The sequence below is a fragment of the Bacillus shivajii genome, from assembly GCF_020519665.1.
GTDB classification, from domain to species: domain Bacteria; phylum Bacillota; class Bacilli; order Bacillales; family Salisediminibacteriaceae; genus Bacillus_CA; species Bacillus_CA shivajii.
This window is the reverse complement of the sequence record NZ_CP084703.1, coordinates 57,672-115,342: the sequence shown is the minus strand read 5'-3', so window position 1 is coordinate 115,342 and position 57,671 is coordinate 57,672. Positions and strand designations below refer to the sequence as shown.

The following is a 57,671-nucleotide window of genomic DNA, read 5'->3' as shown; positions in this document are numbered from 1 at the left end:
GGGACTTAACCCAACATCTCACGACACGAGCTGACGACAACCATGCACCACCTGTCACTCTGTCCCCCGAAGGGGAAAGCCCTATCTCTAGGGTTGTCAGAGGATGTCAAGACCTGGTAAGGTTCTTCGCGTTGCTTCGAATTAAACCACATGCTCCACTGCTTGTGCGGGCCCCCGTCAATTCCTTTGAGTTTCAGCCTTGCGGCCGTACTCCCCAGGCGGAGTGCTTAATGTGTTAACTTCGGCACTAAGGGCATCGAAACCCCTAACACCTAGCACTCAACGTTTACGGCGTGGACTACCAGGGTATCTAATCCTGTTTGCTCCCCACGCTTTCGCGCCTCAGCGTCAGTTGTAGGCCAGAAAGTCGCCTTCGCCACTGGTGTTCCTCCACATATCTACGCATTTCACCGCTACACGTGGAATTCCACTTTCCTCTCCTACACTCAAGTCCCCCAGTTTCCAATGACCCTCCACGGTTGAGCCGTGGGCTTTCACATCAGACTTAAGAGACCGCCTGCGCGCGCTTTACGCCCAATAATTCCGGACAACGCTTGCCCCCTACGTATTACCGCGGCTGCTGGCACGTAGTTAGCCGGGGCTTTCTGGTTAGGTACCGTCAAGGTGCCGCCCTATTCGAACGGCACTTGTTCTTCCCTAACAACAGAGCTTTACAATCCGAAGACCGTCATCACTCACGCGGCGTTGCACCGTCAGGCTTTCGCCCATTGCGGATGATTCCCTACTGCTGCCTCCCGTAGGAGTCTGGACCGTGTCTCAGTTCCAGTGTGGCCGATCACCCTCTCAGGTCGGCTACGCATCGTCGCCTTGGTAAGCTCTTACCTCACCAACTAGCTAATGCGCCGCGGGCCCATCTTACAGTGTTAGGATAAATCCCAACTTTTACAATAGAGTCATGCGACTCTATTGGTCATCTGGTATTAGCCCCGGTTTCCCGGAGTTATCCCAGTCTGTAAGGCAGGTTGCCCACGTGTTACTCACCCGTCCGCCGCTGACCTCATAAAAGTAAACTTTTAATTGGTCCGCTCGACTTGCATGTATTAGGCACGCCGCCAGCGTTCGTCCTGAGCCAGGATCAAACTCTCCAATAAAGTGAGTTTGATGTCTCTGACATCATAAGAAAATTTCATTGACGGGATATTTTCATATCCCATTTCGCTTGGCTTTTTGTTTAGTTTTCAAAGGTCAATACTTGGTGGAGCCTAGCGGGATCGAACCGCTGACCTCCTGCGTGCAAAGCAGGCGCTCTCCCAGCTGAGCTAAGGCCCCATTTAAGATGGTCGGGAAGACAGGATTTGAACCTGCGACCCCTTGGTCCCAAACCAAGTGCTCTGCCAAGCTGAGCTACTTCCCGTTTTATTTATGCAAATTATAAATTGGCGCGCCCGAGAGGAGTCGAACCCCTAACCTTTTGATCCGTAGTCAAACGCTCTATCCAATTGAGCTACGGGCGCATTTTTTTAGCAGCATTTGATATGTTATCAAGGACAAATCAATTTGTCAATAGCTTTCAAAAATAAAAATGGTGCCGAGGGCCGGACTTGAACCGGCACGGTAGTCACCTACCGCAGGATTTTAAGTCCTGTGTGTCTGCCAATTCCACCACCCCGGCAGGACTTTGAAAACTATATTTTACTAAAAGAAATTATGGAGCGGAAGACGAGATTCGAACTCGCGACCCCCACCTTGGCAAGGTGGTGTTCTACCACTGAACTACTTCCGCGAATTGGTGCGGGTGGAGGGAGTCGAACCCCCACGTCATAAGACACTAGATCCTAAGTCTAGCGCGTCTGCCAATTCCGCCACACCCGCATAAATGGTGAGCCATGAAGGACTCGAACCTTCGACCCTCTGATTAAAAGTCAGATGCTCTACCAACTGAGCTAATGGCTCTTAAATTTTAAAGTGGTGCTGGCCAGAGGACTTGAACCCCCAACCTACTGATTACAAGTCAGTTGCTCTACCAATTGAGCTAGGCCAGCATAATATATGGTGGAGGATGGCGGGCTCGAACCACCGACCCCTTGCTTGTAAGGCAAGTGCTCTCCCAACTGAGCTAATCCTCCATTTTTAATCGCCCAGCAACGTCCTACTCTCACAGGGGGAGAGCCCCCAACTACCATCGGCGCTGGAGAGCTTAACTTCCGTGTTCGGCATGGGAACGGGTGTGACCTCTCCGCTATCGTCACTGGACTTATGAAATTGAGAAGTATTGTACTCTCAAAACTAGATAACATTTGACTGATGACCTTCGGTCTGAAGGTTAATGTAATACTTTGGTTAAGCCCTCGATCGATTAGTATCTCTCAGCTCCACGTGTTGCCACGCTTCCACATGAGACCTATCAACCTCATCTTCTCTGAGGGATCTTACTCACTTGACGTGATGGGAAATCTCATCTTGAGGGGGGCTTCATGCTTAGATGCTTTCAGCACTTATCCCGTCCACACGTAGCTACCCAGCTATGCTCTTGGCAGAACAACTGGTACACCAGCGGTGTGTCCATCCCGGTCCTCTCGTACTAAGGACAGCTCCTCTCAAATTTCCTACGCCCGCGACGGATAGGGACCGAACTGTCTCACGACGTTCTGAACCCAGCTCGCGTACCGCTTTAATGGGCGAACAGCCCAACCCTTGGGACCTACTTCAGCCCCAGGATGCGATGAGCCGACATCGAGGTGCCAAACCTCCCCGTCGATGTGGACTCTTGGGAGAGATTAGCCTGTTATCCCCAGGGTAGCTTTTATCCGTTGAGCGACGGCCCTTCCATACGGTGCCGCCGGATCACTAAGCCCGACTTTCGTCCCTGCTCGACCTGTATGTCTCGCAGTCAAGCTCCCTTATGCCTTTGCACTCTGCGAATGATTTCCAACCATTCTGAGGGAACCTTTGGGCGCCTCCGTTACTTTTTAGGAGGCGACCGCCCCAGTCAAACTGCCCACCTGACACTGTCCCTGAACCGGATCACGGTCCGAGGTTAGAATTCCAGTACAGCCAGGGTAGTATCCCACCGACGCCTCCACCGAAGCTAGCGCTCCGGCTTCCAAGGCTCCTACCTATCCTGTACAAGCTGTACCAAAATCCAATATCAAGCTACAGTAAAGCTCCATGGGGTCTTTCCGTCCTGTCGCGGGTAACCTGCATCTTCACAGGTAATATAATTTCACCGGGTCTCTCGTTGAGACAGTGCCCAAATCGTTGCACCTTTCGTGCGGGTCGGAACTTACCCGACAAGGAATTTCGCTACCTTAGGACCGTTATAGTTACGGCCGCCGTTTACTGGGGCTTCAATTCAGAGCTTCTCCCTAATGGGATAACCCCTCCTCTTAACCTTCCAGCACCGGGCAGGTGTCAGCCCCTATACTTCGCCTTGCGGCTTGGCAGAGACCTGTGTTTTTGATAAACAGTCGTTTGGGCCTATTCACTGCGGCTCTCTCGGGCGTAAACCCTAATAGAGCACCCCTTCTCCCGAAGTTACGGGGTCATTTTGCCGAGTTCCTTAACGAGAGTTCTCCCGCGCGTCTTAGAATTCTCTTCCCGCCTACCTGTGTCGGTTTGCGGTACGGGCACCAGTCACCTCGCTAGAGGCTTTTCTAGGCAGTGTAGGATCAGGAACTTCGCTACTAAAATTTCGCTCGCCATCACAGCTCAGCCTTACGGTAAGCGGATTTACCTACTTACCAGCCTAACTGCTTGGACACGGACATCCAATGCCGTGCTTACCCTACCTTCCTGCGTCCCCCCATTGCTCAAATGGTGACGTGGTGGTACAGGAATTTCAACCTGTTTTCCATCGCCTACGCCTTTCGGCCTCGGCTTAGGTCCCGACTAACCCTGAGCGGACGAGCCTTCCTCAGGAAACCTTAGGCTTTCGACGGAGGGGATTCTCACCCCTCTTTTCGCTACTCATACCGGCATTCTCACTTCCAAGCGCTCCACCCATCCTCTCGGTTGAGCTTCAACGCCCTTGGAACGCTCCCCTACCACTGTCCGTAAGGACAATCCATAGCTTCGGTGATACGTTTAGCCCCGGTACATTTTCGGCGCAGAGTCACTCGACCAGTGAGCTATTACGCACTCTTTCAATGGTGGCTGCTTCTAAGCCAACATCCTGGTTGTCTAAGCAACTCCACATCCTTTTCCACTTAACGTATACTTGGGGACCTTAGCTGATGGTCTGGGCTGTTTCCCTCTTGACTACGGATCTTAGCACTCGCAGTCTGACTCCCGAGGATAAGTATTTGGCATTCGGAGTTTGACTGAATTCGGTAATCCTGTGGGGACCCCTAGTCCAATCAGTGCTCTACCTCCAATACTCTTCCCTCGAGGCTAGCCCTAAAGCTATTTCGGGGAGAACCAGCTATTTCCGAGTTCGATTGGCATTTCACCCCTACCCACACCTCATCCCCTCACTTTTCAACGTGAGTGGGTTCGGGCCTCCATCCAGTGTTACCTGGACTTCACCCTGGACATGGGTAGATCACACGGTTTCGGGTCTACAACCACGTACTCATTCGCCCTATTCAGACTCGCTTTCGCTGCGGCTCCGTCTCTTCAACTTAACCTTGCACGTAATCGTAACTCGCCGGTTCATTCTACAAAAGGCACGCCGTCACCCATTAACGGGCTCCGACTACTTGTAGGCACACGGTTTCAAGATCTCTTTCACTCCCCTCCCGGGGTGCTTTTCACCTTTCCCTCACGGTACTGGTTCACTATCGGTCACTAGGGAGTATTTAGCCTTGGGAGATGGTCCTCCCAGATTCCGACGGGGTTTCACGTGTCCCGCCGTACTCAGGATCCACTCCGGAGGAAACGAAGTTTCGACTACAGGGCTTTTACCTTGTCCCGCGGACCTTTCCAGGTCGCTTCATCTACTCCGTTTCTTTGTAACTCCGTATGGAGTGTCCTACAACCCCAAGAGGCAAGCCTCTTGGTTTGGGCTAGTTCCGTTTCGCTCGCCGCTACTCAGGAAATCGCATTTGCTTTCTCTTCCTCTGGGTACTAAGATGTTTCAGTTCCCCAGGTCTGCCTTCTCATACCCTATGTATTCAGGTATGGATACCACCTCATTACAGGTGGTGGGTTCCCCCATTCGGAAATCTCCGGATCAAAGCTTACTTACAGCTCCCCGGAGCATATCGGTGTTCGTCCCGTCCTTCTTCGGCTCCTAGTGCCAAGGCATTCGCCGTGCGCCCTTTCTAGCTTAACCACTTTGCGGCAGATAACCATCGGATTTCTGCGTCAGCTGCGATCTTCGAGATCCTCACGTACATGTTGTACGCTGTGGCCTCTCATCACTTGCTTCCTTGAACTCCTCGGTTCTCTTTGCAAACCAATATCATAATTGGTTTTACCACGTATGGCGTCATATTAACCTTCTAAGACACTCGGTTGTACTCTGTCGAATCCATTACTGAATTCGTTTCAAACAACCGGTGAAGATCAATCAGTCTATATCTGTTATCTAGTTTTCAAAGAACAAAAAGAAATAAAAGTATGGTGGAGCCTAGCGGGATCGAACCGCTGACCTCCTGCGTGCAAAGCAGGCGCTCTCCCAGCTGAGCTAAGGCCCCGTTAATTTGAGGATATATGGTGGGCCTGAGTGGACTCGAACCACCGACCTCACGCTTATCAGGCGTGCGCTCTAACCAGCTGAGCTACAGGCCCCCTTAATTAAGGGGATTCCATATTACTTGCATATTTTGAGAGTGTAATCTCTCAAAACTAAACAAAAAGCGCAAACGATCGATAAAGTAATGAGCTAATAGCTCCTTAGAAAGGAGGTGATCCATCCCCACCTTCCGGTAGGGATACCTTGTTACGACTTCACCCCAATCACCTGTCCCACCTTCGGCGGCTGGCTCCAAAAGGTTACCGCACCGACTTCGGGTGTTACAAGCTCTCGTGGTGTGACGGGCGGTGTGTACAAGGCCCGGGAACGTATTCACCGCGGCATGCTGATCCGCGATTACTAGCAATTCCGGCTTCATGCAGGCGAGTTGCAGCCTGCAATCCGAACTGAGAATGGCTTTATGGGATTCGCTCAACCTCGCGGTCTCGCTGCCCTTTGTACCATCCATTGTAGCACGTGTGTAGCCCAGGTCATAAGGGGCATGATGATTTGACGTCATCCCCACCTTCCTCCGGTTTGTCACCGGCAGTCACCTTAGAGTGCCCAACTAAATGCTGGCAACTAAGGTCAAGGGTTGCGCTCGTTGCGGGACTTAACCCAACATCTCACGACACGAGCTGACGACAACCATGCACCACCTGTCACTCTGTCCCCCGAAGGGGAAAGCCCTATCTCTAGGGTTGTCAGAGGATGTCAAGACCTGGTAAGGTTCTTCGCGTTGCTTCGAATTAAACCACATGCTCCACTGCTTGTGCGGGCCCCCGTCAATTCCTTTGAGTTTCAGCCTTGCGGCCGTACTCCCCAGGCGGAGTGCTTAATGTGTTAACTTCGGCACTAAGGGCATCGAAACCCCTAACACCTAGCACTCAACGTTTACGGCGTGGACTACCAGGGTATCTAATCCTGTTTGCTCCCCACGCTTTCGCGCCTCAGCGTCAGTTGTAGGCCAGAAAGTCGCCTTCGCCACTGGTGTTCCTCCACATATCTACGCATTTCACCGCTACACGTGGAATTCCACTTTCCTCTCCTACACTCAAGTCCCCCAGTTTCCAATGACCCTCCACGGTTGAGCCGTGGGCTTTCACATCAGACTTAAGAGACCGCCTGCGCGCGCTTTACGCCCAATAATTCCGGACAACGCTTGCCCCCTACGTATTACCGCGGCTGCTGGCACGTAGTTAGCCGGGGCTTTCTGGTTAGGTACCGTCAAGGTGCCGCCCTATTCGAACGGCACTTGTTCTTCCCTAACAACAGAGCTTTACAATCCGAAGACCGTCATCACTCACGCGGCGTTGCACCGTCAGGCTTTCGCCCATTGCGGATGATTCCCTACTGCTGCCTCCCGTAGGAGTCTGGACCGTGTCTCAGTTCCAGTGTGGCCGATCACCCTCTCAGGTCGGCTACGCATCGTCGCCTTGGTAAGCTCTTACCTCACCAACTAGCTAATGCGCCGCGGGCCCATCTTACAGTGTTAGGATAAATCCCAACTTTTACAATAGAGTCATGCGACTCTATTGGTCATCTGGTATTAGCCCCGGTTTCCCGGAGTTATCCCAGTCTGTAAGGCAGGTTGCCCACGTGTTACTCACCCGTCCGCCGCTGACCTCATAAAAGTAAACTTTTAATTGGTCCGCTCGACTTGCATGTATTAGGCACGCCGCCAGCGTTCGTCCTGAGCCAGGATCAAACTCTCCAATAAAGTGAGTTTGATGTCTCTGACATCATAAGAAAATTTCATTGACGGGATATTTTCATATCCCATTTCGCTTGGCTTTTTGTTTAGTTTTCAAAGGTCATACTCACATCTTGTCGTTCGGTGACGACTTGATTATCATAACACCTTGCGATGTCATTGTCAACATCTTTTTTGAAATGTTTTTTTGTAACTGCTCTTTGACAGCGACTTGAACATCATATCATTTCACCGATATGGTGTCAACATTTTTTTCGAAAGATATTTTTTGTTTGCGTCTGCCGTTTTCGGCGACAAGAAATAATATATCACGATAACACTTTAGTCTGCAACCCCCTAAAATAAATTTTTATATTTTTTGTTTCAACAAGATTATCTCTACTGCTTTGAATAGGCGTTAAGAGCGAACCACAGGCGAATCAAATCTTAAATAAGGCCTTTATATAAAATAACCATACTTATTTATATATATCCTATCTATTTTTCCTTCTAACTAGATTGTTTACGTAAACACTGTTGTTTTTTAGTTGTGTTCGCTAACGACGGACAGCTTACACCTCTATGCACAATTGTGACTTCCGTTTCATGCTTGGCTTGCATTCACGGTGTCTTCTTTGCTGTGGGTGTCGCAACCTATTCAGTCAAATCTTTTTTATTCATAAAAAGCAACACTCTTTACTTTCGACGAGTAACCGCAGGAGCACTCTTCACTTGCGACGAGTAACCGCAGGAGCACTCTTCACTTGCGACGAGTAACCGCAGGAGCACTCTTCACTTGCGACGAGTAACCGCAGGAGCACTCTTCACTTGCGACGAGTAACCGCAGAAGCAATTTTTTTAAAAAAAGAGCCATTAACTAAATCTCTATTTACCTATATACTTCGCTTCCCTTTGTCTTTAAAAATATTGAAGAAGCATACGCACAAAAAATGAACGTTATAAATAAGGCTCTGTTAAAATTGAGTGTTGATATTAAAAAGTGGAGATAAATATTAAAATACAATAATTTTTGATGAGCAAAGGTGACGACGCCAGCGAGAACAGCACGAGCGGAAAATCACCCAAAACGAAGCCATGTGAGTTTTGCGAAGTTGAGGCCGTGCCCGCGGCAAAGAAGACACCGTGAAAGCGAACGTAGTGAAGCTAGAATGGATGTCGCACTTGTGCCTATAGGTGCAAGCGTTCACCAAAAGCGAGTCACAAAATCAACAATAAGCTTTAACAGAGCTATAAATAAAAGCATTCATTGAGGCTGTCCAATGCTTACTACTGATATAACCGCTCAAACATAAAAATATAATCAGCTTCCTCGACGGTTATTTATCCTTTTTATCTTTTAAAAAAAGGAACACGATAATCGTGTTCCTTTTAGTGTATTATTCATCAGTTGTTTCTCTATGACGCATTTGAGGGAAGAGAAGGACATCACGGATCGACTGTGAGTTTGTTAATAACATAACAAGTCGGTCAATTCCGATTCCTAAACCTCCAGTTGGGGGCATGCCATACTCTAATGATTCTACAAAGTCCTCATCCATCATATGTGCCTCATCGTCACCTTGCTCACGCTCAACGAGTTGCGCTTCAAAACGTTCACGTTGATCGATTGGATCATTCAATTCTGTGAAGGCATTCGCATGTTCTCGGCCTACGATAAATAATTCAAATCTGTCTGTAAAGCGTGGGTCTTTTTCATTTTTCTTAGCAAGTGGTGAAATATCTACTGGATGGCCGAAAATGAACGTTGGCTGGATTAACTTCTCCTCAACAAAAGTTTCAAAGAATTCATTTACGACATGGCCGAATTTCATTGTATCTTTAACCGGTACATTATGTTCCTTCGCTAGAGCACGCGCTTCCTCATCGGACATTTCCTTCCAGAAGTCAACACCTGTGTGTTCCTTAATTGCATCTACCATGTGTACTCTTTTCCATTGTGGAGCGAGATCTACTTCATATTGTTCATACTGGACTTTAGTAGATCCTAAGACGTCTTGCGTAATGTGAGCAACTAAGCTTTCTGTAAGGGACATAATATCTTTATAATCAGCATATGCCTCATAAAGCTCAATCATCGTGAATTCTGGATTATGTCTTGTTGAGATTCCTTCGTTTCGGAAAACTCGTCCGATTTCATACACTTTTTCTAACCCACCAACAATGAGCCTCTTTAAGTGTAACTCAATTGCAATACGCATATATAATGTCATATCTAGAGCATTATGATGTGTGACAAATGGGCGAGCAGAAGCTCCACCAGCAATTGAATGCATTGTAGGTGTTTCTACCTCTAAATACCCTTGGTCATCTAAGTATCTACGCATCGATTGTAAGATTTTACTTCTTAATACGAATGTATCACGAACTTCTGGGTTTACAATTAAATCTAAGTAACGTTGACGGTAGCGTTGTTCCACATCTTTTAACCCGTGGTATTTGTCTGGTAATGGGCGTAATGACTTCGTCAACAGTTGAAAATCTTTTGCTTTTACAGATAGCTCGCCAACTTTCGTTTTGAAAACGACACCAGAGATTCCTACAATGTCTCCTATGTCAATACGATTAAAAAGATCGTATTGCTCTTCACCGACTTGATCCTTACGAACATAGATTTGGATTTGTCCAGAAAGGTCCTGAATGTGAGCAAACCCAGCTTTTCCTTTTCCACGCTTCGTCATCACACGTCCAGCAATTGTCACGGACACTTCATTTTCTTCTAACTCTTCTTTTGTTTGTTCATCGTAGCTTCCTCTCAACCCTTCAGCTGAGTGCGTTCTTTCAAAGCGCTGTCCAAATGGGTCGACTCCGAGATCTACCATTTCTTTTAATTTTTCACGACGTACCTGCAATTGGTCATTCAATTCGAGTTCTTGACTCACTCATACCATCTCCTAAAAATATGTTTAAGTAATCAATAACGAACATCTATCATTAAGTATAAATAAACTTTTCTATGAAGAAGAAAACTGCCAGCAATTCACTGGCAGTTCTGTCATATCTCAGAGGTATTATAGAAGTTTTCACACAGCATGTCAAATTAGCGACCTGCTACAGCAATTTCCTTTTCCTTTTCCTTTGCTTCTACAAGGTCGACAAATTCATATAATACACCAGCTAATTCATCGCGCTTTGTAATTGCGTTAATTTGATTACGTAGCTTAGATGAACCTCGCATGCCCTTAATATACCAAGCAGCATGTTTACGCATTTCCCTTACAGCGACGTCTTCGCCTTTTAAATCAATAAGTCGGTCCATGTGTAAAACACATACATCCATCTTTTCTCTAGCTGGAGGCTCCGGAATATTTTCTCCCGTTTCAAGGTAATGAATTGTACGGTATAGCATCCAAGGGTTTCCAAGTGCCGCCCTACCAATCATTACGCCATCAACGCCGGTCGTATCAAGCATTCTTCTTGCATCTTCTGGAGTTTTTACATCACCATTTCCGATAACAGGAATATTCACTGCGTCTTTTACTTCTTTAAGAATATTCCAGTCAGCCTCGCCTTCATACATTTGTACGCGAGTTCGCCCATGAAGTGCTACTGCTTTTCCTCCGGCTCTTTCTATTGCCCTAGCATTGTCAACTGCATAGATGTGATCTTCATCCCATCCCATACGCATTTTCACTGTTACTGGTTTATCAACTGCTTCTACGACGTACGAAACCATCTCATAAATCTTATTCGGATCTAAGAGCCATCTCGCACCGGCATCACATTTTGTGATTTTAGGGACCGGGCAGCCCATATTTATATCAATAATATCAGCATTCGTCTTTTTATCAACGATCTTTGCAGCTTCTACTAATGTATCTTTATCTCCGCCAAAAATTTGCAATGATAAAGGTTTCTCTCTTTCATCTACATAAAGCATCTTCATTGAACGTTCATTTTCATGGAGAATCGCTTTATCACTAACCATTTCAGCACATACAAGCCCTGCACCAAAGTCTTTAGCAATAAGGCGGAATGCTGGGTTACATACACCAGCCATCGGAGCTAAAACGACTTGGTTTTTCATTTCGATATCACCGATCTTAAGCATCTCATTCACCTCTTTTTGTTATTTTATTGATGTTAGTTCTTCGAGCGTAATATTTAATACGACTGTTATTTGCTCGATCATTTCATCAGAAGGCTTCCGGTTTCCCCGCTCTATTTCTCCGAGTACAGAAACAGAGATTTCTAAGTTTTTCGCTAGTTCCTCTTGTGTAAAGCCTTTTAGTTTTCGATAGGCCCGGATTCTTCTCCCCCAGATAAGCTCTTCCATACGTGTACACCCTCTTTGTCTGGTAATTCATCTATATAATCGTCAATTGTTTTGCCTGTTGAAAATGTTATGTCATTTTCTATCTCTTTTAGAGGTATAAGTACGAAACCTCTTGAAAACATTCTTGGGTGCGGAATTTGCAAGTGTTCCAAGTTTATATTTTCTTTATTATAGAGTAAAATGTCAAGGTCTATTGTACGTGGCCCCCACTTCATCACCCTTTTTCTTCCACCTTGACGCTCAACTTCTTCCAACTTATCTAGCAGTTGCTCCGGTGTGTATGTAGTTATGATTTTAATAACCATATTCAGAAAAGAGGCTTGATCTGTATAGCCAACTGGGGCTGTTTCATAAATCGATGAAGTTGAAACCACCTTCATATTTTCATCTGTTTTTAACAATGATACTGCTTCCATTAAATGGTCATACCTATCTTCTATATTTGACCCTAATGAGAGATATGAAACATTTGAAAATGCATTTGCATGCATGTTATTACTGAACATTATGATCTTTCCCTTCTAATTTCTACTGCAACTGAATCATAATGGCCCGGAATCGGTGGGTCTGGTTTTATTACCTTTATCGTCACAGCGTCAACCTTTTCAAAAGTATCTAATAAGCTGTTTGCAATCCTCTCTGTCAGAGTTTCAACAAGGTTGACAGGTTCACCTTCCATTACTTCCTTCACTTTGTTATACACTTCAGCGTAGTTGACAGTCTTATCTAAACGATCAGTTTCCCCAGCACCTTTTGTATCCATCTCGAGGATAACATCAGCAAAAAAGCGTTGCCCTAGTTTATTCTCTTCAGGAAATACACCGTGATACGCGTAAAATGCCATTCCGTTCACATAAATTTTATCCACTTTACCCCTCCTCATAAATTAAGATTAAACCGTTCGATCTTTTCCAATCATTACGTCCATCATTTTCACCATTCTTGCCATTTCTTTTACATCGTGCACACGTACAATGTCTGAACCTTTATCGATACCATAACAAACGGTAGCTCCAGTCCCTTCCATCCTTTCATCAACTGGAAGGTTTAATGTTTTTGCAATTAACGACTTTCGTGAAGTTCCTAGAAGAACTGGATAACCTAGTTTCGTAAACTCCTCAAGGTGTCTCATCACCAGTACATTATGTTCATACGTTTTCCCAAAGCCGATACCTGGATCAAGAATGATCTTTTCATCTTTCACCCCTGCCTTTAAACAGTTTTCAATACATTCATGAATATCACGTATTAGATCGTCCATTAAATGATTGTAATTTGGCTCTTCTCGGTTATGCATTAAAATGATTGGCACATCAAAGCTTGCTGCGACATCAGCCATCTCTGGATCGGCCTTCGTTCCCCAAACATCATTAATGATATTTGCCCCAGCTTCTAGCGCATGGCGGGCAACATTCGCTTTATAAGTGTCAATGGAGATTGGGATATTGACTTTTTCTCTGACAGCCGTTAGTGGCTCAATGATTCTTGCAAGTTCTTCTTCTTCTCCAACCTTTTTTGCCCCTGGTCTCGTTGATTCCCCACCTAAATCTATAATATCTACTCCATCTTCCACCATAGAAATCGCATGATTGACTGCTTTATTTGAATGATGGTAACGTCCTCCATCAGAAAATGAGTCTGGGGTAACATTTAATATTCCCATAACATACGTCTTTTTAGAAAAATCTAGTTCAAACCCATCCCATGTTATTTTTTCATGATGTTTATTGGCTTTTAACATGATATTCACGACCCTTTCGTTATTTCTTCTCTGCTCCATAATGTAGTCGTATACTTTCTGTATTCACATTGAAACATTTGAAAGACATCTCCCATTTTACTTGGAAGTGGATGGCCATCAATCGAAGATAGGGAGATAATTTCTTGAATAGAGTTAGTCACAAAGGCTTCGTCTGCATTTAGAATGTCAGATAATGAATATCTCCCTTCACAAACTTTAAAGCCTAATTTTGCAGCTAATGACATAATAAACATACGCGTAATACCATTTAACCCACCACACGTTAAATCAGGTGTGAAGAGAGTTTTCCCCTTTACCCAAAATATATTGGAGACCACACCTTCAGATATATAACCTTCTTCTGTTAAAAAGATCCCTTCCACTTTCGGATCCGCACCTGCTTCACGTTTTCCAACAATGTTATTTAAAAAGTGGTGTGATTTTAACCGTCTACTTGTTTCTGGAGTGTTGCGTCTTTGTTCTAATATCTTCCCCTTTTTCTTAACCGAAAACGATGGTGGTAAAGGTTTTACGAAAACAATTGTATTAGGATGGTCATATGGATCGGTCTTTAATCCAACCGGACTCTCTCCTCCAGAGACATTCCAGCGAAAATAACCATCCTTTAAGTCATTTCGTCCTAACAATTCATGAACAATTTCTACTACTTCGTTGCGATCATAAGGTTTGAGCTTAATACTTATCTCGGATGCGCTTTCATGTAAACGACGAAAATGGTCATCCAATAAAAAAGGATGACCCTCATAAGTACGAAACGTTTCAAACAAACCAACCCCATATAAAAAGCCATGGTCAAAAGGAGAGACTTTCGCTTCATTTGCCTTCACAAAATCTCCATTCATATAGAGGTACATGTCTTGTTAAACTCCTTATATTGCTCTAAAAAATTGCGTAACAGTTGCTTACCTTGACCTGTCATAATCGATTCTGGGTGAAACTGCACACCTTCAACCGGTAATTCACGGTGGCGAATAGCCATGATTTCTCCAGCACCAGTTTCAGAGGTGATTTCAAAACAGTTTGGCAACGTTTCACGTTCTACAATTAATGAGTGGTATCTTGTTGCGGTAAAAGGATTCGCAATACCTTTAAAAATCGTTTGATCCGTATGTTTCATTTCCGATGTTTTTCCATGCATCAGACGCTCAGCTCGAATTACTTTCCCTCCAAAAACTTGTGCAATGGATTGGTGACCTAAACAAACACCGAATACTGGGATTTTTCCTGCAAAATAACGTATCGCTTCTAGACTAATCCCCGCTTCATTTGGTGTACACGGACCTGGTGAAATCATTAAATAGTCTGGGTGCATCTCCTCGATCTCTTCAATCGTAATTTCATCGTTTCTTTTGACAATGAGTTCTTGTCCCATCTCTCCTAGATATTGCACAAGGTTATACGTGAATGAATCATAGTTATCAATCATTAAAATCATATTTACACTTCTCCCTCTCTGCTCATGCTCATTTTAGACCCAATCTCTTCTTCACTCAGCTCTTTCGCCTTCCATAATGCCCTCGCTTTTTTCAATGACTCTTTATACTCGGCACGCGGATTAGAATCAATGACAATCCCTGCTCCAGCTTGGACGTGAACAAGGTTATCTTTTACAACCATCGTACGAATCGTTATATTTAATTCCATATCACCATTATAACCAATCCACCCTAAAGAGCCAGTATACGCCCCTCGGCGAACGGGCTCTAACTCTTCAATTATTTCCATCGTGCGGATCTTTGGAGCGCCGGTAATCGTCCCTCCAGGAAACGTTGCCGCTACAACATCTAACGTATTATGTTGTTTTGCTTTAACCCCACGAACATTCGAAACAATATGCATGACATGTGAATACTTCTCAATAACCATCAGTTCATCGACTTCAACCGTACCATATTCACAGACTCGGCCAAGGTCGTTTCGCTCAAGGTCGACAAGCATGACATGCTCAGCACGCTCTTTCTCATTATTAATAAGTGTATCTGCAAGCTCTCGGTCTTCTTCATCATCTTTCCCGCGAGAACGGGTACCAGCAATAGGTCTAGTACTAACTTCTTCACCTTTCACTTTCACTAAAAGCTCTGGCGATGCACTGACATACTGCAAATCTGGAGTATGGAAATACCCCATATATGGTGATGGGTTAAGGTTTCTTAAACAACCATAGATATGCAGTGGGTGTGTCGTTACAGGTCTCGTTTCCCTAACTGATAAATTGACTTGGAAAACGTCCCCTGCTGCAATGTATTCCTTTGTTCTTTCAACAGCATCAGAAAAGCGTTCTTCTGAAAAAGAGCGAGTAATTTCCTCAATGTTCTTCTTATTATAACTCTTATGCTTATACCAATGTTCATTAGACGGAACTCCCTGCCACTGTTGTTCCATTTCCTCAAGAATAGCATCGTTCTCATTATTCTCAGCATCAATAATTGCAATAAACCAGATTACATCTTCTTTATGATCAATAACGACAACTTCATCGAATGCTAGAAAAAACAAGTCCTCTGTTTGTAAATCATCACTTGACTGTTCAGGAATCTCCTCAATTTGCCTAATTAAGTCATAACTAAACTGCCCAACAATTCCACTTTGAAAATCAGGCAGACCCTCATCTTTTTCTACTTCATACTGATTCAACCATTTATTCAAAGATGGTAAAAGTGGGCCTTCAATTATTTCTTCACTGCCATCCATTTCAATAATCAGCTTCTCACCTTTTCCTTTTAGTGTTGCCCAAGGTTCTAAACCAATAATTGAGTAACGACCACCACGACCACTTTCAAGTAATACGTGGTGAGACTTGTCCTTTGTTAACGATGTATATGTTTGAAACCAATCGGTTGTTATTTGTTGCAACGGCTTTTGTCGGCCAATAACTTTTCTAGTATTCATAATCATATCCCACCTCTAGGTGTATAAGTCAGACACTTTGCATCTCCAATCATTATACGATTGAAAAAACAAAGGCGCAAACGTTAATACGGGCATTCACTTACCTATATTGCCTTAGCATGAACATTACAATAATCTTAACTGAGACCATTCTAAACAACAAGAGCACTCCAGTGACTATTTTTGTCTTGGAGTGCTCATTTACGTTCCTCTATTCTTGTTTTCGCTTTTCCTCAAGAAGTCCTTCTAGTTCTACCTTTGTAAACGTATATGTTTCGTTACAGAAATGACAGTGTGTCTCTGCCCCTTCATCTTCTTCAATCATTAGTTTAATTTCACTCTCGTCTATACCGATGATTGCATTTCCAATGCGCTCTTTTGAACATTGACATTGAAATGCTACACCCATCTTATCTAATATACGAATATTTTCTTCCCCTAGTAACTTACTTAAAACATCTTCTGGTGTGAGACCATCTAGAATGAGTTGCGAAATCGGTGGTAACCCATTTAGCCTTTTTTCAACTTCGTTTATTGTCTCATCTGTAACGCCTGGCATCATTTGAATAATAAATCCACCAGCTGATGTAACGACTTCATCTTTATCAATAATAACACCTAGTGCGACAGATGATGGCGTTTGCTCTGAGGAGGCAAAATAGTAAGTGAAATCTTCAGCTAATTCCCCTGATACAAGCGGTACACTTCCTGTAAAGTGGTCTTTCATTCCGAGGTCTTTGACAACTGATAATGCCCCTTCATTTCCTACAGCAGCAGATACATTTAGTTTCCCATTATCTTTGCGTTCTGGATCTACATGAGGGTTTTTCACATAACCTCTTGCTTCACCGTTTGCATTTGCATCAATGATGATTGGACCTGCAGGACCGTTCCCCTCAATTTTAATTGTTAACTTTTCTTCACCTTTAAGCATCGCTCCCATCATCGTACCAGCAGAGAGAGCTCTACCTAATGCCGAAGTTACAGTCCGCCATGTATCATGCCTTCTTGCAGCCTCTTGTACCATTTCCGTTGATTTAATGGCATACGCCCTAACTGTTCCATCAAATGCTAATGCTTTTACTAAGTAATCACTCAACAATCAACACTCCTTTATTCATTCCTTAAATAAACGATATTCATATGCAACTTTTTTGCGCCTTCTCTTTAAACAGAGTTATCATTTACGATTATTTTTATCGTAAATGACCTTTAAACCTTTTACAGTTAATAAGGGATCTACAATGTCAATCATTTCAGTTTCAGAAGATATCAATTTTGCCAATCCACCAGTAGCAATAACAGTAGGAGATTTGTATGCTTTTTGCTTCATCCGTTCGACGATTCCTTCAACTTGTCCTACATAACCATATAAAAGACCGGCCTGCATCGCATCGACTGTATTTTTCCCAATAATATCTTTCCCTTGGGCAATTTCAATACGCGGTAATTTAGAAGCACGATTATACAATGCTTCAGATGATATCCGGATTCCTGGTGCAATTGCTCCTCCTATATATTGTCCTTTATCATCTATGTAACAATACGTCGTAGCAGTCCCAAAATCAACAATAATAAGCGGTGGACCATATAATTGGATCGCTGCAACTGCATTAACAATTCGGTCTGCACCAACTTCTTTAGGGTTATCATATTTTATATTCAAACCTGTCTTGATCCCTGGACCAATAACCTTTGGTGAAATGCGGAAGTATTTCTTACACATTGATTCTAACGTATACATAATCGGTGGAACAACAGAGGAGATCATTACGCCATCAATATCACTAAAGCGAAGACCTTCATGTTCAAATAAATTTTTTAACAGCATCGTATATTCATCTTCAGATTTCGTTGCATCTGTTCCAATTCGCCAATGGTATTTTAACTCTTCTTTTTCATATACCCCTAAAGCAATATTTGTATTCCCAACATCCATGACTAAAACCATATTCCCACCTCCTAAGAAGGCTAATAGTAATTTTTTCATATGAAAAGGGTGCCTGATGTAGACACCCCTTTAATCATTCGTCCTTTTTATTGTCGTTATTTTCAGTGTTACCGTCTTCTAGACGTTCGTCACTATCAGATTCACCCGACTCAGATGATTGAACATCAGCGTCAGTCTCTTTACGTTGAATGTTCACTTTCACATCACTATCGTCGCCAGGGCCACCATTTAGCTTTTTCGTCATATGGTGTTCATCAGGCAATTTCCCATCCTCAATTAACGACTTAATTTGCTGTGCATCAAGAGTTTCGTGTTCCATTAATGTATCAGCAACAAGTTTTAAGCTTTCAACGTTCTCCTCTAGAATTTGCTTACAACGCTCATAAGATTCTTTTAAGATACGTTGAACTTCTAAATCAATTTCATGTGCAATAGCATCACTGTAGTTTTGCTCATTGTTGATATCTCTTCCAAGGAATACTTCACCTTGAGAGCTACCAAATTGGATTGGTCCAAGTTTATCACTCATACCATATTCCATGACCATCTTACGAGCAATACCTGTTGCACGTTGAAAGTCATTATGAGCACCCGTACTCACTTCACCAAAGATAATTTCCTCAGCGACACGTCCACCTAACAAGCCGATAATCTTATCGATCAGTTCAGGTTTTGTCATGAAGTAACGGTCCTCTTTCGGAAGCATCATTGCATATCCGCCAGCTTGCCCCCTTGGAACAATGGTAACTTTATGAACCATGTCTGCACTTTCAAGCTTTACGCCGACGACAGTATGTCCCGCTTCATGGTGGGCAACGATATTCTTCTCTTTTTCAGAGATGACACGGCTCTTCTTAGACGGACCAGCAATTGTACGATCAATCGCTTCTTCAACTGCTTCCATATCGATCTTCTGTTTATTGGCACGAGCTGAGACTAATGCCGCCTCGTTTAAGAGGTTCTCTAAGTCTGCACCAGAGAAACCTGGTGTACGCTGTGCAATCGTTTTAAGATCAACATCATCTGCTAATGGTTTATTTTTCGCATGAACGTGTAGCACTTGTTCACGACCATTTACATCTGGACGACCAACCATAATTTGACGGTCAAAACGTCCCGGACGTAATAATGCAGGGTCTAGAATATCCGCACGGTTTGTCGCTGCAATTAAGATAATTCCTTCATTGACACCAAAACCGTCCATTTCAACTAATAATTGGTTTAATGTTTGTTCACCTTCGTCATGTCCTCCACCAAGACCGGCACCACGGCGACGACCCACTGCATCAATCTCATCAATAAAGATAATACATGGTGAATTTTTCTTTGCATTTTCAAAGAGATCACGTACACGAGAAGCACCGACACCAACAAACATCTCAACGAAGTCTGAACCACTGATTGAGAAGAATGGTACGCCTGCTTCACCTGCAACGGCACGAGCAAGAAGTGTCTTACCAGTACCTGGAGGTCCTACTAAAAGCACACCTTTAGGAATACGTGCACCAATATCTGAGAATTTACGAGGATCTTTTAAGAAATCAACAACCTCAACTAGTTCTTGTTTCTCTTCATCAGCACCTGCTACATCTTTAAAGCGTGCTTTCTTCTTATCCTCACTAACGAGTTTCGCTTTACTCTTACCAAAGTTCATCACTCGGCTTCCGCCACCTTGAGCTTGGCTCAGTAAGAAGAAGAAGAGGATGAAAATAATCACAAACGGAATCAACATAGTAAAGAAGTTTAACCAACCACTAGGCTCATCAGCTTGTTCAAAAACAAGGTCATTAATTCCTTGTCCACCATCTGTTGCCTGGATGACCACTTCTAAGAAGGATGGAAGGTCTGGGATGTTTACAATAAAGAACTGGTCTTCCTCAGCACCGACCTCTTGTCCTTGCACAACATAGACATCATTTTTTGGTTGAATATTTAATGAATCAATTTGTCCTGTTTCTAGGTATTCTTGAAATGTATCGAAAGTAATTTCCTGAGTCTCTTCTTGTGGGCTTTGGAAAATACTAACTACCCCAACAATGACTAAGAAAATCAATAAGTAAAATATCGTATTTCGAAATATTCGATTCATTCTTTACCTCCTCCCACGGCTAAATACACTTAGATAATCTTACCATATAATTGTCTTGCACTACAATAAATTAACTTTGATAAATCTCCGGCTTTAAAATACCGATATATGGGAGGTTTCGATATCGTTCAATATAATCGAGTCCATACCCAACAACAAATTCATCTGGAACTATAAAACCAGCCATATCTGGAACTAAGTCGACTTTACGTCCTTCTGGTTTATCTAATAGTGTAACCACTTTTACCGATTTTGCTTTACGATAGTGGAAAAGTTTCACAAGGTAACTTAACGTTAATCCACTGTCGATAATATCTTCAATTATAAGCACGTCACGACCTTCAACAGACGTGTTAAGGTCTTTGACAATCTTTACTTCACCTGAAGAAACCAATTCATGCCCATAACTTGATACATCCATTAAGTCCAGTTCAACGTGAGTATCGATCTTTTGGATTAAATCTCCCATGAATGGAAGTGACCCTTTTAATACACCGATTACGAGCGGGAACCTTCCTTCATATTCTTCCGTTAATTGCTTCCCTAATTCATCAACTTTTTGTTGAATTTCTTCCTCTGAGATCAACACTTCTTTAATATCATCTCTCATAACGTTTCCATAAACCTCCTAATTAAAATCTCTTTGAACGATTTTCTATGTATATTCTCACGGAATATCATCAACCTCATATCGAAGAACGAATACTTTTTTCGTTTCCTCACTAACTAACGCAAGGTTTGACCGTTTTAGCATTGGTAGCCACACAATTTCACCATTTGCATCAACAACAACTGGCCAATCATCTCTTTTAAAGCGAGGAACTTTAAAATCCATAAATATATCCTTCAATTTTTTTGACCCTTTCATACCTACAGGAGTCATTCGATCCCCTGTTTGCCTCGATCGAACTGATAATGGAAAGGTTAGTTTATGATAATCAGCAAAAAAAACGGAGCGGTCCTTCGATAAGCCATTCTTTTTATCAAGGATTTCTGCTGTTATTTTCCCCTCATCTAGTTTGATCATCCCTGGCACTGCAATCAACTTTTCTGGTAATATTTTCTCATTATTGTTCTGATCCTTTGTAGAAAAAATACAATCGTCATAAGATTTTACCACACACAGTCCCTTAGGTAAGTCGAGGGAGCCAGAAGGGGTTTTACTATTCATGAATTTTATTAAGCTTTCAATATGATCACTTGAAATATCACGTTCAATATTTACAGAAAGATAGTTTAATATTAGATGAAGTCCCCTTCTTTGTAAAGTGATGGGGACTGTTTGAAAGCGCTCGATTGATAAAACAATTTCATCAACGTCTTTTTTTTGCACAATGGTTGTTAACTTTTGTTTAGCTAATTCATTTAAATACCGATGATCATCGTTTAGCCATTCACTTTGCCTTTGGAAGACAACATGAACATTGGGGTTTTCAGATTGCAGAAATGGTAAAACATTTTTTCTATACCGATTACGCTGGTACTCCTCTTCTTCATTTGAGGAGTCAATACGATATGTAAGGTTATTTCGTTGGCAATATTGATAGATATCTTCTTTATTAATACATAAAAATGGACGAATAAGTTCTCTTTTTGCAAACTCACGTTTTACCGGCATTCCCTTTAACCCATCATAACTACCTCTTACTTGACGCATCAGCATTGTTTCAATTTGATCATCGCCATGGTGAGCAAAAACAAGTTTTTGTGCCTGTATTTCATTCATTTTTTCAGCAAACCATTCGTACCTCACCTTGCGGGCTGCTGCCTGAGTGGATAACCGTTGTTCTTCTTTCACTTTCACTACGTCTGCCTCTAAACAATAGAAAGGCAAATTTAGCTTTTCACTTAGTGTTCTCACGAATTCTAAATCAGCTTTTGACTCTTCACTTCGAAGACCATGTTCAACATGTCCAACACTCAACTCGCAACGACTTTTATAATGCTTCCATAAATAATGGATTAATGCAACACTATCTGGTCCACCAGAAACAGCAACAAATAAATGATCACCTTCTTGAATAAGTTGGTGTTTTAAGATAAATGCTTTAACGATTTGGTTCATAACGATGTCCAATTCCTTTCCCTAACGAGAAAATCGATAATGCAAATACAAGACCTGCAGCAATTGCTCCCGCTTGAAGCATTGTTTCGACTCCAAACTCTAGCCCTTGTAAGTAATCGCCTTCAACAAAAGATAACATTGTGAAGTAAGCTCGACTCCCGGGAACAAGAGGTAAAATCCCTGGAATTGCTAAAGTTGTTACGGGTATTTTCACCTTTCGTGCAAATATATGAGAAATTGTTGCTGCAATAAATGACGCTACAGCTGTTGCAAACACCGAGGAGGCTCCAAAGGAAATCCCTGTTTGTAAAACTGCCCAAGTGACCATCCCAATCCCTCCACCAAGGAGCAGCGCTCGCTTAGGAACACTAAAAATAACTCCAAATGCTACAATTGCAAAGAAAGTAAGCACTAGCTCTATGACAAGTTGCATCATAAACCACCTTTTATATCAGATTGTTGCCAATGAACGCCACCGCAACATATAACGAACTTAAAACCTTGCAAGTCTTTTATAAAAATAATGATATCGTTAAGGCAATTCCACTTGCAATTGATAATGAAGTCAAAAGCGCCTCGGCTCCCCGACTTACACCAGCAAGTAAATCTCCTGACATCAAGTCGCGCACAGCGTTCGTCAGTGGCACCCCCGGGACGAGTGGCATAAGTGAGCCAATAATAATTTGGTCAAGGTTATATCCAAATCCAAAGTACACAAGGACAATTGCTGCCGTGCCTCCGCTAAAAGCAGCTGCAAACTCTGCTGCAAAGCGTACTCTGAAATACCGCTCAAACTCTACAACAACTAAACTTGAAATAAGTGCGGCAAAAAAAGCAGGAATGAGGTCAAACCAGCCACCTCCAAATAAGTAAGAAAACCCACTTCCAGCTACACCAGCACTAAAATGTATAAGCCAAAGAGGATATTGCAAAGGGGCTTTTTCAACGTCTACTAACTTATTATGTGCTTGTTCAACAGTAATTTGACCTGCAACGAATTCCCTTGATACTTGGTTTACTTCTGTTACTTTATTTAAATCTTGCATTCTGTCATCAATACGAACCATTTGCATAAGGTCTCCTTTGCCTTTCACCTCTTCAAAAGACATAAAGATCCCTGTTGTCGTCGCAAAACAATGAACATTTTTAAAAGAGGCCGCTCTAGCCATTCGCTCGAGCGTCTCCTCTACCCGGTAAGTTTCTGCGCCATACTTTAACATGATTTCTCCTGCTAGTAAGCAAACGTCCATTACTTCATCAGCTTTGGCCATCGATACACCCTCTCCTGACAAAGCTTACTCTGTCACACGTTTTGTCCAAATAAGTATAGAATATATAGAATCAGAAGAAAAGAGGCAACGAGCATCGATTCAAAAATACCTACCCACATCCGCTTTTCTTTTACAACTACTTTCGGTTCTTTTTTTTCCTTTATCGGTTGATATCGTTGTTTTTTTACTACTTGCTGTTTATATCCTCTTTTATTCGATGAGGATGTATTGACGATATGCAGCAGATCTCTTTTCATCGATTGAGAATCGCTATATTTACCTTCCAACCCTTTTTGAATAATTGGAAGATAAGGGTGTAGTTCTACTCTTTTTTTGGCTTTCTCCATTAAAAAAGAGGCCCCTTCCATCCCTTTTTTCTCAAAGCGAGACGGGTATGCACAATTAATGAGAAGCATTGAAACAGAGAACAAGTCGTAGCTAGGTTCTGCTTTCCTGCTACCGAGCCCCCAATACCCTCGATCAAAAAACTCTGTAAACTCTTTAATGCTTCGCCCTGACCTTGTCATTCCACCAACATCGAGCCACCTAACACGTGTCGGACTCTCTGAAACAAGCAGGTTTTCCGGTTTCAAATCACCAAAGATCCATCCAATTTCATGTAGTCGATGCAAATCATTAAGTAGCTGTATAACAAGTACTCCAATCCATTCAGGCCCTTTTGTTTTTATATATGGTAAAAATGGTTGCCCCTTTATATATTCCATTGTATAAAAAGGGTATACTTGATTTTGAAATACATAATCATCCACATCAAAAAAAGAAGGTCCAAGAGAGGGCCCTTGAACCTTAGAAAAGTGGCGGAGGACATTCACTTCTGAAGAAATGGACATCGCTTCACTTGCAATCTTTAAAGCTAAGGGTCCGTGCTCAGAGTCGACCAAGTAAACTGTTCCTGTTGCTCCATATCCTAATTCTCTAATCACACGGTACGTCTTATTATGCCACTTTCCAGTGATGTGCTGATTAACGTGTAATTTACATCCCTGTTTCTTCGAACTCAATTCCTTCATCGTCTGACCCTCGTTTCTTCATCCTTTTCAACATAAGCCGTGTCGCTTCTTGCAATGCAGGGCCTGTTGGAGTAATCCCTGAAGTTGAAAGCTTTTTAAAAGCATTTGATAAGGAATCAAAATGAGGTGTCCAATTAATAAGTTTCTCAACATCTTTGCGTTTCCCTGGGAAGGAATAAAGTGTAAATTCATTATCCCCAGACCGTGATCGTAAACTAACCGATAAATCAATCAATGCCTCTTGGACCATCGGTAATTTATTTTTCATACTCGCACTTGTATCAACTAATATAAATACCTCTAAATTAACCGTTTCCCCTAAGTCATCAACGACTTCCATCAATTCTCCTCTTTTGTCAGGCTCTAAATCCTCTATTTCTTTTTCTTCTCCGAGTAGTTGTTGTAATTCCTTTGTCACAACACCTTGAATCGTTTGTGTCATTGCTTTTCTAGTAACCATTTGAACAGTTTGTGATAGTTGTTGAGCGTATACTACTTGACTAATACCACCTCCGGCCTCTGCAATGTTTTCTATTTCTGTTACTCCTCGTTCACTCATCTCGTTACGTTCAACAACACCAATGACATTAACGGTCATCCCTTGTTCTTTTGCTAACGCTGCAATTGCAACAGGATCTTCCCCGCTATTTGAGCATCCATCTGTCAGTAAAAGAATTTGGCGTAACGTCCCTTTGTGCATATTCTCTCCTCCATTTCTCGTAATTACTAACATCATTTACAAGATTGAGAGAAAATATACTATCAAATCAACGCTTGATTCATATAAACGTTACCTCAAAAACATCCCTTCCTTTATGCACATTAGTTATGCATATTCTTTTTGTGGAACCGATATAGTCGCCCACTGCGGTGTATGATGTTCCATTTTCGAGACAATAATAGTCATATCATCATGTATGACTCCTCCACTTTCACGAATAACTCTCTCCATTAATAAATCAGCAACCTCTTGAGGATTTTTCGTTTCAATTTCTTTAATCACACGTTTTAACCATACATCTTTATTTTCAATATTATTTGGGGCTTCATAAATGCCATCACTCATCATAATTAATAAATCTCCTGCTTTAAGCTCTTCCGTGACAACATCAACGTCAAGTTCGCGAATAATTCCTATAGGTAAATTACTAGATTCCACTGACTTCACCCGGTCTCCCCGCTTAATAAAGCTAGGGATAGATCCTACCTTTAAAAACTTAACCGAGGCATCTTGTAAATCTACCATCGCTAAATCTAAAGTAGAAAATACTTCTTCATCTGATCTAAGTGACAGAACAGAATTAATAGATTTTATTGCTACGGTTTCCTCAATCCCTGAACGGAGAATATTTTTTAAAAGGTTAATTGTTTCTTGGCTTTCCATATGTGCCCTTTCACCATTGCCCATTCCATCACTAATGGCCATTGCATACTTTCCTGCTCCTAGTTCCATCGTTGAAAAGCTGTCACCCGATACCCATCTGCCTCCTTTTGCTGCATGCGCAACTCCATCCTCCATAACAAATCTTTTTGTAGAACCAAATGTTACTCTTACTTCATTGCCTGACATCGAGGCTGGCTCTGTATGTTTAACGGTTATTGTTTCTTGTAGAATATCTGATAACAATGGTGCCACGATTTTTTCACTTTCATTATAGGAATTACTACTTAAAACAATTTCGATATCTACATTCCCAGGGTCAAGACGATACACTTCAACTAATTCAACATCAAGTCCAGCCCGCTGAATCGTTTGCGTAATCTCCTCTTCTTGATGTTCATGAGCCTTTTTCTCTCGTTGAATATCTTTAGCAAAGTCCTCCATAACTTGCGAAACACCTTTTAATTGATCAGCTACTAGACGACGACTTTCTAAAAGCTGTCTTTTTAACTGTTTGCTTGCTTTATAATGGCTTAATTCTTTTTTTATCACTTCTATAACTCGATCATCAATCATACAATGACGGTTCCATTTTGTTAGTAAATGGCGATTTTTTACGTCCCCTTCTGATTCACATTCTTCCATAATTTGTTCCATCATAGAGTGTGTTTCTGAAAACTTTCTTGTCCAACATTGATGTTTTCTCATACACGTTTGGCATGTTTTCTCTGTTACTTTACTTAAAAATAAGTCTACTTCATGTTCACGATCAGTCTTTTCACTATTTGCTTCCATTAATGAAAAACTTTTAGAAAGGCTTAAAAATAAACTTGAGAACTGCTCAACCTTCCCAGCTGTGACATCGCGAATTTTCCTTAAATATTGTTGTTGCTCTTGAGAGTGCTCAACGGTTCCAGGAATATATTTTGATAACGTTGCCGTCCACTTTTTCGGTGTAAATATGAACAAAGCAATAGCGGCAAGACTCTCGTACATAGACAATTCAAGTGGAACTTGATTATCCCCATACATGCCCATGAGTAGCGTGGCTACAATTAAACCAAAAGCTACTGATACTTTCTTACCTTCTTTTAAAAGCCCCCCTAATAGTCCTGAAAAGGCAAGTAGGCTCATGTAAAACAAATTAGCCACATTCGCTAAACTTAATATTAAACCTACAACTACTCCAACCGTCGTACCAATAGCTGCTCCACCTACAAAGGCAAATACAAGGACGATGTATCTTGCAAGTATATGTTCTACAGATAGTTGATAAATGAGCCACCCTACTGTACCGGTCATTAATGAGGCTAGCAGGATCACTAAACAAACAATCTCCTCATGCTTTAGTGAAAGTTTCTTTCTTTTCTCCATCACAAGCGGGATGCTTTGAAAGAATATCATTGTTACAACAAGTGCTAATCCTGCTTCGATTAATGCTGTTACGAAATGGTATACCGTATGCCCGTGCATCAAAATCGATGTACTATAGCTTGCAGTTAATACCGTCATAAATACGATAAATGGAATAACTTGTTGTTTAGATGCGTGCTTTTGAAATAAGGCTTGAAAAACTAAGTAAAGACAAACAGCCATCGTTGTGTATCCAGCAAAAGGAATCGATACTGTGATTGATCCTGCAATTAGTGCTAAGGCTGTGACTAGTGTATACCTCCTTTGCCAATAAAAGATGACCGCTAGAAATGGAATAACAAATGGTAACATCTCTAATAAAATAACCGCTCGTCCAAGTAAAACACCTAACCCAATAATAATAAGTGTTGTTCGCCAAGACGTATCTTTCTTTACAGCACTTCTCTTTTCTGTTTCTTCTTTCTCACCTGAAAACATAAAAGGTTTCGCACTATTTACGATCGCGGAAGCTTGTCCTCCTATTGCGCGAATAGAAATTCTTTGCATTCTCTTCACACCACCTATTCAGATAATTCGTGCTAACATTATAAACATGAATTAACTGAAGATTATGTCAAAACAACATACATATATATAAAAACTCTTCGACGTAAATCTCGTCATAACGTACCTATTCCCCTTAATTTTGCGTCACTTCGCGGTATAAGAACTGGTGTTCTGAAGGGATTTTTTAACATTTTTGTACTTGTAAATCCTTATGTAGAGCTTTTTGTAGCCTTTTATACAAGCTTTGCGTCAATCCGACGATTTAGAAATCTTTGCTTAAATATGACGAACGAAACTTTGAATATCCTTCACACTGTTCAATCAAAGACAAAGAAAAAACGCTTATCTTATTTAGATAAGCGTTTTATTTCGTGCCTAACTTATATTTTTACAGCAGCAAGATTATCCTCGCTTTGAATTTCGACCCCCGCGTTTCGACTCTGTATTTCTCTTCAATGAAGTTAATCGTTCTTCACTATCCTTTAGGAAGCGGTTCATCTTATCTTCAAAAGACATCGTACGCTGTTTGGGAGGTCGAGATCCTTTCTTTTGTGGACGACGGTCTGATTGAGGCTTTGATTTTGTTTGTGACTGTGCCGATTCATCCGCTTTACGAATGGATAACCCAATCTTCCCATCACCTTCAACATTTAATACTTTTACTTTCACTTCGTCTCCCACGCTTAAGAATTCATTAATATCTTTCACGTAGTTATCAGCTACTTCACTGATGTGTACTAATCCTGTTTTTCCACCTGGGAGTTCAACAAAAGCTCCGAAATTCGTAATTCCTGTGACCTTTCCTTGATACTTGCTGCCTACTTCAATGGACATGTTAAAAACTGCTCCTCCTTAGAAAATCAATAACTGTGATAATCTCAAGTTATAATATCCTCAACATGAGATCTCTTTACTTGTATTATACTTCAGTCTTTTCTAAAAGTGAAAGGGAACTGAAGCCAAAAGTTATTTTTTTTATTATAACTAGCTTAAATTATTCCTGTCAATCTGATGAAGATGAGCGTGGCAACTGAAATAACGTTTCCCCAGGCTTTGTTAAAAAGAAATCTCTCCGTGCAATTTCAGCTATGTATTCGGGGTCATGCAGAAGATCAATCTCTTCTAATAAAGCAGCTTCTTCCTGTTTCATAGCCATAAGTTCTTTTTCTAATTGCTGGTGCTCATACTTTTGTTCTTGAAGAGTAACATGCTGGTTATATAATGTAACTCCCGTAAAAATTGCGATGATAAACATAGCAAAGCTAAAGACTGTGAGCCGGCGAATCACACCTTTTCGCCGACGAAGCTTTTGCTCATGAAGAAGAGCCTGTTGATCTACGTATTCAGATGATATTTTACGAATGTTTTGCTTTTGCTCTTCTCGCATGTGCTTCACCTCAATTTACTCTCTTTTTTTTATCCATTTGCTTACCCAGTCAAAAAGTTGAAGTGACTTTGATTTAACCCGGACGAAAAATGAATGAAATGGAATACCATATTTTTTTATATATAAATTAATTACCCAGCGAAACGGGAATAAAACAACTTTCAATAAAAAGTGTACAATCCTCCAAAATGTGGATAATAATAATATACCTAAAGTTAGTACAACATTCAATAACCATTTTATAGGATTAATAATTAGGACTTTTACTAATCGGGTTGTAAACCGAAATACACCTATTGTAAAGGAGATCATCCACTCTAACATGTTACGATAAATATTTTCTAGCATGGCTCGGTATATAGAGTAACCGAGTAAGAGAGCAATGAATAGGTAAAACCGAACTTCACCTTCATTTACTGTCAATAAAATATAGAAAAAAATAATTGCTTGCAAAATCCAAAATAGAAGGTCATTGACGATGAGCGTCCAGCGGAAAAAAATTTTCTTTCCCGCTAAACGCTTATACGTATCAAAGGAAGCCCCAAGCCAAATTCCTGCCCCAACACTTGCCAGCATCGATAAAAACTGAACTTCGAGTGTCACTTGAACAACTTCCCGAACAAGCCTTTAGTTTTTTCACCATGATGATCGTCTAAATAAACAAGATCATCAATTCTCCCTGAAATCGATACGTGACCTTCATCAACATCTAAGTTTTTCATTTGAAGGTGGTTGCCTCGTATCGATAAAAACCCCATTACTGTTTCAAGCAGGAACTCTTCATTATCAAAGCTTTCCACTTGTTTCACACCAGTAATTTCTAAAGTTTTCCTCCCGTGTAACGTGACACTGTGATCCTTTTGAATACGCCCTTGTCCCATATTTGTATAATCAAACGAATGTTCCATTGCCTTTACCTCCTCCGCACTTTGTATCATATCTATGTACAAGAACAGAGGAATAGAACAAGCCTATACATTTTCATATCGTCTTTTTATCAAGATTGTCCGTAACAATTATTCTGTTGTTCGTTCTTCTTTAATGAGTGAGTATAACGTATTCGCTTCATCTTTTTTCGCTGCGCCTTCTAGTCGCTCTACTTTTACAACAACCTTTTTCTGGCCAAATTGAATGGAAAGCTCGTCCCCAATCTTTACATTAGCCCCTGCTTTTGCCTTTTGGCCATTAATTAAAACCCTTCCTTGTTCAGCTACTTCCTTAGCCATTGTACGGCGCTTAATTAAGCGTGATACTTTTAAAAATTTATCTATTCTCATTTATAACCCTCTCCTTAACCTTGTTTTTTTGCCTGTTCCCAGTAACGGTCTAATTCCTCAAGGGGCTGTTCATCAATATTTAAGCCTTTTTCATCCATCTTTTGCTCAATATATTGAAAGCGTCGTATAAACTTCGCATTTGTTTGTCGCAACGCTTCTTCAGGATCGATCTTATAGAACCTCGCTAAGTTTACGAGAGCAAAAAAGACATCTCCTAACTCTTTCATCTTAGTGTCTTCAGTGCCGTTGCGAAGCTCATATATCCATTCTGCAATTTCCTCTTGTATCTTCATCCATATAGGAGCTTCTTCTCCCCAATCAAAGCCAACTTTTGCGGCTTTTTTCTGTACTTTATAAGCTTTCAATAAACTTGGGAACTCATTTGGAATATCAGCTAATAATGAATGACTTAATCCTTCGTCTTCTTTTTCTAGCTTCTTTATTTCTTCCCAATTCGTTACGACATCTTCAGCCCCTTCTACATTTACGTCACTGAACACATGAGGATGGCGACGAATCATTTTCTCTGTTACATGAGAAATCACATGATCAACCGTAAAATAACCATCATCTTCACCAATCTGCGCATGAAGCATGACTTGTAATAACACATCTCCTAATTCTTCGGCTAAATGGTCTTCATCTCCTTCATCAATCGCACTTAAAACTTCATAAGCTTCTTCAATTAAATATTTTTTTAACGATTCATGCGTTTGCTCCTGATCCCATGGACAACCACCAGGACCCCTTAATGTAGCAATGACTTCACGAAGCTTTTGAAAGTCATGATATAATAAGCGTTCCTCTTCGATAGGGGGAACATAGACCGCTGTTAAATTATTCAACGTTGTCACTCGGTCTAACTCGTATAAAGGAACTTCGAGAATTCTCTCATCTTCATTGCCTGCAGCCGTGACTACTTTTACTTCGTAATCATCTGGCAGTATATCCATCAACGTAAGTTTTACTTCAGAAGCTATAAATGCATCGTAAACTTGTGAAATAACGATATGATGTCTAAGCTGTAGCTCTCCTTTTTTCATCATCGTCCCATCGACTAATTGAAAACCGTCTACTGGATCAATATGTAAAGCATTAAACATCGCATCTAAAAAGCTTTGCCCACCAATAAATTCAAGTTCAACTTCATTTTCTCGAGCCCTTTCTAATAATCGTTGCACCGTCTCCTCTGCTACAAATGGGTGGCCCGGGACTGCATACGTCAACTCTTGTTGCTTTGCTTCTTCAATTAACGTTTTAACAATGTTGTCGTACACCTCATGAAACTGATCATGCGATTCATAAATATGATCAAAACTTGTAAATGATAAGCCTTCCTCCATTAAATCTTGTAAAACAGGGTGTTCTTGTGTACGAACAAAAAGTCTTTCATTATCTTTTAAATTCCGATAAATTCCTAGTGGGAGCTGATCAATGTTCCCTGCTCCAAGGCCTAAGACAACGATTTTATTTTTCATCTCTTTAGTCACTCCTGTATCCTTTTTTTATATGGTAAAAGACGTGGCAATTTCGGTAAGCTTTCCCATTCATCTTGTTCAAATATACAATTCCTCCAAATGATAATTAAGAAAAGAACCGCTCCAACACCCGAGCTAAATAGTGCGTTGAAAGTGTAAGCTATCCTCATAGGAATTTGTAAATATGTAATTAGGATAAACTCAACAACCAACTGAATGACAAAAACAACGACCATCATTGTACCAATGGCTATTGCCCACTTTTTCCAAAATTCTTGCTTAAACCCTCGAAAAACTCCTCTTCTTTTCATAAAGGCCAGCAGATATGTAGAAATCATGATAAAGCTTATCGAAGAAGCCGTAGCTGCACCGTAAATATCAAAATGTGGAATAAGTACAACATTTCCAACCATTTTTATAAATATACCAACCGCTAAGACAATGGCTGCAACACTCGGCTCGTAAACAGCATGCAACAGTGCAGCACAAGTCATAAACAATGACCCAAACAAAATCGTAACAGCTAATAATTGCAAAGCACCTTGCCCTTCATTATTAGTAAAAAGCATTGAGTTCACCGACGGCATGATCGTAACTAATCCAGCAGCTGCTGCACCACCGAAAACAAAACAAACTTTCAAAGACTGCCCAACAAAGTGTTGAATGGCTGTTCGATCATTTTTCATATGTGCCTTTGTCACATAAGGAAGTGCAGCATAAGAGAAAACTGTTGTTACTACTGCACCAAATTGAACTAAAGGCCAACTTCGATCGTATATACCTTTAAGCGTAGCAGCCGTAGTTTCATGAACACCAGACTGCAATAAAATCCTATATATCATAAATGCATCAACTAATTGATAAATAACAAAAGCCATCGCACTCAACGAAAGAAAGAATCCAGAGATAATCAAAACCCGAAGGTCACTTTTCCATTGATGGTAAAAAAGACGAGGTCGGTTTTTAATTAAATCTTTAAAAGATATCGTATGATTTCCATAATGCCCCAATATGAAAACTCCAGCAAGACCTCCAATAAAGGCCCCCGCTCCAGCAGATATTCCTGCCATATAAGGATCTCCGCTAGACTGCATCACAACTGCAGCAATACATATGATGACAATAACTCGAACGAACTGTTCTCCAACTTGTGAAACTGCAGTCGGCAGCATGTTATTCCTTCCTTGAAAATAACCTCGTCCGACTGCCAAAAATGGCAGTATAAAAAATGGGAGCCCTAGCCACTTAATGGCGGTCTTTAATTCGTTATCCCCCATCATATTTGCAAGATGCTCTGAATAAAGAAGAAGGCTTGATCCGATCGTTGAATAAATAAAAAGAAGAAAGATGAACAGGGTAATCAACCGTCCACTCGTTTCCCCTTTTGAACTTTCATTCATTTCTACTTCTGCAATCATTCGCGCCACGACAACAGGTATTCCATAACTGCCTAGTATGAAGGCCACTCCATAAATAGGATATACTTGCTGGTACACATAAAAGCCTAAATCACCTGTTAAATTTTGATACGGAACTTTATATAAAGCACTTAACCCTTTCGCAATAAATGCAGCTAACGATAAGTAAAGTGCGCCTTTCATCCAAGAATTTGATTGTTTCAATGTATATTCAACCCTTAATCGCGTATTTCCTTCTCATACATGGTTCTACCTCGTGCTATTATAGCACAAGGCTTATACGCAACATGAACAATCTACCTACAATAAGCGAAAACACCCTTTACCTGCGACGAGCAAGCGCGAAGCTGCGCAGGAGTCACCTCTATCGCTCGATATAAAAAAACAAATCAGCATCTTATTACTATTAACAACACTAAACTTTAACAGAGCCAAAGTATAAAAAAAGAGAAGAGACAGATGTCTCTTCCCTTCTTAATTTCGTATCGATCTTATTGTTCCATTTGTCTTGCTAAAAATCCAGCAGCCGTTTCCGCTAATTTTCGCTCAACTTCACCAAACGTATCTGATTCTTTTGAGACTAGAACAACTGCACCGATAGGATCACCACTTGCTATGATCGGAGCGATGCAAAATCCATTAATTGTCTCTTGTGTGTCCCCGGCTAATTCATATTCACCAGATTGTGCTTCAAGGACCGTTTTTCGATCGCTCATTGCAGACTCGACTAGCTGGCTGATGCTCTTATTATAATAATCTTTTTTTGATCCTCCAGCCACCGCAATATATGTATCACGGTCTGCTATAAGAACAGTATGATTTAAACTGTCGTACAAAGCCTCTGCATATTCTTTTGCAAAATCGCCGAGTTCTGAGATCGGAGAATATTTCTTTAAAATCACTTCTCCATCACGATCAACGAAGATTTCTAAAGGATCACCTTCACGGATACGCAGTGTACGGCGAATTTCTTTCGGAATAACGACACGGCCTAAATCATCGATTCGACGGACAATACCTGTTGCTTTCATACTCACGTTGCCTCACTTTCCTTGTTGAATTCACATTGGTGTTTTTGCATGCAAGTATTAATGAAGTAAACTTGGCTTTCGCCTTGCATCATACGTTAAAACGAAATCTTGTCCTTATTATCCATCGAATAAAAAGAACTATTCACCATTTGTACAAGAAATTTGCTCGATATCTAGATGAAACGTAAAAAGGATGATAAATCCTTCATTACTAATTGGCCGATGTCGCTTCCTTCCTTACTTCCTTTAATTTTGATAACACGTTTTCTAGAGTGGTTAAATACTCTTTATCGGTTAAGGACTTTGTTTTTAAGTGGATCGTGATCTGATTACCTGTCATTGATAAATTTAGTTTACGTGAAATTTTATTTACAACCGAGAATAACTTTGAACCGTCTATATTGTTCGTCTCCTCTTCACTCAATAGCACCTTACATTCATTATTTTTCTCAACGATCGTATCAAGGCCATATTGATTTGCGTACTGCTTAATGCGTGACACTTGGAATAAATAATCAACTTCTTCTGGGTACTCCCCAAACCGGTCAATCATTTCTGTTTGTAAGTCTTGAATATCTTGCTCTGTCTCTAGCCCTTTAAATCGCTTATACATATCAATTTTTTGCTTGGAGTCTGAAATATAATTCTCTGGTATATAAGCATCGACTTGAATATCAAGTTCTATATCAGGCGTTTCTACTTTTGGTTTTTCATTCGTTGAATGGTCTTTTCGTTCGTCAATTGCTTCTTTTAACATTTGAGAATACAAATCAAATCCAACAGAAGCGATAAATCCATGCTGTTCTGCCCCTAACAAATTCCCAGCACCGCGAATCGATAAGTCTCTCATTGCAATCTTAAATCCAGAACCTAGCTCGGTAAATTCTTTAATGGACTGTAACCGTTTCTCAGCGACTTCTGTTAAGACTTTATCTCGCTGATGTGTAAAGTAAGCATATGCCACTCTGTTGGACCTTCCGACACGCCCTCTCAATTGATAAAGTTGAGATAGCCCCATTCGGTCAGCATCATGAATAATGAGCGTATTTACATTCGGAATATCAACGCCCGTCTCAATAATCGTTGTCGTCACTAATACTTCAGCACTTCCTTCGAGAAAATCGAGCATGACAGACTCTAATTCTGACTCTGACATTTTCCCATGAGCATATCGCACATTGGCATCAGGAACGAGCATAGAGATTTTATCTGCCATCGTTTCAATGTCTTCAACTCGATTATATAAGTAATATACTTGCCCTCCTCGAGCTAACTCACGCTCTATCGCTTCTCTTATTAATGGTTCATTATGCTCTACGACGTACGTCTGTACAGGAAAACGATTTTCTGGTGGCGTTTCGATCACTGATAAGTCACGAACACCAAGCATTGACATATGCAAAGTCCTTGGAATTGGTGTAGCTGTTAACGTAAGAACATCAACGTTTGCTTTTAGCCTTTTTATCTTCTCTTTATGAGTAACGCCAAAGCGTTGTTCTTCATCAACAATTAACAAACCTAAATCTTTAAATGTAATATCTTTAGAGAGCAACCGGTGAGTTCCTACAACAATGTCTGTCGTACCTCTATTTAGCCCATCAATGGTTTCCTTTTGTTCTTTCCTTGACTTAAAACGGCTTAACAATCCAACGTTAATTGCAAAATCTTGAAACCTTTCACGAATGGTTTCATAGTGCTGTTGCGCCAAAATTGTCGTTGGTACGAGAAAGGCCACTTGTTTTCCATCCATAATTGCTTTAAAAGCAGCGCGAAGAGCGACTTCTGTTTTTCCGTATCCAACATCACCACAAAGTAAGCGATCCATCGGACGCTCTCGCTCCATATCCTTTTTAATCTCTTCAATTGCTCGGATTTGATCTTCCGTTTCTTGATATGGAAACGAAGATTCAAATTCTTGTTGTTCAGGTCCATCTTGAGAAAAGGCGTGTCCTTTGCTTGCTTCGCGCTCTGCATACAATTTGATTAAATCATCAGCAATATCTTCAACAGATGAGCGAACTTTTGTTTTCACCTTTTTCCAATCGTTTCCGCCTAACGCATACATTTTAGGCTCTTTATCTTCTGAACCAACGTACTTTTGCACTTGGTCGATTTGCTCAACAGGAACATATAACTTGTCATTCCCTGCATAGGAAATATGCATATAATCTTTATGAATTCCGCCGACTTCTAGCGTTTTAATCCCCAAATACTTACCAATTCCGTGGTTCGTATGAACAACCCAATCTCCAACTTTTAATTCAGAATAGCTTTTAATACGTTCAGCATTTGAAAGCTTTTGTCTTCGCTTTGGCTTTTTTATCTGTTGTTTAAACACTTCTTCTTCTGTAATGACAATCGTTCGCTGCAATGGAAGTTCAAACCCTGTCGTGAAGTGTCCGATCATAATCTGCGTTTGTCCACTTACCGGTAGCTGCTCAGAGCTAACGATCGCCCCATCTATTTCATAATCAGCAAGTACTTGTTTTAATCGCTCTGCACGTTCTTTGTCAGTAGCCATCAATGTAATGGAATAATTCGCTTCCTTCCAACGGTCAATCTCAGACTTTAATAAATGAAGTTGACCGTGGAAGTTTTGCATAGATTTACTTTGAATATTGACGATATTTTTTGGATTTGTATTTGGTACATGACGTAAAAACAAACTCAAATAAATAATCGGCCGATTCGCTTTCAAAAAGAGTTCATCCCAGTTCTTTGAAAGGCTTAATTCTGTCACTGTTGCTCCTTGAGAGAGCATTGTTGTATACCATTCCGCTTCTTCTTTTTCTAGGCTTTGTTCCATCTCTTGAGCACGACTAACTTCATCGATGGATATAACACCATTATCAGGAAAGTAATCTAGCAAGGTGTATCGGTCGTTATAAAACAATGACATATATTTATAAATAGACTCAAATGTCACACGTTGCTTCAGCCAATCTATTTCTTGACTAACTTGTTCAGCCATCTTTTCCTTTGTCGTTTTATCTTTAACTTTAGCTAAACTTTCTGCTAGTTTAGACTCTAGTTGATGAGCTCCATATTGAAAATGTTCCTCTGTAAGTAATACTTCCTTCGCAGGGCCGATTTTCACTTCGTTTATTTGATTCATTGAACGTTGGGATTCAACATTAAAATATCTTATTGAATCTACCTCTGTATCAAATAGTTCAATTCTTATGGGCATCTCTTCTGTTAATGGGTAGATATCAACAATCCCACCTCGTAAACTGAATTCACCTGGTGCAGATACCATATCAGTACGTTGGAATCCCATTTCTACTAGTTGATTTAATGTAGACTCAAGGTCTATCTCTTCTCCTAAGACAAACTGAACTTGATAGGATTTCCAAAGTGTTTTGGGCGGTAATAACCTTCTTACTCCTGCCATCGGTGAAATGATAATGGACTCTTTTCCTGTAGCTAGACGATTTAAAACTTCAATTCTTTGTCCTTTCATTTCTGGACTAGCTACAGCTATCTCCGATGCAATTAATTCATTTACTGGATATAAGAAAACATACTCTTCCCCTACGAGAGAGGCAAGATCATCATATATTTTTTGGGCTTGAAAAAGGTTGTGAGTTACAACTAATTGAGAACGCTTTGTTTCGTGAAAAACCGAAGCAATAACAATAGATCTGGCTGACCCACTCAAACCAGATATCATTTGCTCGGACATATTTACTTCGATGCCATCAATGATGCTACCAACATCATCCCCTTGTTTAATGGATTGCAGTAATCCTTCCATCCTTCTCCTCCTTGTAAATTGTAGGGATTCACTTTTATCGTGTATACGATCTCCCTTATTAGAAGACAATCTATTAAATTTATGCTTTAAAACTACTTAATATAAAAAGTTAATACTTTTAAATTCTTTAATATTTAGACAAACCGCTATTCACACTAGAAAAACGCTTTGGCACAGAGCACCAAAGCTTGTCGAACGTCGTTGTCTTAATGAAGAAAGGAGTCATAGGCATGATAATCCGGATTTGTTCGGAGCGTATCTTCACAATCCTCACAAATTGTTTTTACTTGAATATGTCCTTTAGAATCATACTCAATCATTTCCTTTCGTTCTTCGTCGGTCAATTGCTGAAACCCTAACTGTTCTTCATCAGCGGACCAATCGCTGAGCGTCCCAACCTTTTGACTACAATGCCGACAATAATAATGAATTGCCATATGCATCCTCCTTACCATCCTATGCAATACGTTACTTATTCAGTAGTATAAACAGATGGTCAAAGCACTATGCATACAGTAACTTTTATTTATTATATTCATTCATCACATTGGCAAAGGATGTTGTTGTCCAAGCTTCAATAGCTTTTACAGACTTTTCAACTGCACGATCAACTTCTATACGTTCATCTTGTTGGAATCCACCTAATACATAATTTGGTACTGCTTGACCTTCTGGAGGACGCCCAATACCGACACGAATACGCTTAAATTTATCAGTGCCTAATTGAGAAATAATCGATCTTATTCCATTATGGCCACCATGCCCACCTTTTTGACGTAAACGAATAGACCCAGGAGGCAAATCAAGGTCATCGTAAATAACCAATAAATCTTCTACATCCATTTTGTAAAAGTTCATTAAAGGTACAATTGATTCACCCGATAAATTCATATATGTTAATGGCTTAAGTAGAAATATCTTTTCCTCTCCAATTTGTCGATAACCAAACGTCCCTTTAAACTTAGATTGATCTAATGAAATAGATAATGATTCTTGACATTGGTCTATCACTTCAAATCCAATATTATGACGTGTCCCATCATATTTTTTTCCTGGGTTCCCTAGTCCAACGATCAACTTCATTGGTCCGTCCTCTCTTTCTAATTCCTGCTTTTTTGAGAATAAATTTTTCAAAAACATGTGACCGCTCCCAATTCATTCATGATTCTTTTGAAAGGCAAACTCATTTATATGAAACACGATGAAAAGAGGCATAACCTGGACGGTTATACCTCGTGTCCTGACTTATTTATTCTTGATCGTTTTCACCCTCTGCTTGTCCAACTAACTCTGGCTCCTGACCTTCAGATTGACCGCCAACTCCAGGCTCTTCTGGTTGCTCTGTTGGAGGAAGTACAGAGAGAACAACTTCTTCTGGATCATTGTTAAATTCAAATTTTGCACCCGACTGCAAGTCTTTTACTTGAATCGAATCATTGAAATTTAAATTCGTCACATCAACTTCGATTGACTCTGGTAAATCTGCTGGAAGAGCCTCTACAGATAGTTCATAGACCGCTTGCTGAAGCACACCGCCATTTTTAACACCTTCTGCTTCACCAACAACTTGTACAGGAACATCTGCACTCATTTTACTCTTCATATCGACTGCGCAAAAATCAACATGAATAATTTCATTTTTAATCGTATCGTACTGAAGGTCATAAATCATGACATCGGTCTTTTTACCATCTAACTCAAGCTTAAAAACACCTGTTTTCCCTTCTTGTCGAAGCGTTTTAATAAATGAAATTTGGTCGACTGTTACAGGTTCATTACCGAATGCCTTTCCATAAATAACACCTGGAACTCCACCGTGATTACGAATTTTGTTAAGTCTTGAACCTCTTCGATCTTCTCGTTTAGCTGCTTGTAAAACTGTAGCCATGTCTGTTCACCTCATTAATTTTTTTGGTCCTTTTATTTGTTTATCCAAAATACAATGGTTTGAAACCTAGACTTTAAGAAGTTGATTCATAGTAACTAAATATAACGTAATTTTTGTTGTTCGTGGTGTCACTAGAAAAAAGAATTGACTTTTTGCTTAATCAAATAAGCGACTTACTGAACGTTGTTCATGAACGTGAATAATCGCTTTTGCTAATAAAGACCCTACAGATAATTGAGTAACTTTATCAATCATCTTTTCTTCAGGTAATGGAATCGTGTTCGTTACTACAAGCTCTTTAATTTTAGAGTTTTGTATTCTTTCGATTGCTGGTCCTGAAAGAACTGGGTGTGTACTACAAGCATACACTTCTTTGGCACCATTTTCAATCATGGCATTGGCTGCTAAAGTCATCGTACCTGCTGTATCAATAATATCATCAATAATGATAGCTGTTTTTCCTTCGATGTTACCTACGATATTCATGACCTCTGCCATGTTCGGTTTTGGACGACGTTTATCAATAATTGCAATTGGAGCTTTCAAACGATCTGCCATTTTTCTTGCTCGTACAACTCCACCATGGTCTGGTGACACAATGACAACATCATCTAAATTCTTCTCCTCAAAATAATCTGCTAAAATCGGAACACCAACTAACTGATCTACTGGAATATCAAAGAATCCTTGAATTTGTGAAGCGTGGAGGTCAAGAGTAATGACACGTGTCGCTCCTGCAGTTTCCAATAAGTTTGCAACTAGTTTTGCTGTAATCGGTTCTCTTGAACGTGCTTTACGATCCTGGCGGGCATACCCGTAGTAAGGCATCACTACGTTTATTGTTTTAGCAGATGCTCGCTTTAAAGCATCAATCATAATAAGTAGTTCCATAATATGTTCATTTGCCGGAGAGCTCGTTGATTGAATAACGAAAATATCGCACCCGCGAATACTTTCTTCAATGTTAATTTGAATTTCACCGTCACTAAATCGAGTAACGGAAGTTTTCCCCATTTCAACCCCGATTTCATCCGTGATTTCTTGCGCTAAGTCCCGATTTGAATTTAACGTAAATACCTTTAGATTGTCGTCTCCATATTGCTGTGCCATGGCTGTGAATACCTCCATTAATCATTAAATTTCATAAGTAGTACTTATTATTTATTTTTTTTAACATAACCATCCTTGTTCGTTTGGCGCTCACGGGCAATCGCTAATGACTCTCCAGGAACATCATCAGTAATGGTAGATCCAGCAGCTACATAAGCTTCTTTGCCAACAGTTACTGGTGCAATTAAGTTTGAATTACAACCAATAAATGCCCCGTCCTCAATTTTCGTTAAATATTTATTTTTGCCATCGTAATTCACAGTAATCGAACCACAACCGACATTAACTCCTTCACCAATCTCAGCATCACCGAGATAGCTCAAGTGTGAAGCTTTACTGCCATTTTCCATAGACATTTTCTTCAGTTCAACAAAGTTACCCACTCTAACGTCATTACCTAGTTTTGTCTGAGGTCGTAGGTGAGAGAAAGGACCTATTGAAACACGATTACCTACTTCACTATGATGAACAACAGATTGCTTAACCGTTGTCTCATTTCCTATCATACTATTTTCGATCTCAGAATGTGGGCCAATTGTACATTGTTCCCCGATTGTTACATCGCCTTTAATCATTGTTCCAGGGTATAAAACCGTGTCTTTGCCTACTTTTGCATCAACCGAAACATATGTATGGTCTGGGTCTATAATTGTTACACCATCACGCATCAATTGTTCATTCGTGCGTTTCTTCATTATTTGCTCAGCGCGACTTAATGCAACTCTGTCATTTACCCCCATAGTTTCATTAAAATCATCGGTTAAATACGCCGCGATGATTTCATCTTGCTTTTGCAAAATCTCAATAACATCCGGTAAATAGTATTCTCCTTGGACATTATCGTTATTTACGTGTTTTAAGGCTTCAAATAACGTACGGTTATCGAAGCAATACGTCCCAGTATTTATCTCTTCAACTAATCGTTCCTCATCAGATGCATCTTTATGCTCAACAATTTTCTTCACCGAACCGTCATTACTACGAATGATTCGTCCATAGCCAGTCGGGTCTTCGGCTGAAGCAGTAAGAACAGTTGCTTTCGCTCCCTTACTTTCATGTTCTTCAATAAGCGCATCTATCGTTTCTTTCGTTAATAAGGGGGTATCTCCACATAAAACGACGGTTGTTCCGTCTTTATCGTTTAAAACGTTTTCTGCTTGCATCACAGCGTGACCTGTTCCAAGCTGCTCCTCTTGAAGAGCATACTCAATGTCATTTCCTAATTGATCTTTTACTGTATCTGCTCCGTGACCTACAATTGCAATTGTTTTTTCTACGTTGCAACCTTTCAATTGATCAACGATATGTTGAACCATCGGCTTTTCACAAACAGGATGAAGCACTTTATATAAGTCTGATTTCATCCTCGTTCCTTTTCCAGCAGCGAGAATTACTGCAAATCTTTTATTCATATAGCAACCTCCAAGGGCTCAATTTTCCATTACGAATATATCTTATATTTCCCTTCTTTTCAAGGTACAAAGAATCTCTGCTTTCACTCTAATGCTATTATAACAGTTTTTACATATAGAAAATGTGAAATTGAAGATTCATTCACATCAAAGTTTTTATAACGTAGACTTTTTATTTGGACCGCAGTAGCTAATATCTTTTTCATTTGTATCAAAAGAAAGCATCTATTATAATAGTTTTCATTTTTAAGCTGCGCTACCCTTATTCAAATGCTGTTTTAATAAGTATTGAACCGCAAAGTCTCAGATTTATAAGCTTCATTCAATTTTAGTGAAAAAAAATAACCTAGTCGTATCGACTAGGTCCTTTTTTCATTTAAGAAGCGCCCGCTTCTTCATATTCAACTTCTTCTCCTGCACGTTCATACTCAGCTAACACCGCAGTTTGAATCTTCTCGCGAGTTTTAGAAGATATTGGATGAGCAATATCTCTAAATTCTCCATCTGGGGTACGCTTGCTCGGCATTGCTACAAACATGCCATTATTGCCGTCGATCACACGAATGTCATGTACGACAAATTCATCATCGATGGTAATAGATGCGATTGCAAGCATACGACCTTCCGTATTCACACGGCGAAGTCTCACATCTGTTACTTCCATATCTGCCACCACCTTCACAAATAAATAGAATCTTAGTTAATCAAATTCTACAAGCAAATAAAAAAACCTTCTTTTTTGTGAAAAAATATGGAATAAATTTATCATTAAAAATTTACTGTCAATTTTCCAGCAAGTAATGGACGGGGGAAACGATTGGGACTATTAAGAAAAGCTGTGGAATTTTGATCCTATCAGGTGAAGGTATAGGCCTAGTTGACGTTCTTAAAGTGCAAAAAAGATCACACCAATTGATGTGACCTCAACTCTCGAAATAATATTTACCTTGAAATAGATTTCCACGTTCCACTTTTATCGTTCTTTCTCTTTCATCAACTTGAGACAACCTCGTTAAAGAAACATAATCAGAAACTAACTTCTCTTCTTCATGGACCGCCTCAGTTAACACACCTACACCGGCAACAGTTGATTGGAACTCTGAAACCAAGTCCATCATGCCTCGGATAGTCCCACCAGCTTTCATGAAATCATCAATTATTAGTACATTTGAATACGGCTTTAAACTACGTCTTGCAAGTGACATCGTTTGAATGCGCTTTTTAGATCCTGATACATAGTTGATACTAACAATTGAACCTTCCGTAATACGGTGCTCATGGCGAACAATACTGACTGGAACATTTAAATGACTTGCTACAGCATAGGCTAGTGGTATGCCCTTCGTCGCCATCGTCATAACAGCATCAACTTCAGAGTTACGGAAAGAGGACGCAAAGATACGTCCTAACCCTTGGATTAATGATGGATCACCAATTACATCCATCATATATAAGTACCCTCCTGGAAGAAGGCGATTAGGGTCTTCTAGGCGTTCACACAATGAGTCAACTTGCTCTTCTGTCTGCAAACGGTCAACAGTGGGTATGTATGTCACACCACCAGTTGCTCCTGCTGCAGTTTCAATCGTACCGATATTTTTTGATTCAAACACTTCTTTAATTATGCCTATATCCTCACTAATCGATGATTTTGCTGACTCGTATTTTTCCGAAAAATACGTTAAAGGGATTTGATGGTGAGGATGCGCTAAAAAATAATTGGTCATGTCAACTAAACGGCCACTTCGTCGATATTTCATGAGTACCTCCGTAAAATCCGAATATTCTAAGTGTAATATACCACTTTTGTACGGATTCCACAAGTAGGCGTGTCTCTACTTGTGTCTTTGCCCTAAAAGGCGTACAGTATACACTTGCTCGACAAAGCCTTTTAACCCATTATACAAACGCTCAGCTTTTGAATCATTTTGCGTTAATGAAAACACCGTCGGTCCACTACCGCTCATGACAGTGCCTTCAGAGCCAAATTGCTTCATTCGATCTTTTATTTTTTTCACAGCAGGATGCATATTAAAAGTAACATCTTCCATGACGTTGCTTAAATTACTACACACTTGTTCAAAGTTATTCGATTCAATTGCTTTAACCATTAAAGCTGTTTGCGGATGGTCGACCTCATCCACTTTTATTCGTTGATATACCTCTTTAGTGGAAACACCAATCGGCGGTTTAGCTAATATAACCCAACAGGGTGGAGGTGCGGATATAAACTCTAATTTCTCTCCACGCCCTCTAGCTATGGCTGTCCCTCCATACACACAAAACGGAACGTCTGAACCAATTTGTAGTCCGATTTCAGCTAGTTCATCTAACGTTAAACCTAATTCCCATATATCATTTAATCCTCGAAGTACTGCAGCCGCATCTGAACTTCCACCAGCGAGACCAGCAGAAACAGGAATTTGCTTATCAATAAAGATCGAAACTCCTTTTTTGATCCCTAATCGTTCTTTTAAAAGATGTGCTGCTTGGTAAGCTAAATTCTTTTCATCACTTGGAACATACCCTTTTGTTACATCAATAATAATTTGATCCGTCTCTAAAGTTTTTAGATGAATTCTATCTGCTAAGTCAATCGTCGTCATGACCATTTCGACATCATGGAATCCATCATCCCTTTTTCGGACAACATCTAATGTTAAATTAATTTTAGCTGGAGCCTTTACAATGGTTTGCATGTCATCACCTACTTTTTCTCCGTCACAGTACTTTCGTTATTTTACCATTTGTTATGAGGTGAGACTAGCCTATTAATATGAAGTTTTATAAAAAACAAGTACATTAACACTTTTACTTTTCAAGCTAGTATTTACCAACAAGCATTGCTTGATTATCGATGTTTTATACTTACGTTATGTGAAATTAAATGAGGCTGCCTTGTAAAAAGACAGCCTCTTATATGTCACAGTTTTTTAATGTTTTTGTTCGGTTAGCTGTCTTTCTGCTATTTCAACAGCTCGTTTCACCATGTTCCCAGCGTCTCGTGCTTTAATACCGCCCCAACCTTCTCGCTGAACAGTATCATAAAAGCCTAACTCCTTTGCCAGCTCTTCTTTCAGATGATCTGACATGACACCTCTTCTTCTGGCCATGAGAAACAACCCCTTCCAGTAACTGTGACAACTTTATTGTTCCCTTAAGAAGGAAAAAATAAAGAAGTGAATGTTTACCTTTCTTTTAGGTTGTGTTGAAGTTTGTTGCTTCTTCATCTACAAGCACGGGAACAGGGCGAGCCAGAAATCATCGGAAACAACAATGCGCTTCCAAATTAAGAGCTTATTTTTTGGGGATAAAAAAAAACAATTGCCCAAAAAACGATCCAAAACCATAAATGGTTTTGAAGATCATTTCTTAAGCAATTGTTCCCGATGGTGATGTTCCGTACATTTAGAACATCAAATTATACTTGTTCAGTCGCTTTTGCTTCATCACAGAGGCTCAGCTTGACTGTTTCTGTAAGAATGTCTGTGTAGCTGTAAGAGACACGCTCCACTGTATTTTGATCTTCATCTAACTTAATCGTAAATACTGATGGGTAAGTGCCTTCTAAAAGACCTGAGCGTTCAATCATCTTCTTTCTTCCGCCGTTTGCTTGAATCATAATTCGCTTTCCGACATTTTCATCAAGCGAACGTTTAATCTCGATTAATGTTTTCGCCATTGACTACACCTCACTATTCAATAGCTTACCACACAACATTTATTTTGTCAAATAAAATTAAAATTATAACAATGATAAACACTGTGTGTCAACTACTTTTTCTGATCCACATCATATAGAATGTGACAATATTTGCGAATTATGTATGAAGTCTTATAAAAAGAGTAATTATTGATTAAAAAAACAAAAAAAGAGCGACCATCATATGATCGCTAAACGAAATTCTCTTTTACAAAATCACTCTTCATCATCATCTTCTTCTTCTTTAAAATGAAAATGAGGCATCCCTCTCCTAAGTGATCCAGTTGTTTCAATACCACCAAGTCCTTTTTCACCCGTCAGTGATACTTTTAATACATCCCACACTCCTACACGTTCCATAAAAGGAGTTAAGCTCACTTTTGATACAACGTAAACTGGGTCAAGGGCATGAATATTGATTCGATCAGGTGAGCTAGCAAAGTTTGCTCCTGCCTTTAAAATCGATTGAAAATGTGATTGGCAGGCGCCTGCAAATATAACTAAATGATCCATATACGGAACGACCTTTCTCGCTTCCTTTACAGCCTCAACAAAATGTTTAGAGTTTCGATATGCTTTCATATCTTGTTTAGTACCTTTATTTTTCATATATGCATCGTGCCCTGTAATAACTAGGATGTCAGGGCGGATCATTTCAATTAAAGAGCCAATTTGTAGAGGCATCTCTTTTTCTTGAAGATGTACCCCGTATACGGGAACTCCTAACTTATCATAGACTTGGGTACACTTTTTTAAGTAAAGAGAATCACCATCTATATGAAGTACTCTTCCTGGCACTTCAAAATAATCGTTTTTTTTCGTATAGCCTGACGTTACTTCGAACTCACTTTTTTCACGGATAAGCTTTCGTTCTTGGCGAAAAAGCTGATAACAGCTTTCTTCCTTTTGTTTTTCATGCTCGGCGCGCTTCTTTCTTTCAGCTTCCTCAATGAATACTAAGTCACTTAGAGGAGCATCTGCAATTAGCCGCATATCTTCCCCATATAAAATTGCCGTCTCACCTTCTATTCTTTTGACACGAAAGACGAGGTCACAGTTATAAGAAGACCGCCCTACAATAGTACCTTCCTTTATATCTGACATGACAAACGCCTCCTCACACGATAACTTATGCGAGAAGGCCGTCGAATGCTACTTATTTGGAAAATGTACGAATAATCTATGACTTAAAAGCGCGAACTCATCCATAGATAGTGATTCACCTCTACGTTTTGGGTCAATTCCCGCTTCTAACAAATACCCTTCGATCTCTGATTTTCCAGCGTTAAAATGTTGTGATAAATTGTTTAGGATCGTTTTTCTCCGTTGCTTAAATGACGCTCTAACCAAATCGAAGAAGAATGTTTCATCAGGTACATTTACTGGTGGTTCATCCCTTAATGTAAGGCGTAAAATGGCTGAATCAACATTAGGCTGGGGAACAAAAACACTCTTAGGTACAGTAAAAACTGTTTTTGCTTCTGCATAAAACTGAGTAGCAATCGATAAAGAACCATAATCCTTCGAGTTTGGTTCGGCTGCGATTCTTTCAGCCACTTCCTTTTGAATCATCACGACTATTGTCCGAACAGGAAGCTTCTCTTCTAATAACTTCATCAAGATTGGTGTCGTTACGTAATAAGGTAAGTTGGCTACAACTGCTAAATCCTTATTTTGATCGAACTCCTCATCAATAACTTCCTTTACGTCTGCTTTTAATACATCTCGGTGAATGACTTTGACGTGATGGTATGGTGAAAGTGTCTCATCTAAAATTGGAAGTAGTCGTTGATCAATCTCAAAAGCGACGACCTTTTCCGCTCGTTTGGCAATTTGTTCTGTTAAAGCCCCTATTCCTGGCCCTATTTCAATGACCCCAGAAGAGTCTTTTAAGTCAGCTGCTTTTACTATTCTCTCAAGGACATTTGTATCAATGAGGAAGTTTTGACCTAAACTTTTCTTAAATGAAAAACCATATTTTTGTAATATTTCTTTTGTTCGTTTCGGGGTAGCGATATCTTTATTCATCATGTTGCTGCTCCCTTTCTATTTGTTGTAAAGCAGTTATAAATTCTTTTTTTGTTACTCTGAACTGCTGTAATCGTTTTAATAATTGTTTTCCGTTTGAATAGCCAATTTTTAAGAGAACCCCTAACCTTTCCCTTTTCTGTTTTGACCCTTTACCTGCAAGTAGACCTGCCGTTATTAAATCACTTTGAGTAATCAATGTTGTCTCTTCTGTAGTATAAGAAGGTTTGGCTTCTTTAAGCGCGTTATATAAATCTTCATTTGAAGCATGCTCCACACCAACTTTCTTCTTCCGTACATCAATTGCTGCCTCTTTTGGTAAAAATGCATGCTTACAACCAGGTACAGCTTGGTCAATCGTTTTACGAATTTTCTCTCCAGGAAAATCGGGATCTGTAAATACAATCACACCACGACGTTCTTTTGCTAATTTGACTTGCTGAATAACAGAATTACTGACAGCAGAGCCATTTGTTTCAATTGTGTCACAGTCTATCGTTTTTTGAAGGGCATTTGTATCACTCTTCCCTTCAACGACAATCATTTCTTTAATATAGGGCTTCATACTTAATCCTTTCTCTTATGCTTCCAATTCATTTATGTTTATTTTTAGAGAGTTTGAAACTTTATTCTGTTTCATACGTCTAATATATAGAAGATGATACCATAAGAAGCCGATAAACAACACGTACGAATAAAGCAAAGATACCCTTTAATAAGACAAAAGAAAAAACACAGAGAAAGCCTCTGTGTTTATACTAATCTACTATTCTAATTTGGACAGATCTCCTACCAAAAGCAGTGGCATCACTACGGTTTGGCATAAAAATATCAATTTTATTTCCTCGGATCGCTCCACCAGTATCTGCAGCAAGGAACGTCCCGTACCCTTTCACTTCTACTCGCGTTCCAAGCGGAATGACATTCGGATCAACTGCTATGACATTTGCATTGGGGTTTTCCCTTAAGTTAATGCCTGTGGCAGTAATCCCAGAGCACCCGTTACAATATGCTGTATATGCAGTTGCATTAAATGTTTGCCAACTTCCGTCACTTGAAGAAGATGATGAGTTATCACGAGAAACAGTAGGCGTCGGGTTTCGAGTACCGACTGCAACAACTCGGTCTTCACTTTCTTTTACGACCTCTTCTTTTATAAGTTCTCTAGATACTTCTTCTCCATCTTCAAAAATAACTTCATAATGCTTTTCAACTTTACCTTCTTGTCCGCCTTGAACAACTTTTTCTGAACCTCGATTTAACGAAGAGTCGTTTCGGGTTACTGTTGCATAATCAATGGTTTCCTCAACAACATCGGTGACCTTTTCCACACGAACCACTTGAACCTCCGCCTCTTTATTAAGAGCCTTATCAGTTGCAGGTTCAACACGGTCTAATTCATCGAGAGTAATCTCTTCTCTTTCTAAAAGATCAGCGACCGTTGTCGAAGTCGTCCAGACTTCTTGTTCTTCTCCATCACTTGTTAAAGTAACAAGAAAAGCTTCCTCATATTTAACCTTTGTATTTGCTGTTAATTCATCATTCAGTGAAGGTTCAATAACATCATGTTCCTTCACTTCAACGCCTATTTCGACCATTAACTCTTGAACAGTCGAAGCGATCGTCCAAACTGTTCTCATATCGCCTTCTAGGTTTACGACAATTTGCTGTGCAGGTATATATACAATTTTCATAGCTTCTGTGATTGCTGTGTCTAAAGTTGGTTCGATATAATCATGTTCTCCAACGTCTATTCCTTGTTTCTTTAAAACTTCGCCTACAGTAGATGCATGAGTATAAATTGTTTCTTCTTTCTCTTCTGCTTTAACGGTAACTGATGTCTTTGTTACTTCGTATATCGCAAATCCTACCATACTCATGATTACTAAGAGACCTACGCTGGATATGGCAATTTTCCTCCAAGAAAAACTGGAAAGAAACTGCTTCATCCATTGATTCATGGTTGAACCCCTCCCTCAGAAACCGAATTATACCCTTAACTCACCACCTTGTCAATGAAAGTATGAGGACACTTTCCTAGATATTATGATATAAAGAGAGAGAATAGGAAAGGAAAAACTATCGACAACACTACTATATGCACCGTTAGGACATTGTAGAACGAGAGAAAATAAGACTTTAATCGGACATGTTTATTCACATTTCGAGGAAATCTTGTATCAAATTAACCCGAAAAGTTTTTGCGCATTTTTCGTTGTTTCGTTTGCAAAATCTTCATAACTCATCTCACGAAGCTCTGCTATTTGTTCAGCTACTAGTTTGACATAGGCAGGTTCATTTCGTTTACCACGATAAGGGTGTGGTGCAAGAAATGGTGCATCAGTCTCGATCAATAAACGATCTAGTGGGACTTCTTTTGCTACTGCCTTTGGCAGCTTTGCATTTTTAAACGTAACAAGACCTCCAAATGAAATGTAAAAGTTCATATCAAGACATTCTTTTGCAATCTCCGCATCACCACCAAAACAATGCATAACCCCACCAACCTCTTGTGCATTTTCCTCTTTTAAAACTTCAACGATGTCTGCGTGAGCTTCACGGTCATGAATAATAATTGGTAAATTTACTTTCTTCGCTAAATGGATTTGTTTTCTAAATACTTCCTTTTGCACATCCTTTGGTGATTTATCCCAATGATAATCTAACCCTGTTTCACCGATAGCGACAACTTTTGGATGAGCAGACAACTCTTCAATCCATTGAAGATGACGATCTTCTAAATCAATTGCATCAACTGGATGCCAACCAACTGCTGCATATAAGAAGTCGTACTTTTCTACAAGGTCCATCGCTTTAAGGATCGTTTTTTCATCAAATCCGACAACGACCATATTTTCTACGCCTGCCTCTTTCGCTCGTTCAATGACTTCTTCAACATCTTCTTCGTACTGATCTGCATTTAAATGAACATGTGTATCAAATAACATCGTAATGCCTCCTAATTATCATTCGAATCATTTGTAAATTTTCAGTCTTGTACCAATTTCTTCTATATAAGCTGTTAATTAAAATAGGCTAACGCTCTGTTATTGTTGATTATGTATCTCCGCTATCGGCGGACACTTTCGCCTCTAGGCACATGTGCGACATCCGTTCATGCAACACTTCGTTCTCATTCACGGTGTCTTCTTTGTAGCTGCGTCGAGGTAGCGCGTAGCTTACTCGTGAAGTTGGTGCTTGTGCTAGAGTTGCCGCCTATCGCTCGTCCCAACCTATCTACACCAACATTTCATTTCTTTTATCAACTAAAAATAGAACAAAACCTTATTTTAAAGAGTTCCGTTACACGAAAAATAAATAAAGAAAGCTGCCTCGGTTAAGCCTACTTTTCATACTCTTTCCAAAACCTTTCTTTGTATGAAATAATTAGCCAAAAAAACGAGACAGCTTCTTTTATAACGTTATTACTTTACTTGGGAGCCGTTTGGTAACGAGCTTTCTACTGTTGCAAGTGTTAAATCATCATTGTTAGATCCTGCTAGAATCATTCCTTGAGATAATTCGCCACGAAGTTTAACAGGCTTTAGATTCGTTACACAAATCACTTTTTTTCCGACGAGCTCTTCAGGACTGTAATATTTTGCAATTCCTGAAACGACTTGGCGTTTTTCAAAGCCTAAATCAAGCTGGATTTTTAATAACTTATCTGCTTTTTTCACTTTTTCAGCTTCAATTATTTCTGCTACACGAAGGTCTACCTTTGTAAAATCATCAATTGTAATTTCATCGACTTCTGGTGCTTCCATTGCTTCTTCCTCTTCCTTTTTGTCTTCTTCAGTAATAACTGTGCCACCCATTGTTTCAACGATATGTGCGACTTCTTCTTGTACGTCAAGGCGCGGGAAGAGTGGTTCACCTTTTTTAACAACTCTTGTGCCATTATTTAATTGACCGAATGATTGAATGGATTCCCATGTCGTTTCACTTTCAGAAATACCAAGTTGCTGCCAAATCTTATTTGGAGTTTCCGTCATAAAAGGCTGGATTAAGATTGAAATATAACGTAGCGATTCAGCTAAGTGATACATAACTGATCCTAACTGTTCTTTTGCATCTTCATCCTTCGCAAGAATCCATGGTTGGGTTTCATCAATATATTTATTCGTGCGACTAACTAATTGCCAAATAGCTGTTAATGCCACAGAGAATTCCATATCTTCAAGTGCCTTTTCTACTTTATCAACCGTTGCATTAACTAATTCGACAAGGGACTCGTCAAATGGCGTAGCATCCTTTACATAATTAGGGATTTCACCATCGAAATATTTGTTGACCATTGCAACCGTTCGATTTAATAAATTTCCTAAGTCATTAGCAAGATCATAGTTTACCCGCTCCACAAAGCCTTCAGGTGTAAAGACACCATCAGAACCGAATGGAACTTCACGTAGTAAGTAGTAGCGTAAAGCATCAAGCCCGTAACGATCAATTAATGGGACAGGATCAACGACATTGCCTTTTGACTTTGACATTTTACCGTCTTTCATTAACAGCCAACCATGACCAAACACTTTTTTCGGGAGTGGTAAATCAAGAGCCATTAGCATAATTGGCCAATAGATCGTATGGAAACGGACAATTTCTTTTCCTACTAAGTGGACATCAGCTGGCCAAAATTTATGGTACTTTTCGTCATTGTCACTACCATAGCCTAATGCTGTAATATAATTTGATAACGCATCGATCCAAACATACACAACGTGCTTCGGATCTTTATTGACTTTAACACCCCAGTCAAAAGAAGTTCTAGACACAGCTAAATCTTCAAGGCCTGGTTTAATGAAGTTATTAATCATCTCATTTTTACGGGCTTCAGGCTGAATGAATTCTGGGTTTTCTTCGTAAAACTTAAGAAGTCGATCAGCATATTTACTCATACGGAAAAAGTATGATTGTTCTCTTACCTTTTCTACTGGGTGGCCGCTATCAGGGCTTTTTCCACCAATAATGTTGCCATCATCATCATACTCTTTGTCGACAAGCTGTGTCTCTGTGTAGAACGTTTCATCAGAAATTGAGTACCAGCCTTCATATTCATCTAAATAAATGTCGCCTTGTTCTAACAGCTGATCAAAGATTTTAGCGACAACTTTCTTATGACGATCCTCTGTTGTACGAATAAAGTCGTCATAAGAAATATCAAGCTTCTTCCATAATTGTTGAATATCAGCTACGATATCATCAACAAATACTTGAGGAGTTACTCCCTTTTCTTTTGCTTTTTGTTCAATTTTTTGTCCATGCTCATCTGTTCCTGTTAAATACGTCACATCATATCCACGCATACGCTTATAACGAGCCATCGCATCTCCTGCAACTGTCGTATACGCATGACCAATATGAAGCTTTGCACTTGGGTAATAAATTGGCGTTGTAATATAAAACGTCTTTCTCTCTTCTGACATTAACTTTTCCTCCTTCACTGCATAACCTTCTTTTTATATTGTTCCAACAATCATCCTGCTTCAAACGATAGAGGTGGCAAAAGGTCATAAAACGACAAAAAACCCCCGTCCGACCATGGGACGAGAGTATACTCACGTGGTACCACCCAAATTCACTGTCATCAGCAAAAAGACAGTCTCGAGTAGCTGCAAAGAATGAATCTATGCAACAACCCCAAGTAACGCTAGGGAACGTTTCCCCCTTACGTAATCATTTCAATACGCTCGAAGGAAATCTTCTCAATGGACCATATTCAAAAGTTTTGTTCATACCAGTTTTCAGCTTCCCTGGCTCTCTGTCATGAACATCCCCTTTTACTCATCCTATCATCGAAGAAAAAGGTTTATTCAAGTTTTACCTATGTTCAAAATATACCGAAGCCATTTCGTCCTGTCAAGTTTAGGAAATGAATTGTAATATCTCAAAAACACGTTACATTTTTAACCAAATAGGGTATACGTTGGATATAGAACAATTTTTTTACTAATTGGAGGGGTTATTTCTATAAAATAAAAAAATAAATTTAACCCACTTATTTGGCATATGTTTGTCGAAAAATTGATAGTATACACTACAAAAGTTTGAGCTTAGAAAACATGATATGTTTTGTTATTTTCTTTGTTTCATAGGTTTATTGATTATAATAAATTTAATCAAACAGTTGGTGTGACTAGTCCTTTAGTGATTGTTGCATATATATATCTACTAAAAAATTTTATATTAAAACAAAATGTAATTGACTTCTTTTGGAAATGTTGGTATTCTAAAGTGGTAGAGAAATTTGTCGAAAGATGACACTTTATGACAAAGAGATGATAAATTTTACTTAATCGGGAGGAGAAATCACTATTATGAAATCTACTGGGATTGTACGTAAAGTTGACGAATTAGGACGTGTTGTTATACCAATCGAACTACGTCGTACATTAGATATTGCAGAAAAAGACGCTCTTGAAATTTATGTCGATGACGACCGAATTGTACTTAAAAAATATAAACCAAACATGACTTGTCAAGTAACTGGGGAAGTTTCTGATGACAACTTGTCAATTGCTGATGGTAAAATTATTTTAAGTCCTAATGGTGCAAAAGAAATTGTCAAAGAACTTGAGAGCTACATCTCAAAACAAGAGAAATAAATAAAGAAGCTAGACGAAGACAATTAGTCTACGTCTAGCTTTTTCTTATTGTTGCTCATCAACATGATATACTTGATAAACATCTCTTTTTTTTACGCCTCGATCTTTGGCAGTCTTTTTAATCGCGTCCTTAGAAGATTCACCTTGGTCAATATAAACGTCAACGTGAGCTTTTGTCGATAAATTTTCCCACCACTGTGGTTCAGTAGCATCACTCACTTCTTCTTCTGATGCTCCTTCAATCACGAGAACACATTCCCCTTTTATACCCGATTGCTGAATATCTTCAAGTATTTCCATTGTTCGCCCTCTCATAATCGTCTCGAATTGTTTTGTCAATTCTCGACACAAAGCAATATTTCGATCGCCTAGTACATCATTAATTGATTGTAATGTTTCTTTTATACGATGGGGGGCTTCATAAATAATCAATGAACTTTTTGTCAGTTTCCATTGCTCTAAAATTACATCCTTCTCTTTCTTTTTCCGATTTAAAAATCCTAAAAATGTAAATGCCTCAGTGGAAAGCCCTGATGTAATAAGTGCACATAATGCAGCGTTTGCCCCAGGTAAAGGAATAACAGATAAATTTTCTTTAATACATCTTGATGCTAAATCAGCTCCAGGATCTGAAATAGCTGGCATTCCTGCATCACTAACTAAAGCGATTATTTGCCCGCTTTTTATTTTTTCAACTAACTCAGTTTCCCGCTCCCGTTTATTATGCTCATGGTAGCTAATTAATGGCGTATCGATTTCAAAAGCATGACATAGTTTTTTCGTATGCCTAGTATCTTCTGCCGCAATAAGGTCGGATGTTTTTAAAATGTCAACTGCACGATATGTCATGTCTTGCAAGTTACCTATCGGTGTCGGAACAAGATACAAGGCTCCTCCTGTCTCTCCTTTATAGCTTCTTTGAATGTTCATGTTTTTCCACCTTCTTATCCTTTATTAATACGAGTTTCTCCGAACGCGACAATTGTTTGATCTCATGTTCCCTTTGTAATGCTTCCGTCTTTGTCGAAAAACATTCTTCATGGACTAGAAGAAGAGGCGATCTCCCTCTCGTATATTTTGCACCTTTTCCTTGCTCATGCATCTTTAATCTTCGTCCGACATTTGTCGTATATCCTGTATAAAACGTATTATCCTTGCATTTCAATATGTACACAAAGTGTTTACGATCGTTCATAATGGTCTTGAAACTCCTTCGTATATCTTTGTCCGTCTTCATATACAAAAAATGGCGCTAACGTTTTTAACCCTTGTCTTCCGTCTCGAACACCTTCAATAAAAACCATATTCGCTTCTTTACCTGCCTTCGGGTGTACATATTGAATTCGTTTTGGCTCTACTTTATACATTCTCATTAATGAGACAATATCAACGATCCTCTCGGGACGGTGAACCATCGCAAATTTTCCGTATGACTTAACAAGTCTTGAAGCTATACGTATAATATCTTCTAACGAACAAGCAATTTCATGTCTTGCAAGTGAGACACGCATATTCTCATTTTTGCCCTTTTCTGCCGTCACAGGAAAATATGGCGGGTTGCATGTTACGACATCGTATTTCCCCCAACTAACTTCTGAGTTTAGCAATGTAATATCCTGATTCACCATACGAATTTGTTCTTCTAGTTCATTATACTGAATGCTTTTATTTGCTAACTCGCATAATGGTTCTTGAATTTCGACACCAAGGATTTCAGCATTTGTTCGAAGTGACATCATTAATGGAACTGCTCCATTTCCGGCACATAAATCAATGACCTTACCCTTAGAAGGAAGTGTCACAAATTTCGCCAGCAAAACAGCATCCATCGAAAAGGAGAAAACATCGCTTCTTTGATAGATATAACGTCTTTTTCCTGGCATGTAATCGATTCGTTCATATTTATTATCAACCATTTTTCCTTATCCTTTTCTAAAAAGTTATTTTTTGAAATGATTAGTAAAAATCACTAAAAGAAAATGCTGATTCAATTCTGTTAATACCCCTTCTCATCATAGCAAATTAGCACTTCATTTGCAGATCGTTCTAGGGAACTAACAGTTGAACCAGCATTATATATTTCATGTTCTATAAGATACGAATAATGTTATTTACTTCTTATTCGTTTTCGTAACTGTTCCTTTATTTAAGAAGGATAGACAAAATAAGCAATCTCCTTCTTGACGTATACTGCCATAATGATAATTACAAATGTGAAACCCTTCTTGATACAGACGTGCTAGGTTATCATATCCTTCTCCAAAATCACCTTTTACACGGCTTGTTGTTTTTTCATCTGCTTTTTCATTATTGACTGTTTCTTTCTCTTCTTGTTCTTCTGCTTGAACCGTTTCCTTATTCATGCGAGTTCGTAAATTCTCATTTTCCATTTGCAAATGATGGTTCTCTTCAAGAAGAAGAGCCAATTGTTCTTTCAGCTCTCCTAACTCATGGTGAAGACCACCTATTCGTTCTTCCATTTGGCTGACACGCGTGAAGATTTCCTTTTTATTCACGATTCCCACACCTCATTATTTCGTGGTTTCCGTGGTGATGGCTCCTTCATTCATGAGCTCATCTAACGTATATTCAATCA

At 39.9% G+C, this 57,671-nt stretch carries 50 protein-coding genes, 11 tRNA genes and 4 rRNA genes (2 of these 65 cut by a window edge); 1 reads left to right on the top strand and 64 read right to left on the bottom strand.

Annotated features, from left to right (window positions below; translation table 11 throughout):
• From LGQ02_RS00560 to metG, 59 genes are all read right to left on the bottom strand, one after another.
• Window positions 1-1,112, bottom strand: a 16S ribosomal RNA gene (locus LGQ02_RS00560) (it extends 443 nt beyond the left edge of the window).
• A gap of 102 nt (window positions 1,113-1,214) precedes the next feature.
• Window positions 1,215-1,290 (bottom strand) — tRNA-Ala (locus LGQ02_RS00555).
• A gap of 8 nt (window positions 1,291-1,298) precedes the next feature.
• Window positions 1,299-1,375 (bottom strand) — tRNA-Pro (locus LGQ02_RS00550).
• A gap of 23 nt (window positions 1,376-1,398) precedes the next feature.
• Window positions 1,399-1,475: transfer RNA gene (locus LGQ02_RS00545), tRNA-Arg, on the bottom strand.
• A 69-nt stretch (window positions 1,476-1,544) separates the two neighbouring features.
• A tRNA-Leu gene (locus LGQ02_RS00540) sits at window positions 1,545-1,633 on the bottom strand.
• 36 nt (window positions 1,634-1,669) lie between these two features.
• Window positions 1,670-1,744, bottom strand: a tRNA-Gly gene (locus LGQ02_RS00535).
• A gap of 4 nt (window positions 1,745-1,748) precedes the next feature.
• Window positions 1,749-1,833, bottom strand: a tRNA-Leu gene (locus LGQ02_RS00530).
• 5 nt (window positions 1,834-1,838) lie between these two features.
• A tRNA-Lys gene (locus LGQ02_RS00525) sits at window positions 1,839-1,914 on the bottom strand.
• A gap of 13 nt (window positions 1,915-1,927) precedes the next feature.
• A tRNA-Thr gene (locus LGQ02_RS00520) sits at window positions 1,928-2,003 on the bottom strand.
• Window positions 2,004-2,011: 8 nt separating this feature from the next.
• A tRNA-Val gene (locus LGQ02_RS00515) sits at window positions 2,012-2,087 on the bottom strand.
• Window positions 2,088-2,097: 10 nt separating this feature from the next.
• Window positions 2,098-2,214, bottom strand: a 5S ribosomal RNA gene (gene rrf / locus LGQ02_RS00510).
• An 83-nt stretch (window positions 2,215-2,297) separates the two neighbouring features.
• A 23S ribosomal RNA gene (locus LGQ02_RS00505) occupies window positions 2,298-5,233 on the bottom strand.
• A 288-nt stretch (window positions 5,234-5,521) separates the two neighbouring features.
• Window positions 5,522-5,597: transfer RNA gene (locus LGQ02_RS00500), tRNA-Ala, on the bottom strand.
• Window positions 5,598-5,614: 17 nt separating this feature from the next.
• Window positions 5,615-5,691: transfer RNA gene (locus tag LGQ02_RS00495), tRNA-Ile, on the bottom strand.
• 109 nt (window positions 5,692-5,800) lie between these two features.
• Window positions 5,801-7,355 (bottom strand): 16S ribosomal RNA (locus LGQ02_RS00490).
• The 16S, 23S and 5S rRNA genes sit together here with 11 tRNA genes alongside, the layout of an rRNA operon.
• Window positions 7,356-8,725: 1,370 nt before the next feature.
• A complete protein-coding gene (gene lysS / locus LGQ02_RS00485; protein ID WP_264184017.1) occupies window positions 8,726-10,168 on the bottom strand; it encodes a lysine--tRNA ligase in 1,443 nt (480 codons plus the stop codon).
• 218 nt (window positions 10,169-10,386) lie between these two features.
• On the bottom strand, window positions 10,387-11,397 hold the full coding sequence (gene dusB, locus LGQ02_RS00480; RefSeq protein WP_226516337.1) for a tRNA dihydrouridine synthase DusB: 1,011 nt from the start codon (window positions 11,395-11,397) through the stop codon (window positions 10,387-10,389).
• 18 nt (window positions 11,398-11,415) lie between these two features.
• Window positions 11,416-11,622, bottom strand: a complete 207-nt coding sequence (locus tag LGQ02_RS00475; protein ID WP_226516336.1) for a helix-turn-helix domain-containing protein — start codon at window positions 11,620-11,622, stop codon at window positions 11,416-11,418.
• Window positions 11,574-12,128: a 2-amino-4-hydroxy-6-hydroxymethyldihydropteridine diphosphokinase gene (folK, locus tag LGQ02_RS00470; protein ID WP_226516335.1), complete on the bottom strand. Its 555-nt coding sequence runs from the start codon at window positions 12,126-12,128 to the stop codon at window positions 11,574-11,576. Before folK ends, LGQ02_RS00475 begins: the two co-directional genes overlap by 49 nt.
• Window positions 12,128-12,490 carry a dihydroneopterin aldolase gene (gene folB, locus LGQ02_RS00465; RefSeq protein ID WP_226516334.1) on the bottom strand — a complete coding sequence of 121 codons (363 nt, stop codon included), beginning with the start codon at window positions 12,488-12,490 and terminating at the stop codon, window positions 12,128-12,130. Before folB ends, folK begins: the two co-directional genes overlap by 1 nt.
• Window positions 12,491-12,514: 24 nt before the next feature.
• Window positions 12,515-13,363 carry a dihydropteroate synthase gene (folP, locus tag LGQ02_RS00460; protein WP_226516333.1) on the bottom strand — a complete coding sequence of 283 codons (849 nt, stop codon included), beginning with the start codon at window positions 13,361-13,363 and terminating at the stop codon, window positions 12,515-12,517.
• Between the two features lie 5 nt (window positions 13,364-13,368).
• Entirely contained in the window at window positions 13,369-14,238 is an 870-nt protein-coding gene (pabC, locus tag LGQ02_RS00455; protein ID WP_226516332.1) for an aminodeoxychorismate lyase, read from the bottom strand.
• Window positions 14,223-14,819: an aminodeoxychorismate/anthranilate synthase component II gene (gene pabA, locus LGQ02_RS00450; RefSeq protein WP_226516331.1), complete on the bottom strand. Its 597-nt coding sequence runs from the start codon at window positions 14,817-14,819 to the stop codon at window positions 14,223-14,225. The genes pabC and pabA overlap by 16 nt, the downstream gene beginning before the upstream one ends.
• A 2-nt stretch (window positions 14,820-14,821) precedes the next feature.
• Window positions 14,822-16,273 (bottom strand): anthranilate synthase component I family protein, encoded by a 1,452-nt coding sequence (locus tag LGQ02_RS00445; protein ID WP_226516330.1) that lies wholly within the window; start codon window positions 16,271-16,273, stop codon window positions 14,822-14,824.
• Between the two features lie 211 nt (window positions 16,274-16,484).
• The gene (gene hslO, locus LGQ02_RS00440; RefSeq protein ID WP_226516329.1) at window positions 16,485-17,372 is read right to left on the bottom strand and encodes an Hsp33 family molecular chaperone HslO; all 888 of its coding nucleotides are present in this window, start codon (window positions 17,370-17,372) and stop codon (window positions 16,485-16,487) included.
• 81 nt (window positions 17,373-17,453) lie between these two features.
• Entirely contained in the window at window positions 17,454-18,224 is a 771-nt protein-coding gene (locus LGQ02_RS00435) for a type III pantothenate kinase (RefSeq protein WP_226516328.1), read from the bottom strand.
• Window positions 18,225-18,297: 73 nt separating this feature from the next.
• Window positions 18,298-20,313 (bottom strand): ATP-dependent zinc metalloprotease FtsH, encoded by a 2,016-nt coding sequence (gene ftsH / locus LGQ02_RS00430; RefSeq protein WP_226516327.1) that lies wholly within the window; start codon window positions 20,311-20,313, stop codon window positions 18,298-18,300.
• 70 nt (window positions 20,314-20,383) lie between these two features.
• Window positions 20,384-20,923 (bottom strand): hypoxanthine phosphoribosyltransferase, encoded by a 540-nt coding sequence (gene hpt, locus LGQ02_RS00425; protein ID WP_226516326.1) that lies wholly within the window; start codon window positions 20,921-20,923, stop codon window positions 20,384-20,386.
• A gap of 57 nt (window positions 20,924-20,980) precedes the next feature.
• The gene (gene tilS / locus LGQ02_RS00420) at window positions 20,981-22,378 is read right to left on the bottom strand and encodes a tRNA lysidine(34) synthetase TilS (RefSeq protein WP_226516325.1); all 1,398 of its coding nucleotides are present in this window, start codon (window positions 22,376-22,378) and stop codon (window positions 20,981-20,983) included.
• On the bottom strand, window positions 22,362-22,811 hold the full coding sequence (locus LGQ02_RS00415; RefSeq protein WP_226518172.1) for a threonine/serine exporter family protein: 450 nt from the start codon (window positions 22,809-22,811) through the stop codon (window positions 22,362-22,364). The genes tilS and LGQ02_RS00415 overlap by 17 nt, the downstream gene beginning before the upstream one ends.
• Window positions 22,812-22,890: 79 nt before the next feature.
• Window positions 22,891-23,649: a threonine/serine exporter family protein gene (locus tag LGQ02_RS00410; protein WP_226516324.1), complete on the bottom strand. Its 759-nt coding sequence runs from the start codon at window positions 23,647-23,649 to the stop codon at window positions 22,891-22,893.
• A 32-nt stretch (window positions 23,650-23,681) separates the two neighbouring features.
• Window positions 23,682-24,680, bottom strand: coding sequence for a protein kinase domain-containing protein (locus LGQ02_RS00405; RefSeq protein ID WP_226516323.1), 999 nt, complete (start codon window positions 24,678-24,680; stop codon window positions 23,682-23,684).
• Window positions 24,646-25,380 carry a vWA domain-containing protein gene (locus LGQ02_RS00400; protein ID WP_226516322.1) on the bottom strand — a complete coding sequence of 245 codons (735 nt, stop codon included), beginning with the start codon at window positions 25,378-25,380 and terminating at the stop codon, window positions 24,646-24,648. The genes LGQ02_RS00405 and LGQ02_RS00400 overlap by 35 nt, the downstream gene beginning before the upstream one ends.
• Before the next feature lie 126 nt (window positions 25,381-25,506).
• Complete coding sequence (gene spoIIE / locus LGQ02_RS00395) at window positions 25,507-27,981, bottom strand: stage II sporulation protein E (RefSeq protein ID WP_226516321.1); 2,475 nt, start codon at window positions 27,979-27,981, stop codon at window positions 25,507-25,509.
• Between the two features lie 402 nt (window positions 27,982-28,383).
• Window positions 28,384-28,815, bottom strand: coding sequence for a S1 domain-containing RNA-binding protein (locus LGQ02_RS00390; protein WP_226516320.1), 432 nt, complete (start codon window positions 28,813-28,815; stop codon window positions 28,384-28,386).
• A 169-nt stretch (window positions 28,816-28,984) separates the two neighbouring features.
• Window positions 28,985-29,368, bottom strand: a complete 384-nt coding sequence (locus tag LGQ02_RS00385) for an FtsB family cell division protein (RefSeq protein ID WP_226516319.1) — start codon at window positions 29,366-29,368, stop codon at window positions 28,985-28,987.
• A 15-nt stretch (window positions 29,369-29,383) separates the two neighbouring features.
• Window positions 29,384-29,971, bottom strand: coding sequence for a spore cortex biosynthesis protein YabQ (yabQ, locus tag LGQ02_RS00380; RefSeq protein ID WP_226516318.1), 588 nt, complete (start codon window positions 29,969-29,971; stop codon window positions 29,384-29,386).
• The gene (gene yabP, locus LGQ02_RS00375) at window positions 29,968-30,249 is read right to left on the bottom strand and encodes a sporulation protein YabP (RefSeq protein ID WP_404802395.1); all 282 of its coding nucleotides are present in this window, start codon (window positions 30,247-30,249) and stop codon (window positions 29,968-29,970) included. The genes yabQ and yabP overlap by 4 nt, the downstream gene beginning before the upstream one ends.
• 135 nt (window positions 30,250-30,384) lie before the next feature.
• Complete coding sequence (locus tag LGQ02_RS00370; RefSeq protein ID WP_226516316.1) at window positions 30,385-30,645, bottom strand: RNA-binding S4 domain-containing protein; 261 nt, start codon at window positions 30,643-30,645, stop codon at window positions 30,385-30,387.
• A gap of 14 nt (window positions 30,646-30,659) precedes the next feature.
• Window positions 30,660-32,123: a bifunctional methyltransferase/pyrophosphohydrolase YabN gene (locus LGQ02_RS00365; protein ID WP_226516315.1), complete on the bottom strand. Its 1,464-nt coding sequence runs from the start codon at window positions 32,121-32,123 to the stop codon at window positions 30,660-30,662.
• A gap of 8 nt (window positions 32,124-32,131) precedes the next feature.
• Window positions 32,132-33,745, bottom strand: a complete 1,614-nt coding sequence (locus LGQ02_RS00360; RefSeq protein WP_226516314.1) for a putative polysaccharide biosynthesis protein — start codon at window positions 33,743-33,745, stop codon at window positions 32,132-32,134.
• Window positions 33,746-34,032: 287 nt separating this feature from the next.
• The gene (gene spoVT, locus LGQ02_RS00355) at window positions 34,033-34,572 is read right to left on the bottom strand and encodes a stage V sporulation protein T (RefSeq protein WP_319003533.1); all 540 of its coding nucleotides are present in this window, start codon (window positions 34,570-34,572) and stop codon (window positions 34,033-34,035) included.
• 211 nt (window positions 34,573-34,783) lie between these two features.
• A complete protein-coding gene (gene mfd, locus LGQ02_RS00350; RefSeq protein ID WP_226516312.1) occupies window positions 34,784-38,329 on the bottom strand; it encodes a transcription-repair coupling factor in 3,546 nt (1,181 codons plus the stop codon).
• 206 nt (window positions 38,330-38,535) lie between these two features.
• Window positions 38,536-38,766 carry an anti-sigma-F factor Fin gene (locus LGQ02_RS00345; RefSeq protein ID WP_226516311.1) on the bottom strand — a complete coding sequence of 77 codons (231 nt, stop codon included), beginning with the start codon at window positions 38,764-38,766 and terminating at the stop codon, window positions 38,536-38,538.
• Between the two features lie 85 nt (window positions 38,767-38,851).
• The gene (gene pth, locus LGQ02_RS00340) at window positions 38,852-39,412 is read right to left on the bottom strand and encodes an aminoacyl-tRNA hydrolase (protein ID WP_226518171.1); all 561 of its coding nucleotides are present in this window, start codon (window positions 39,410-39,412) and stop codon (window positions 38,852-38,854) included.
• A gap of 166 nt (window positions 39,413-39,578) precedes the next feature.
• Window positions 39,579-40,217 (bottom strand): 50S ribosomal protein L25/general stress protein Ctc, encoded by a 639-nt coding sequence (locus LGQ02_RS00335; protein ID WP_226516310.1) that lies wholly within the window; start codon window positions 40,215-40,217, stop codon window positions 39,579-39,581.
• A gap of 156 nt (window positions 40,218-40,373) precedes the next feature.
• On the bottom strand, window positions 40,374-41,327 hold the full coding sequence (locus LGQ02_RS00330) for a ribose-phosphate diphosphokinase (protein WP_226516309.1): 954 nt from the start codon (window positions 41,325-41,327) through the stop codon (window positions 40,374-40,376).
• A gap of 47 nt (window positions 41,328-41,374) precedes the next feature.
• On the bottom strand, window positions 41,375-42,739 hold the full coding sequence (gene glmU / locus LGQ02_RS00325) for a bifunctional UDP-N-acetylglucosamine diphosphorylase/glucosamine-1-phosphate N-acetyltransferase GlmU (protein WP_226516308.1): 1,365 nt from the start codon (window positions 42,737-42,739) through the stop codon (window positions 41,375-41,377).
• Between the two features lie 376 nt (window positions 42,740-43,115).
• Window positions 43,116-43,403 (bottom strand): septation regulator SpoVG, encoded by a 288-nt coding sequence (gene spoVG / locus LGQ02_RS00320; protein WP_226516307.1) that lies wholly within the window; start codon window positions 43,401-43,403, stop codon window positions 43,116-43,118.
• Between the two features lie 259 nt (window positions 43,404-43,662).
• On the bottom strand, window positions 43,663-44,499 hold the full coding sequence (gene purR / locus LGQ02_RS00315; protein WP_226516306.1) for a pur operon repressor: 837 nt from the start codon (window positions 44,497-44,499) through the stop codon (window positions 43,663-43,665).
• Between the two features lie 75 nt (window positions 44,500-44,574).
• Entirely contained in the window at window positions 44,575-45,438 is an 864-nt protein-coding gene (gene ispE / locus LGQ02_RS00310) for a 4-(cytidine 5'-diphospho)-2-C-methyl-D-erythritol kinase (protein WP_226516305.1), read from the bottom strand.
• Window positions 45,439-45,672: 234 nt separating this feature from the next.
• Window positions 45,673-45,852, bottom strand: coding sequence for a small, acid-soluble spore protein, alpha/beta type (locus LGQ02_RS00305; protein ID WP_226516304.1), 180 nt, complete (start codon window positions 45,850-45,852; stop codon window positions 45,673-45,675).
• Window positions 45,853-46,160: 308 nt separating this feature from the next.
• The gene (veg, locus tag LGQ02_RS00300) at window positions 46,161-46,421 is read right to left on the bottom strand and encodes a biofilm formation stimulator Veg (protein WP_226516303.1); all 261 of its coding nucleotides are present in this window, start codon (window positions 46,419-46,421) and stop codon (window positions 46,161-46,163) included.
• Between the two features lie 237 nt (window positions 46,422-46,658).
• Window positions 46,659-47,546: a sporulation peptidase YabG gene (gene yabG, locus LGQ02_RS00295; RefSeq protein ID WP_226516302.1), complete on the bottom strand. Its 888-nt coding sequence runs from the start codon at window positions 47,544-47,546 to the stop codon at window positions 46,659-46,661.
• Window positions 47,547-47,594: 48 nt separating this feature from the next.
• Window positions 47,595-48,470 carry a 16S rRNA (adenine(1518)-N(6)/adenine(1519)-N(6))-dimethyltransferase RsmA gene (gene rsmA / locus LGQ02_RS00290; protein ID WP_226518170.1) on the bottom strand — a complete coding sequence of 292 codons (876 nt, stop codon included), beginning with the start codon at window positions 48,468-48,470 and terminating at the stop codon, window positions 47,595-47,597.
• Window positions 48,463-49,035, bottom strand: coding sequence for a ribonuclease M5 (rnmV, locus tag LGQ02_RS00285; RefSeq protein WP_226516301.1), 573 nt, complete (start codon window positions 49,033-49,035; stop codon window positions 48,463-48,465). The genes rsmA and rnmV overlap by 8 nt, the downstream gene beginning before the upstream one ends.
• A gap of 193 nt (window positions 49,036-49,228) precedes the next feature.
• Window positions 49,229-50,431 (bottom strand): resuscitation-promoting factor, encoded by a 1,203-nt coding sequence (locus LGQ02_RS00280; RefSeq protein WP_226516300.1) that lies wholly within the window; start codon window positions 50,429-50,431, stop codon window positions 49,229-49,231.
• 219 nt (window positions 50,432-50,650) lie between these two features.
• Window positions 50,651-51,418 (bottom strand): TatD family hydrolase, encoded by a 768-nt coding sequence (locus LGQ02_RS00275; protein WP_226516299.1) that lies wholly within the window; start codon window positions 51,416-51,418, stop codon window positions 50,651-50,653.
• A gap of 477 nt (window positions 51,419-51,895) precedes the next feature.
• On the bottom strand, window positions 51,896-53,896 hold the full coding sequence (gene metG / locus LGQ02_RS00270; RefSeq protein WP_226516298.1) for a methionine--tRNA ligase: 2,001 nt from the start codon (window positions 53,894-53,896) through the stop codon (window positions 51,896-51,898).
• Window positions 53,897-54,787: 891 nt separating this feature from the next.
• Here metG and LGQ02_RS00265 point away from each other — a divergent pair.
• Window positions 54,788-55,075 (top strand): transition state genes transcriptional regulator AbrB, encoded by a 288-nt coding sequence (locus LGQ02_RS00265; protein ID WP_226516297.1) that lies wholly within the window; start codon window positions 54,788-54,790, stop codon window positions 55,073-55,075.
• A 45-nt stretch (window positions 55,076-55,120) separates the two neighbouring features.
• On the opposite strand, the gene rsmI is transcribed toward LGQ02_RS00265, so the two are convergent.
• The 5 genes from rsmI to LGQ02_RS00240 all read right to left on the bottom strand — a co-directional run.
• Entirely contained in the window at window positions 55,121-56,005 is an 885-nt protein-coding gene (gene rsmI, locus LGQ02_RS00260) for a 16S rRNA (cytidine(1402)-2'-O)-methyltransferase (protein WP_226516296.1), read from the bottom strand.
• The gene (locus tag LGQ02_RS00255) at window positions 55,983-56,270 is read right to left on the bottom strand and encodes a GIY-YIG nuclease family protein (protein WP_226516295.1); all 288 of its coding nucleotides are present in this window, start codon (window positions 56,268-56,270) and stop codon (window positions 55,983-55,985) included. Before LGQ02_RS00255 ends, rsmI begins: the two co-directional genes overlap by 23 nt.
• Complete coding sequence (locus LGQ02_RS00250; RefSeq protein ID WP_226516294.1) at window positions 56,257-56,991, bottom strand: tRNA1(Val) (adenine(37)-N6)-methyltransferase; 735 nt, start codon at window positions 56,989-56,991, stop codon at window positions 56,257-56,259. Before LGQ02_RS00250 ends, LGQ02_RS00255 begins: the two co-directional genes overlap by 14 nt.
• Window positions 56,992-57,186: 195 nt before the next feature.
• Window positions 57,187-57,591: a DNA replication initiation control protein YabA gene (gene yabA / locus LGQ02_RS00245; protein ID WP_226516293.1), complete on the bottom strand. Its 405-nt coding sequence runs from the start codon at window positions 57,589-57,591 to the stop codon at window positions 57,187-57,189.
• Between the two features lie 15 nt (window positions 57,592-57,606).
• Window positions 57,607-57,671 carry the final stretch of a PSP1 domain-containing protein gene (locus LGQ02_RS00240; protein ID WP_226516292.1) on the bottom strand. 763 nt of this gene lie beyond the right edge of the window, so only the last 65 of its 828 coding nucleotides appear in the window; the start codon falls outside the window, past its right edge — the gene reads right to left on this strand; it ends in the stop codon at window positions 57,607-57,609.

What these genes read in the sequence shown, in the direction of transcription:
- rsmA (WP_226518170.1), bottom strand. Translation starts at nt 48,470, where the DNA reads ATGAATAAAGATATCGCTACCCCGAAACGAACAAAAGAAATATTACAA.
- LGQ02_RS00405 (WP_226516323.1), bottom strand. Translation starts at nt 24,680, where the DNA reads ATGAAGGAATTGAGTTCGAAGAAACAGGGATGTAAATTACACGTTAAT.
- spoVG (WP_226516307.1), bottom strand. Translation starts at nt 43,403, where the DNA reads ATGGAAGTAACAGATGTGAGACTTCGCCGTGTGAATACGGAAGGTCGT.
- LGQ02_RS00265 (WP_226516297.1), top strand. Translation starts at nt 54,788, where the DNA reads ATGAAATCTACTGGGATTGTACGTAAAGTTGACGAATTAGGACGTGTT.
- LGQ02_RS00250 (WP_226516294.1), bottom strand. Translation starts at nt 56,991, where the DNA reads ATGGTTGATAATAAATATGAACGAATCGATTACATGCCAGGAAAAAGA.
- LGQ02_RS00280 (WP_226516300.1), bottom strand. Translation starts at nt 50,431, where the DNA reads ATGAATCAATGGATGAAGCAGTTTCTTTCCAGTTTTTCTTGGAGGAAA.
- LGQ02_RS00275 (WP_226516299.1), bottom strand. Translation starts at nt 51,418, where the DNA reads ATGTTATTTGATACACATGTTCATTTAAATGCAGATCAGTACGAAGAA.
- LGQ02_RS00475 (WP_226516336.1), bottom strand. Translation starts at nt 11,622, where the DNA reads ATGGAAGAGCTTATCTGGGGGAGAAGAATCCGGGCCTATCGAAAACTA.
- ispE (WP_226516305.1), bottom strand. Translation starts at nt 45,438, where the DNA reads ATGCAAACCATTGTAAAGGCTCCAGCTAAAATTAATTTAACATTAGAT.
- LGQ02_RS00390 (WP_226516320.1), bottom strand. Translation starts at nt 28,815, where the DNA reads ATGTCCATTGAAGTAGGCAGCAAGTATCAAGGAAAGGTCACAGGAATT.
- mfd (WP_226516312.1), bottom strand. Translation starts at nt 38,329, where the DNA reads ATGGAAGGATTACTGCAATCCATTAAACAAGGGGATGATGTTGGTAGC.
- purR (WP_226516306.1), bottom strand. Translation starts at nt 44,499, where the DNA reads ATGAAATATCGACGAAGTGGCCGTTTAGTTGACATGACCAATTATTTT.
- rsmI (WP_226516296.1), bottom strand. Translation starts at nt 56,005, where the DNA reads ATGAACATTCAAAGAAGCTATAAAGGAGAGACAGGAGGAGCCTTGTAT.
- spoIIE (WP_226516321.1), bottom strand. Translation starts at nt 27,981, where the DNA reads ATGCAAAGAATTTCTATTCGCGCAATAGGAGGACAAGCTTCCGCGATC.
- folK (WP_226516335.1), bottom strand. Translation starts at nt 12,128, where the DNA reads ATGTTCAGTAATAACATGCATGCAAATGCATTTTCAAATGTTTCATAT.
- metG (WP_226516298.1), bottom strand. Translation starts at nt 53,896, where the DNA reads ATGTCAGAAGAGAGAAAGACGTTTTATATTACAACGCCAATTTATTAC.
- LGQ02_RS00370 (WP_226516316.1), bottom strand. Translation starts at nt 30,645, where the DNA reads ATGAGAATAGATAAATTTTTAAAAGTATCACGCTTAATTAAGCGCCGT.
- hpt (WP_226516326.1), bottom strand. Translation starts at nt 20,923, where the DNA reads ATGAGAGATGATATTAAAGAAGTGTTGATCTCAGAGGAAGAAATTCAA.
- folP (WP_226516333.1), bottom strand. Translation starts at nt 13,363, where the DNA reads ATGTTAAAAGCCAATAAACATCATGAAAAAATAACATGGGATGGGTTT.
- LGQ02_RS00330 (WP_226516309.1), bottom strand. Translation starts at nt 41,327, where the DNA reads ATGGCACAGCAATATGGAGACGACAATCTAAAGGTATTTACGTTAAAT.
- glmU (WP_226516308.1), bottom strand. Translation starts at nt 42,739, where the DNA reads ATGAATAAAAGATTTGCAGTAATTCTCGCTGCTGGAAAAGGAACGAGG.
- ftsH (WP_226516327.1), bottom strand. Translation starts at nt 20,313, where the DNA reads ATGAATCGAATATTTCGAAATACGATATTTTACTTATTGATTTTCTTA.
- tilS (WP_226516325.1), bottom strand. Translation starts at nt 22,378, where the DNA reads ATGAACCAAATCGTTAAAGCATTTATCTTAAAACACCAACTTATTCAA.
- LGQ02_RS00400 (WP_226516322.1), bottom strand. Translation starts at nt 25,380, where the DNA reads ATGCACAAAGGGACGTTACGCCAAATTCTTTTACTGACAGATGGATGC.
- lysS (WP_264184017.1), bottom strand. Translation starts at nt 10,168, where the DNA reads ATGGTAGATCTCGGAGTCGACCCATTTGGACAGCGCTTTGAAAGAACG.
- LGQ02_RS00385 (WP_226516319.1), bottom strand. Translation starts at nt 29,368, where the DNA reads ATGCGAGAAGAGCAAAAGCAAAACATTCGTAAAATATCATCTGAATAC.
- LGQ02_RS00255 (WP_226516295.1), bottom strand. Translation starts at nt 56,270, where the DNA reads ATGAACGATCGTAAACACTTTGTGTACATATTGAAATGCAAGGATAAT.
- pth (WP_226518171.1), bottom strand. Translation starts at nt 39,412, where the DNA reads ATGAAGTTGATCGTTGGACTAGGGAACCCAGGAAAAAAATATGATGGG.
- LGQ02_RS00335 (WP_226516310.1), bottom strand. Translation starts at nt 40,217, where the DNA reads ATGGCTACAGTTTTACAAGCAGCTAAACGAGAAGATCGAAGAGGTTCA.
- rnmV (WP_226516301.1), bottom strand. Translation starts at nt 49,035, where the DNA reads ATGAAGCCCTATATTAAAGAAATGATTGTCGTTGAAGGGAAGAGTGAT.
- LGQ02_RS00445 (WP_226516330.1), bottom strand. Translation starts at nt 16,273, where the DNA reads ATGAATACTAGAAAAGTTATTGGCCGACAAAAGCCGTTGCAACAAATA.
- dusB (WP_226516337.1), bottom strand. Translation starts at nt 11,397, where the DNA reads ATGCTTAAGATCGGTGATATCGAAATGAAAAACCAAGTCGTTTTAGCT.
- yabP (WP_404802395.1), bottom strand. Translation starts at nt 30,249, where the DNA reads ATGGGACAAGGGCGTATTCAAAAGGATCACAGTGTCACGTTACACGGG.
- pabC (WP_226516332.1), bottom strand. Translation starts at nt 14,238, where the DNA reads ATGTACCTCTATATGAATGGAGATTTTGTGAAGGCAAATGAAGCGAAA.
- LGQ02_RS00365 (WP_226516315.1), bottom strand. Translation starts at nt 32,123, where the DNA reads ATGAAAAATAAAATCGTTGTCTTAGGCCTTGGAGCAGGGAACATTGAT.
- yabG (WP_226516302.1), bottom strand. Translation starts at nt 47,546, where the DNA reads ATGTCAGATATAAAGGAAGGTACTATTGTAGGGCGGTCTTCTTATAAC.
- LGQ02_RS00345 (WP_226516311.1), bottom strand. Translation starts at nt 38,766, where the DNA reads ATGGCAATTCATTATTATTGTCGGCATTGTAGTCAAAAGGTTGGGACG.
- LGQ02_RS00435 (WP_226516328.1), bottom strand. Translation starts at nt 18,224, where the DNA reads ATGGTTTTAGTCATGGATGTTGGGAATACAAATATTGCTTTAGGGGTA.
- LGQ02_RS00410 (WP_226516324.1), bottom strand. Translation starts at nt 23,649, where the DNA reads ATGGCCAAAGCTGATGAAGTAATGGACGTTTGCTTACTAGCAGGAGAA.
- LGQ02_RS00305 (WP_226516304.1), bottom strand. Translation starts at nt 45,852, where the DNA reads ATGGCCAGAAGAAGAGGTGTCATGTCAGATCATCTGAAAGAAGAGCTG.
- spoVT (WP_319003533.1), bottom strand. Translation starts at nt 34,572, where the DNA reads ATGAAAGCAACAGGTATTGTCCGTCGAATCGATGATTTAGGCCGTGTC.
- LGQ02_RS00415 (WP_226518172.1), bottom strand. Translation starts at nt 22,811, where the DNA reads ATGCAACTTGTCATAGAGCTAGTGCTTACTTTCTTTGCAATTGTAGCA.
- veg (WP_226516303.1), bottom strand. Translation starts at nt 46,421, where the DNA reads ATGGCGAAAACATTAATCGAGATTAAACGTTCGCTTGATGAAAATGTC.
- pabA (WP_226516331.1), bottom strand. Translation starts at nt 14,819, where the DNA reads ATGATTTTAATGATTGATAACTATGATTCATTCACGTATAACCTTGTG.